This window comes from Paracraurococcus lichenis, assembly GCF_030657435.1.
Taxonomy (GTDB): Bacteria; Pseudomonadota; Alphaproteobacteria; order Acetobacterales; family Acetobacteraceae; genus Paracraurococcus; species Paracraurococcus lichenis.
In genome coordinates this window covers 55,855-99,741 of record NZ_JAUTWS010000023.1, presented here as the reverse complement: position 1 = coordinate 99,741, position 43,887 = coordinate 55,855, and the positions used below count along the sequence as shown (strand labels likewise).

49 protein-coding genes (1 of these 49 only partly in view) are annotated in these 43,887 nt (G+C 66.2%); 29 read left to right on the top strand and 20 right to left on the bottom strand.

All coding sequences use genetic code 11. From position 1 onward, the window contains the following. The 6 genes from Q7A36_RS22040 to Q7A36_RS22015 all read left to right on the top strand — a co-directional run. A partial coding sequence (locus Q7A36_RS22040; protein WP_305105907.1) for a phage tail tip lysozyme occupies positions 1–1,895 on the top strand: 1,895 nt, incomplete at its 5' end. A 10-nt stretch (positions 1,896–1,905) separates the two neighbouring features. Next, entirely contained in the window at positions 1,906–2,733 is an 828-nt protein-coding gene (locus tag Q7A36_RS22035) for a DNA circularization N-terminal domain-containing protein (RefSeq protein ID WP_305105906.1), read from the top strand. Then, positions 2,730–3,311, top strand: coding sequence for a hypothetical protein (locus Q7A36_RS22030; RefSeq protein WP_305105905.1), 582 nt, complete (start codon positions 2,730–2,732; stop codon positions 3,309–3,311). The genes Q7A36_RS22035 and Q7A36_RS22030 overlap by 4 nt, the downstream gene beginning before the upstream one ends. A gap of 16 nt (positions 3,312–3,327) precedes the next feature. After that, entirely contained in the window at positions 3,328–4,446 is a 1,119-nt protein-coding gene (locus Q7A36_RS22025; RefSeq protein WP_305105904.1) for a phage baseplate assembly protein, read from the top strand. Continuing rightward, positions 4,446–4,967, top strand: a complete 522-nt coding sequence (locus Q7A36_RS22020) for a phage baseplate assembly protein domain-containing protein (protein WP_305105903.1) — start codon at positions 4,446–4,448, stop codon at positions 4,965–4,967. The genes Q7A36_RS22025 and Q7A36_RS22020 overlap by 1 nt, the downstream gene beginning before the upstream one ends. A 9-nt stretch (positions 4,968–4,976) precedes the next feature. Continuing rightward, positions 4,977–5,426 carry a phage GP46 family protein gene (locus tag Q7A36_RS22015; RefSeq protein ID WP_305105902.1) on the top strand — a complete coding sequence of 150 codons (450 nt, stop codon included), beginning with the start codon at positions 4,977–4,979 and terminating at the stop codon, positions 5,424–5,426. Here Q7A36_RS22015 and Q7A36_RS22010 read toward each other — a convergent pair. After that, entirely contained in the window at positions 5,423–6,037 is a 615-nt protein-coding gene (locus Q7A36_RS22010) for a hypothetical protein (protein WP_305105901.1), read from the bottom strand. The two genes, Q7A36_RS22015 and Q7A36_RS22010, sit on opposite strands and share 4 nt — an antisense overlap. A gap of 94 nt (positions 6,038–6,131) precedes the next feature. Between Q7A36_RS22010 and Q7A36_RS22005 the strand changes: the two genes are divergently transcribed. The 12 genes from Q7A36_RS22005 to Q7A36_RS21950 all read left to right on the top strand — a co-directional run bounded on the left by Q7A36_RS22005 (position 6,132) and on the right by Q7A36_RS21950 (position 15,350). Beyond that, positions 6,132–7,241 carry a baseplate J/gp47 family protein gene (locus Q7A36_RS22005; protein WP_305105900.1) on the top strand — a complete coding sequence of 370 codons (1,110 nt, stop codon included), beginning with the start codon at positions 6,132–6,134 and terminating at the stop codon, positions 7,239–7,241. Further along, positions 7,241–7,840 carry a YmfQ family protein gene (locus tag Q7A36_RS22000; protein ID WP_305105899.1) on the top strand — a complete coding sequence of 200 codons (600 nt, stop codon included), beginning with the start codon at positions 7,241–7,243 and terminating at the stop codon, positions 7,838–7,840. Before Q7A36_RS22005 ends, Q7A36_RS22000 begins: the two co-directional genes overlap by 1 nt. 75 nt (positions 7,841–7,915) lie before the next feature. Next, positions 7,916–8,983 (top strand): hypothetical protein, encoded by a 1,068-nt coding sequence (locus Q7A36_RS21995; protein ID WP_305105898.1) that lies wholly within the window; start codon positions 7,916–7,918, stop codon positions 8,981–8,983. Beyond that, on the top strand, positions 8,980–9,417 hold the full coding sequence (locus Q7A36_RS21990; RefSeq protein WP_305105897.1) for a hypothetical protein: 438 nt from the start codon (positions 8,980–8,982) through the stop codon (positions 9,415–9,417). The genes Q7A36_RS21995 and Q7A36_RS21990 overlap by 4 nt, the downstream gene beginning before the upstream one ends. A 22-nt stretch (positions 9,418–9,439) precedes the next feature. Next, on the top strand, positions 9,440–9,808 hold the full coding sequence (locus Q7A36_RS21985; protein ID WP_305105896.1) for a hypothetical protein: 369 nt from the start codon (positions 9,440–9,442) through the stop codon (positions 9,806–9,808). Further along, positions 9,805–10,938 carry a collagen-like domain-containing protein gene (locus Q7A36_RS21980; protein ID WP_305105895.1) on the top strand — a complete coding sequence of 378 codons (1,134 nt, stop codon included), beginning with the start codon at positions 9,805–9,807 and terminating at the stop codon, positions 10,936–10,938. Before Q7A36_RS21985 ends, Q7A36_RS21980 begins: the two co-directional genes overlap by 4 nt. A 12-nt stretch (positions 10,939–10,950) precedes the next feature. Beyond that, positions 10,951–11,334, top strand: coding sequence for a hypothetical protein (locus Q7A36_RS21975; protein WP_305105894.1), 384 nt, complete (start codon positions 10,951–10,953; stop codon positions 11,332–11,334). After that, a complete protein-coding gene (locus Q7A36_RS21970) occupies positions 11,335–12,351 on the top strand; it encodes a hypothetical protein (RefSeq protein ID WP_305105893.1) in 1,017 nt (338 codons plus the stop codon). 10 nt (positions 12,352–12,361) lie between these two features. Further along, on the top strand, positions 12,362–12,634 hold the full coding sequence (locus Q7A36_RS21965) for a hypothetical protein (protein WP_305105892.1): 273 nt from the start codon (positions 12,362–12,364) through the stop codon (positions 12,632–12,634). Between the two features lie 307 nt (positions 12,635–12,941). Beyond that, complete coding sequence (locus Q7A36_RS21960; RefSeq protein WP_305105891.1) at positions 12,942–14,045, top strand: endonuclease domain-containing protein; 1,104 nt, start codon at positions 12,942–12,944, stop codon at positions 14,043–14,045. A 379-nt stretch (positions 14,046–14,424) separates the two neighbouring features. Continuing rightward, the gene (locus Q7A36_RS21955; RefSeq protein ID WP_305105890.1) at positions 14,425–14,889 is read left to right on the top strand and encodes a hypothetical protein; all 465 of its coding nucleotides are present in this window, start codon (positions 14,425–14,427) and stop codon (positions 14,887–14,889) included. A 134-nt stretch (positions 14,890–15,023) separates the two neighbouring features. Beyond that, entirely contained in the window at positions 15,024–15,350 is a 327-nt protein-coding gene (locus Q7A36_RS21950; protein ID WP_305105889.1) for a hypothetical protein, read from the top strand. Positions 15,351–15,892: 542 nt separating this feature from the next. Here Q7A36_RS21950 and Q7A36_RS21945 read toward each other — a convergent pair. Then, entirely contained in the window at positions 15,893–16,462 is a 570-nt protein-coding gene (locus Q7A36_RS21945; RefSeq protein WP_305105888.1) for a hypothetical protein, read from the bottom strand. Positions 16,463–16,758: 296 nt separating this feature from the next. Continuing rightward, positions 16,759–18,048 carry a tyrosine-type recombinase/integrase gene (locus Q7A36_RS21940; protein WP_305105887.1) on the bottom strand — a complete coding sequence of 430 codons (1,290 nt, stop codon included), beginning with the start codon at positions 18,046–18,048 and terminating at the stop codon, positions 16,759–16,761. Between the two features lie 188 nt (positions 18,049–18,236). Between Q7A36_RS21940 and Q7A36_RS21935 the strand changes: the two genes are divergently transcribed. Then, entirely contained in the window at positions 18,237–18,806 is a 570-nt protein-coding gene (locus Q7A36_RS21935) for a capsular polysaccharide export protein, LipB/KpsS family (RefSeq protein WP_305105886.1), read from the top strand. Positions 18,807–18,810: 4 nt separating this feature from the next. On the opposite strand, the gene Q7A36_RS21930 is transcribed toward Q7A36_RS21935, so the two are convergent. The 4 genes from Q7A36_RS21930 to Q7A36_RS21915 all read right to left on the bottom strand — a co-directional run bounded on the left by Q7A36_RS21930 (position 18,811) and on the right by Q7A36_RS21915 (position 22,741). Then, a complete protein-coding gene (locus tag Q7A36_RS21930; protein ID WP_305105885.1) occupies positions 18,811–19,866 on the bottom strand; it encodes an alpha/beta fold hydrolase in 1,056 nt (351 codons plus the stop codon). An 18-nt stretch (positions 19,867–19,884) separates the two neighbouring features. Further along, complete coding sequence (locus tag Q7A36_RS21925; protein ID WP_305105884.1) at positions 19,885–21,531, bottom strand: flavin-containing monooxygenase; 1,647 nt, start codon at positions 21,529–21,531, stop codon at positions 19,885–19,887. 129 nt (positions 21,532–21,660) lie between these two features. After that, a complete protein-coding gene (locus Q7A36_RS21920) occupies positions 21,661–21,906 on the bottom strand; it encodes a hypothetical protein (RefSeq protein ID WP_305105883.1) in 246 nt (81 codons plus the stop codon). 4 nt (positions 21,907–21,910) lie between these two features. Then, the gene (locus tag Q7A36_RS21915) at positions 21,911–22,741 is read right to left on the bottom strand and encodes an aldo/keto reductase (protein WP_305105882.1); all 831 of its coding nucleotides are present in this window, start codon (positions 22,739–22,741) and stop codon (positions 21,911–21,913) included. A gap of 36 nt (positions 22,742–22,777) precedes the next feature. Here Q7A36_RS21915 and Q7A36_RS21910 point away from each other — a divergent pair, with 36 nt between their 5' ends. Next, on the top strand, positions 22,778–23,386 hold the full coding sequence (locus tag Q7A36_RS21910) for a hypothetical protein (protein ID WP_305105881.1): 609 nt from the start codon (positions 22,778–22,780) through the stop codon (positions 23,384–23,386). A 45-nt stretch (positions 23,387–23,431) separates the two neighbouring features. Here Q7A36_RS21910 and Q7A36_RS21905 read toward each other — a convergent pair whose 3' ends face one another. Continuing rightward, entirely contained in the window at positions 23,432–24,358 is a 927-nt protein-coding gene (locus tag Q7A36_RS21905; protein ID WP_305105880.1) for a BKACE family enzyme, read from the bottom strand. A gap of 115 nt (positions 24,359–24,473) precedes the next feature. Beyond that, positions 24,474–24,893, bottom strand: coding sequence for a DUF2171 domain-containing protein (locus tag Q7A36_RS21900; RefSeq protein WP_305105879.1), 420 nt, complete (start codon positions 24,891–24,893; stop codon positions 24,474–24,476). Between the two features lie 95 nt (positions 24,894–24,988). Here Q7A36_RS21900 and Q7A36_RS21895 point away from each other — a divergent pair, with 95 nt between their 5' ends. From Q7A36_RS21895 to Q7A36_RS21885, 3 genes are all read left to right on the top strand, one after another. Continuing rightward, positions 24,989–25,750 carry a sulfite exporter TauE/SafE family protein gene (locus tag Q7A36_RS21895; RefSeq protein WP_305105878.1) on the top strand — a complete coding sequence of 254 codons (762 nt, stop codon included), beginning with the start codon at positions 24,989–24,991 and terminating at the stop codon, positions 25,748–25,750. Then, the gene (locus Q7A36_RS21890) at positions 25,747–27,159 is read left to right on the top strand and encodes an amidase (RefSeq protein ID WP_305105877.1); all 1,413 of its coding nucleotides are present in this window, start codon (positions 25,747–25,749) and stop codon (positions 27,157–27,159) included. Before Q7A36_RS21895 ends, Q7A36_RS21890 begins: the two co-directional genes overlap by 4 nt. A 104-nt stretch (positions 27,160–27,263) precedes the next feature. Next, a complete protein-coding gene (locus Q7A36_RS21885; protein ID WP_305105876.1) occupies positions 27,264–28,499 on the top strand; it encodes a cytochrome P450 in 1,236 nt (411 codons plus the stop codon). Positions 28,500–28,611: 112 nt separating this feature from the next. Here Q7A36_RS21885 and Q7A36_RS21880 read toward each other — a convergent pair whose 3' ends face one another. Next, the gene (locus Q7A36_RS21880; RefSeq protein WP_305105875.1) at positions 28,612–29,232 is read right to left on the bottom strand and encodes a hypothetical protein; all 621 of its coding nucleotides are present in this window, start codon (positions 29,230–29,232) and stop codon (positions 28,612–28,614) included. Between the two features lie 96 nt (positions 29,233–29,328). Here Q7A36_RS21880 and Q7A36_RS21875 point away from each other — a divergent pair, with 96 nt between their 5' ends. From Q7A36_RS21875 to Q7A36_RS21865, 3 genes are all read left to right on the top strand, one after another. Beyond that, entirely contained in the window at positions 29,329–30,195 is an 867-nt protein-coding gene (locus Q7A36_RS21875) for an endonuclease/exonuclease/phosphatase family protein (RefSeq protein ID WP_305105874.1), read from the top strand. A gap of 175 nt (positions 30,196–30,370) precedes the next feature. Next, positions 30,371–31,252, top strand: coding sequence for a polyphosphate kinase 2 family protein (locus tag Q7A36_RS21870; RefSeq protein WP_305105873.1), 882 nt, complete (start codon positions 30,371–30,373; stop codon positions 31,250–31,252). A 64-nt stretch (positions 31,253–31,316) separates the two neighbouring features. After that, complete coding sequence (locus Q7A36_RS21865; RefSeq protein ID WP_305105872.1) at positions 31,317–31,601, top strand: hypothetical protein; 285 nt, start codon at positions 31,317–31,319, stop codon at positions 31,599–31,601. A 99-nt stretch (positions 31,602–31,700) separates the two neighbouring features. On the opposite strand, the gene Q7A36_RS21860 is transcribed toward Q7A36_RS21865, so the two are convergent. The 5 genes from Q7A36_RS21860 to Q7A36_RS21840 all read right to left on the bottom strand — a co-directional run bounded on the left by Q7A36_RS21860 (position 31,701) and on the right by Q7A36_RS21840 (position 34,819). After that, entirely contained in the window at positions 31,701–31,964 is a 264-nt protein-coding gene (locus Q7A36_RS21860; RefSeq protein ID WP_305105871.1) for a toxin-antitoxin system HicB family antitoxin, read from the bottom strand. Then, positions 31,961–32,371, bottom strand: a complete 411-nt coding sequence (locus Q7A36_RS21855) for a PIN domain-containing protein (RefSeq protein ID WP_305105870.1) — start codon at positions 32,369–32,371, stop codon at positions 31,961–31,963. The genes Q7A36_RS21860 and Q7A36_RS21855 overlap by 4 nt, the downstream gene beginning before the upstream one ends. 134 nt (positions 32,372–32,505) lie before the next feature. Further along, positions 32,506–33,027 (bottom strand): protocatechuate 3,4-dioxygenase subunit alpha, encoded by a 522-nt coding sequence (pcaG, locus tag Q7A36_RS21850; protein ID WP_305105869.1) that lies wholly within the window; start codon positions 33,025–33,027, stop codon positions 32,506–32,508. Next, positions 33,027–33,788: a protocatechuate 3,4-dioxygenase subunit beta gene (gene pcaH / locus Q7A36_RS21845; protein ID WP_305105868.1), complete on the bottom strand. Its 762-nt coding sequence runs from the start codon at positions 33,786–33,788 to the stop codon at positions 33,027–33,029. The genes pcaG and pcaH overlap by 1 nt, the downstream gene beginning before the upstream one ends. A 47-nt stretch (positions 33,789–33,835) precedes the next feature. Then, a complete protein-coding gene (locus tag Q7A36_RS21840) occupies positions 33,836–34,819 on the bottom strand; it encodes a Bug family tripartite tricarboxylate transporter substrate binding protein (protein WP_305105867.1) in 984 nt (327 codons plus the stop codon). A 126-nt stretch (positions 34,820–34,945) separates the two neighbouring features. Here Q7A36_RS21840 and Q7A36_RS21835 point away from each other — a divergent pair, with 126 nt between their 5' ends. Continuing rightward, the gene (locus tag Q7A36_RS21835; RefSeq protein WP_305105866.1) at positions 34,946–35,827 is read left to right on the top strand and encodes a shikimate dehydrogenase; all 882 of its coding nucleotides are present in this window, start codon (positions 34,946–34,948) and stop codon (positions 35,825–35,827) included. A 147-nt stretch (positions 35,828–35,974) separates the two neighbouring features. Here Q7A36_RS21835 and Q7A36_RS21830 read toward each other — a convergent pair whose 3' ends face one another. After that, complete coding sequence (locus Q7A36_RS21830) at positions 35,975–36,622, bottom strand: TetR/AcrR family transcriptional regulator (protein ID WP_305105865.1); 648 nt, start codon at positions 36,620–36,622, stop codon at positions 35,975–35,977. A gap of 116 nt (positions 36,623–36,738) precedes the next feature. Between Q7A36_RS21830 and mdlC the strand changes: the two genes are divergently transcribed. Next, on the top strand, positions 36,739–38,337 hold the full coding sequence (mdlC, locus tag Q7A36_RS21825; protein WP_305105864.1) for a benzoylformate decarboxylase: 1,599 nt from the start codon (positions 36,739–36,741) through the stop codon (positions 38,335–38,337). A 33-nt stretch (positions 38,338–38,370) separates the two neighbouring features. Here the strand turns inward: mdlC and Q7A36_RS21820 are convergent, their stop codons facing one another. Continuing rightward, complete coding sequence (locus tag Q7A36_RS21820) at positions 38,371–40,323, bottom strand: copper amine oxidase (RefSeq protein WP_305105863.1); 1,953 nt, start codon at positions 40,321–40,323, stop codon at positions 38,371–38,373. Positions 40,324–40,434: 111 nt separating this feature from the next. Between Q7A36_RS21820 and Q7A36_RS21815 the strand changes: the two genes are divergently transcribed. Next, positions 40,435–41,007 carry a peptidoglycan-binding domain-containing protein gene (locus Q7A36_RS21815; RefSeq protein ID WP_305105862.1) on the top strand — a complete coding sequence of 191 codons (573 nt, stop codon included), beginning with the start codon at positions 40,435–40,437 and terminating at the stop codon, positions 41,005–41,007. 67 nt (positions 41,008–41,074) lie between these two features. Here Q7A36_RS21815 and Q7A36_RS21810 read toward each other — a convergent pair whose 3' ends face one another. The 3 genes in view from Q7A36_RS21810 to sdhD are tightly spaced (at most 17 nt apart) and all read right to left on the bottom strand, a layout consistent with a single transcriptional unit that may run on beyond the window. After that, positions 41,075–41,857, bottom strand: coding sequence for a succinate dehydrogenase iron-sulfur subunit (locus Q7A36_RS21810; protein ID WP_305105861.1), 783 nt, complete (start codon positions 41,855–41,857; stop codon positions 41,075–41,077). 14 nt (positions 41,858–41,871) lie between these two features. Further along, the gene (gene sdhA, locus Q7A36_RS21805) at positions 41,872–43,683 is read right to left on the bottom strand and encodes a succinate dehydrogenase flavoprotein subunit (RefSeq protein ID WP_305105860.1); all 1,812 of its coding nucleotides are present in this window, start codon (positions 43,681–43,683) and stop codon (positions 41,872–41,874) included. Positions 43,684–43,700: 17 nt separating this feature from the next. After that, a protein-coding gene (sdhD, locus tag Q7A36_RS21800) for a succinate dehydrogenase, hydrophobic membrane anchor protein (RefSeq protein WP_305105859.1) crosses the window boundary here: on the bottom strand, positions 43,701–43,887 show its end. The gene runs 218 nt beyond the window's last position; 187 of the gene's 405 nt are visible here — the last part of the coding sequence; its start codon lies beyond the right edge, outside the window — the gene reads right to left on this strand; the stop codon is at positions 43,701–43,703.

Here is a 43,887-nt window from a genome sequence, read left to right as displayed (position 1 = left end):
AGATGCGTGCCAGCATGGAGAAGTTTGCCAATGTCTCTGGGCTGAACAAGCTCAGCGGAGCATTGAAAGGGGCTGTCGGCCATGCTGCCAGCTTTGCACGCTCCCTCATCAGCGCAGTAGGCCCGCTGGGTGCGATCACAAGCGCTGCCAGCGTTGCCGGCCTCTATAAGTTAGTGAGCAACTGGGCTGACTTCGGCACTCAGCTTCAGAACACCAGCGCCCGCATGGGCACGAGCGCTGCCAACTTGCACACCCTGCAAGGTGCAGCACGACTGGCCGGTGCCAGCGGTGAGGATCTTGCATCCGGTCTCACCCACTTGGGCGATCTCATGCAGGATGCGATTGCAGGGCGTGCACCAGACGCTGCGCGCCTGTTCAATCTGCTAGGCATCAACATCCGGCGCAGCGGCTTTGAAGCCAAGAGCGGCACTGAGGTGTTCGAGCAGGTAGCTGATAGCATCGCACGCATCAAGCATCCAACCATCCAAGCTCAGGTCGCTACCCAGCTTTTTGGTGGTGCAGCTGAACGTCTACTCCCCTTCCTGAAGCGAGGTGCTGCCGGCATCCGCGAATACCAGCAGATGGCTGCCAAATATGGCACCGTCAACGAGGAAGGCGTCAAGCAGGCAGATCGCCTCCGCCAAGCGCAAACAGAATTGGCTATGAGCGTTGAGGGTTTGGGCTGGAGCATCGCTGAGAAGCTCGGTCCCACGCTCAGCCCTATGATCACCCAGCTGGCTACCTGGATCGCCAAAAACCGCGAGTGGATGGCTACGAAGGTCAACGAATACGTTGAGAGCTTCGCAAAGTGGGTCGGCGAGATCGACTTCAAGAAGATCACTGAGCAAGCCGGCGCATTCTTCACCAAGGCAGATGACATCGCGCAGAAGATCGGCGGCTGGCAGACAGCGGCGGAAGCCTTCTTCGCCCTCTGGCTCGGAGCCAAGTTCTTTGGCGTGATGGCCAACGTCGTGGCCCTCGGCCGTGCTGTCGCTGGCATCGTCGGTGGTGGCGCGGCAGCAGTAGCAGGCGCAGCAGGCGCCGCAGCAGGTGTGGGAAGTGGTGCAGCAGCCGCGGCGGGTGGCGGTGCAGTAGCGGGCGGCGCTGCCGCCGCAGCAGGTGGCCTCTTGCGCTTCCTGCCGCCCATAGCCGGTATCACGACTTTCGGCGCGATCATGCGGCCTAGCACTACCAACGCTGGTGAAGCCGACGAGCTGCGCAGGTTGGGTCTACATGGCCCCACCATTGCTGAGAACAGAGTGTACGACGGCCTCAAGGCACGCGGCCTCAGCGATGAGGAGGCAGCGGGCGTCACATCCAATGTCATGGCGGAGAGCGGCGGCAATACCGCAGCCACCAACACGGCTGGTGGCGGTGCAGGCGCACACGGCTTGTTCCAATGGCGCGGTGATCGTGCTGCCGCCTTCATGCGGCAATACGGCTACATGCCCTCAAGCGGCACCCTCGATCAGCAGCTGGACTTCTTCATGCAGGAGAGGAACGGCGCGGAAAAGGCGGCAGCTGACAAGGCACGAGCCGGGACTACGGCTGCTGACATCGGCAAAGGCTACAGCCAGCATTTTGAAAGGCACGGCAACCGGAACGAGGACGAAGCTCGCGGTCAGCAGGCTGAGAAGATTCTCCAGCGGCAGCGCCAACGCCAGCAAGAGCAACCAGCTGCCCCGGCACCCCAACCCGCCCCTGAGAAGCCGCAGAACGTCTCAGCGGTCACAGCACCGCAGGGCAACATCCGCGACGTCAACGGCAACATCCAGGTAGGCATCAACTTCGCCAACGCGCCGCAAGGCATGCTGGCAAGTGCCACGAGCACAGGCGATGCCTTCGGTGGTCCGCCTCTGGTGTCCATGGGCATGCCCTCATTCGTAACTGCATAAGGAGCATCCCGTGGTTTTCACCCCCATCTGGTACAACGATCTCCAGGCTGCTTCCTGGCGCGGTGTTCCCTTCATCGTCGAGAGCATCGGCACCAAGGCAGGCCGCCGTGTGGCCGTGCATGAGTACCCGTTCCGGGACACCCCCTGGGTCGAGGATCTCGGCAAGGGCCTTGAGGAATTCACGGTGGTTGGCTTCGTCCAGGGCGACGACGTCAAATCCAAATTTGAATCCATCAAGCGTGCTTGCGAGCAGTCCGGTCCTGGGGAGTTCGTTCATCCCCGCCTGGGTTCAAAGACTGTCAGCCTCGTGGCCAGCGGCTTCAGCGAGGCCAAGGAGAGCGGCAGCAACGTCGTTGGTTTCAGCCTGGTCTTTTTGGTCACACAGGAGGAAAGCTCCACCAGCCTGTGGCCGGTCGCCAAGACTTCCACCCTCAGCGCCATCACCGATGCCGTGCTCAACACCAATGGTGCGGCCTCTGGCAGCTTCCTGGACGGGGTGAAGGACATCGTGGGCGATGGACTGGCGGCCGTGCAGAGCGTGCGCGAGACAGCGCAGGGCTATGTTGACGCGGTGCAAAGAACGGTAGGCGATGCGCGGCAGGCGCTTGGTGCCGTGCAGGGCTTCGCTACTGCGCTGGGCGTGCCCAGCGGCGCCTTTGGTCGCTTCAATCGCATCATCAACAGCGCTCAGGGTGCGGTCACTGAGGTCAGCAGTGGGCTGGCCATGGTGCAGCGTACCGAGAACGGTGTCAGCCATGCACTCGAAGGTGCAACGCGTCTCCGTGACACTGTCACTCGCGCGGGATCAACAGTTTCGAATTTGGTAGGTAGCCTATGAGCGTCATCGAAGACATCGCCGCGTCCGTACAGGATCTCACCGAAACGCTGCGGCTCGCCGCTGCTGACCCGGCCGATCAGATCCGCTTGCTGATCAACCTCGCGCAGTACGGCCTCACTGCCAACCAAACGCAGGGGCCAATCGTCTCGGCATCACCGACAGCGAAGGCCAAGCACACTGCCATCACAGCGACATCGGCCCTGTGCCGACGTGCTGCACTGGCTAGCTTGGCTACAGCAGTTTCCCTGTACACACCCGTGAGCAGCAGTGAAGCACAGGACATGCTGCATCGCTTGCTGCCCCTGTATGACAGAGAGATCCAAATTGCAGGCGACCTAGGCGACGACACAGCCTACAGCGCGTTACGCGATCTCCGCACTGCGGTCAGCAATGATCTTCAGAGTCGCGCAATCAATCTGCCCGAGGTGATCGCCATCACCCGCGCAGCGCCGCTGCCTAGCCTCGTGATCGCGTACTCGCTGTATGAGGATGCAGACCGAGCGGAAGAGCTAGCGCAGCGCGTAGACACGCCGCACCCGCTGATGATGCCCACCACCTTCTCGGCATTGAGCAGCTGAACGCGGTAAATACGTGATGGCAAAGCAAGACGATCTCAGCATCACGGCGAACGGACAAATCGTATCTGGTTGGCAGGAAATCAGGCTCACGCGAGGCGTTGAGCGCTTCCCCAGTGATTTTGATATCGTAGCTACCGAGAAATACCCCGGCAGCATGAGCGTGGTGTTCCAGCCCGGCATGCGATGCGAAGTGAAAATCGGCAGTACGCTGGTGCTCACGGGCTACATCGATCGCGTGACGCCGAGCTTCAATGCCCATCAGCATACCATCCGGATCAGCGGTCGTAGCAAGTGCCAGGACTTGATGGATTGCAGCGCTGACATCCAGGCATTCGGCGGGCAGATCAACGGCGCTACCTTCGTGTCACTCGCCCAGCAGCTCTGCAAGCCCTTCGGCATCCAAGTCACCGATCTCACCGCACAGGTTGGCGTTGAGCCGATCAAGTTTGAGACCTTCAGCGTCAACCTCGGCGAGACGCCATATGAGATTCTCGAACGCGTGGCACGATCTGTAGGCGTGCTGCTGTATGATGACGTGGACGGCAACCTTGTTATCTCTCGCATCGGCAAGCATGCAGGTGAAGTGCGCGGTGTAACAGAAGGCATCAACATCCAGTCGGCCGGTGCAGCCTTCTGCATGGATCAGCGATACAGCCATTACATCGTGGTGCCTACCACTGTGGACACGACCGGCGATGTGCGACAGAGCTTGAACAGCGGTGCGGGCTTTGCGGTCGCTACCTCTAGGGACGTTGGCACTCCGCGCTATCGGCCAATGATCATCGTCGGCGAGCAGTTTCAGAACGGCCAATCCCTCTCACAGGCACGTGCTGATTGGGAGAACAATCGTCGCTGGGGTCGCAGTCAGGCAGCACGCGTCACCGTGGACAGCTGGCGCGATGTCGATGGCAGGCTATGGCAGCCCAACACGCTCGTTGCCATGGACATTCCCACCTTGTACCTCAGCAAGAAGAAGTGGGTGCTCAGTGAGGTCACCTACTCGCGGGGCATGACCACTGGCACCACCGCTGACATGGTGCTCATGCCGCCAGAAGCCTTCTCCATCCAGCCTACAACGCTCAGCCCTTACGATTGGGATCGCACGCAGGCTCTACAGCAAGGGAGCCAGCAATAATGCAGGATCTCACACGCATCTTCCGCCGAGTGCAGAACGTCATCCGGTTGGCAAAGACGACCGCAACCACCATCGAGAAGGGCGTCATTCAGCGCGTGCAGGCTCGCTTCAACCCGCTTGAGGTTGGCGATCGCAACTCCATGCAGACTTACGGCTTCGCCAGCGCTTTGCCTGTCGGCAGCGATGTGGTGGTGGTGAATGTCAGTGGCGACAATTCCAACGGCATCATCGTGGCCAGCAACCACCAAGGCTCACGTCCCAAGAACATGGTGACCAACGAGGTGAGGATCTACAACCTCGAAGGCACCGTCATCCAGGTGAAAGCCGGCGAGGTCAACATCACAGCGGCCACCAAGGTGAACATCACGACGCCAGAGGTCACGATGAGTGGCAAGCTGACAGTCGCAGGTGATGTGGTGAGCACGGGCGGCGACGTGAAGGCAGCTACGATCTCGCTGAAGCAGCACGTTCATCAAAACACACAGCCGGGCAATGGCCTGAGCGGCGCACCCAAGCCATAAGGAGACGTCATGTCCGACATCAAAATCGAATGGAGTTTGGAGAACGCCGCGGGTGATTGGCTATTCGAAGCTGGTGACATCGCCCAAGATGCAGCGCTCAACAGCGCCATCATGGTGAGCCTCTTCACCGACCGCATCGCTACACCCGACTACAAGCCCACAGACGGCACCACAGACCGGCGCGGCTGGTGGGGTGACACTTACAGAGATAGCCCGATTGGCAGCCGTCTATGGCAGCTGAACCGAGCAAAGAAGGTGGGGCAGACGCCCATCCTCCTGCAAGCCAAGGACTACTGCAAAGAGGCATTGGAATGGCTGATCGAGGACGGCATTGCCACCGCCATCGACGTCAGGACTCAGTGGCTCTCGTCCAATATGCTGAGCATCGACATCACCATCACCAAGCCTGACAACACGAAGTCCAGGCCCTTCCGTTTTAGCTGGACGTGGCCGGCTTAGGCAGGACCTTCTGGATTTCCGGGAGTTGACAAGCCAGGCGGGAAGTACGTAGGGGTCCAGCGCCAAAAAATGCCAATCCACTCCGGCGGAGGTTCAATCAGTCTGGTCATCTCTCTGATCATATCAAACATGGTAGTGCATGCCCATCGTGCCACCTCGTGACCGAAGTCCCTTGTCTTCAACTTTGATACAATAACACCGGCCGCTTTCTTCGGTGGCGCTCGGCGCTTTGGATGCACTACGTAATTACGAAGCTCAATAAGGGCATCAAAGCTTTGCCATGGCTCGGTGCTACGGTCGAAAGAGCGCTGACGGACCACGATGGGAAATAGCTGCCATTTCTGCCGGAGTTCCAACCGATCGAAATCCTGTGGCAATTCGAGGGTAGCCTCAAAGGGTAAACGATATCGATGGAATTCGAACCAGTGGCAGAGTTCATTTATCACCGCTTCGGCGACAGTAACACAAAGCGTTACAGCCGTCATTGCTTCGATGTTCTCGCCAAACGTCCCTGCTTGCTCCCGCGACCGCTTCGCTGCCTCCTTCGCCCCAATAAAAAGTAGCTCGCCCACTTGTTTGGCGGATATACTTCGAAAATCAGCTGTCATCATGTCTGAAGCTTGGCACCCTCGTGGAGGTCTGACCAGACGTTGGTTTGGGCATCTCTCGGTAAATATGGGACGACACTCACAGTGAGGTACCCATATGCCCTTCTATCGCCCGTCTCTGACGGATTTGCAGCGACAGGCGTTGCAAGAAATCGCCAACGCACTGCCCACTGGTACGCCGCTTCGCAACTCAGTGCTCGGCACACTCGCCACCACGCAAGCTGGCTTCTCTCATTTGCACTTCGGCTATCTCGATTGGATCGCAAAGCAGAGCGTGCCGTTCACTGCAACCGGTGAATTCCTCGATGCATGGGCAGCGCTCAAAGGCGTCTTACGGACCCCTGCAACATACGCACAGGGCAAGGTCACATTCGCCGGGGTAGCTGGAACAGTGATACCAGCGGGCAGCGTAGTGACCCGCGCAGACGGTGTTACCTACACGACGACCGCCTCGGTTGCGGTTGGTAGCTCCGGCAGTGTGGATGCGACTGTCAGCGCTGTGGAGGCTGGTTCTACGGGCAATGCCAATATCGGTGTCGCCGTCACCCTGGCTAACCCCATCGCTGGGATTACCAGTGCTGGCACAGCGAGCACGGATCTCACAGGCGGTGCCGACGTGGAGGATGACGATGCACTCCGCACGCGCATGCTCCTCAAATATGCCTCCCCTCCGCAAGGCGGTGCAGCGACCGACTACATCAATTGGGCACTGGCAGTGCCAGGTGTAACCCGTGCATGGTGTAATCCCAATGGGGCGGGCAACGGCAGCGTGGTGTTGTACGTCATGCTGGACAACGCGCAGGCGCTCAACGCGGGTTACCCACAGGGCAGCAATGGTGTGGCCACTCTCGAGAAGCGCGCCACCGCAGCAACCGGTGATCAGCTGACTGTGGCCAATGCCATCAACCCGCTTCGCCCTGCCACCGCACTGGTCTACGTCTGCGCCCCTACCCCGCAGCCGATCAATATCAGCATCGCCAACTTCAGCCCCAACTCCCTGGCCAATCAGGATGCGGTGAAGGCCGAGCTAGCAGAGCTGTTCGTCAACATCGGCTCGCCACTGGGTACGACGATTTACCCCTCTGCCATCACGTCGGCGATCGCCCGTGTGACTGGCGTTGATCACTTCACTCTGTCATCCCCTGCTGCCCCTGTGAACATCGCAGTTGGCTCGCTTCCTAGCGTTGGCACTGTGAGCTTCAGCTGATGGCTTCGATCCCCACCTACACTGCTGAGCAGTTCGCTCAAGCCTTCCTCAATCTCCTTCCCACCGGCAAAGCTTGGCCGAAGGAGACTGAGAGCAACCTCACTCGCACGGCCGCGGCACTGGTACCAGTTTACGTGACCAACAGTCACAGCGCAGGCAACCTCCTCGTTGATACCTTCCCCAGCAGCACGATTGAGCTGTTGCCCGAGTGGGAAGCGAGCCTCGGACTGCCCGACGAGTGCCAAGGGCCAGCACCGACACTGCAAGCTCGTCGCGCACAGGTGGTGGCACGCTTCATCGACAGTGGCGGCCAATCCCTTCAGCATTTCATCGATATCGCGGCTGCGCTGGGTTATCCCATCACCATCACTGAATATGAGCCCAGCCGCGCTGGTGCAATGCGTGCCGGTCAGCCGCTTATGGCCGAAGGCATGCAGTTCGTGATGCGCATCAACGCCGCACTGCTGAACATCCGCCACTTCACAGCAGGCAGCAGCACAGCAGGTGAGCCACTCACCAGTTTCGGCAATGACGTGCTGGTTTGCGAACTCACACGCATTGCTCCTGCGCATACACGTCCGGTCTTCAGCTACACATAAGCACACACAGCCGTTTCGCGTAGATCAGGTAAATAGCCGGAATAACCCTTCCATCCTGATACGCGAGGCGCCTGTATGGTCCATAAAATTGATTCATCGACCGCCGTCTCAGTGATGCCCACGCCGGGCGCCGCTGGGACGCCTGGTTGGTTCACTGACGGCAATCCTGCACTGGGTATTGCCGGTACCGTGGTTACGGCAGATTGGCTGAATGCACAGCAGGCTGAAATCCTCAATGTGCTCACAGCGGCCGGCATCACACCCGACAAGACGAAGCAGAATCAGCTGCTGACCGCCATTCAGACCCTTGCGGGATCTGGTTCTGGATCTGGCTCGTCTTCCGGCGGACGCACCGTGCTCACTACCTCGCTCTACATCTACGTGGACGCCACGTCGGGGAATGACACCAACCCTGGAACATCGGCTGCGCCGCTATATACCCTGCAAAAAGCCTGGGACATGATCTGCGCGAACTACGACTGCGCATTCTTTGATGTCTATATCTGGGTGAGAAACGGGTATTATTCCGCAGGTATCACGTCCACCTACAAGCCCATGAATGCAAGGCGCGTCTTCATCGCCGGTAACTCAGGCTACGCTCCAAGTGCCGTTATCACCGTGTCGCAAGGCAACTGCTTCAACTTCACCTTTGGTGGTCAGATTTGGATCTCCTCGCTCACGCTTCAAGCGACAGGGTCACCAACTGGTGGTACTGGTTGCGCGCTCAGGGCCAATAAAGGCACATCCATCTATTACGACAATGTGCGGTTTAACTCCTGCGGCACGGCACATCTTTATGCCGACAGCACCGGGCAAATCGACGCACTCAGGTCAGATTACGGCGCAGCGAGTTTCGAGATCATCGGTGGTGCGCCGTGTTTTGCATACGCGGAAAACTCGGGCAGCATCTATCTTTCTAACTCAAGCTGCACTGTCACCAATACTCCGAATTTCTCCACAGCCTTCGTTTGCGGATATTACAACAGCAACATCGTGGCCGGGTCATTCAGCTACAGCGGCACTGCAACCGGCGTGCGTTATCTCATGTACTTCAATTCTGTCTGCAATACCGCCGGCGGTGGAACCGGTTACTTTCCTGGCACTGGGGGCGGCACGCTTTACACTGGAGGTCAGTACGCATGATGAATCACTCACCCGACAAGTGGTTCTGGATCGTGGGTTCAGATGCCGATCGCGTCTACAGCAGCGCTGCCGCGCAGTACGTGCCTGTTACTGATGAGAGCTATACCGCCTTCGTGGAAGCAGGCGGCTTTGCCACTCGCATCATCAATGAGGATGAGCTGAAGGACGTGTTCGCTCAACAATACCCGGCGGGTTGGCATTTCCCGAAAACCCGTCTCACCGGGCTTGAGTTCATGAATCGCCTCAGCACGGAAGAGAGCGCAGCGATCGCCACAGCGGCGCAGAGCAATGCCTCCGTATTGGTGTGGCTGCTCAAGTTGTCCGCTGCCACCTATGTCGATCTCACCGATCAGCAGACGATCGAGGGCGTGAATGCCATCAAGGCTGCCGGCTTGCTAACCGCTGATCGCGCTGCGGAGCTTCTCGCTATCTGACATCGATTATGCAGGAGGTCGCATGACCCAAATTCAAGACGTCGAGCCGTATGATCTCACCATCATTCAGGGCGACACATTCACCTGGCAGGGAAAAATCTGCGACGAAGAGAATGAGGTTCTCACCCCTGTGGATCTCACCGGGTACACGGCCGCCATGCATATTCGTCATCGCATTACCGACGCAGTGCCACTGATCACGCTCACCACTGAGAATGGCAGGATCATCCTTGGCGGCACTGAGGGCACGATCACGCTGATGATTGCCGATGAGGATACAGCAACGCTGCCGCCTTGCCGTGCTGTTTACGATCTCAAGCTGGCAGTGAGCGGCGGTGTGTTTCGCTTCATGGGTGGCGCCTGCTTCATCGAGGGGAGCGTCACACGATGACAAAAACTGTTCTCGTCGTTGAGGAGAATATCTCCAATCAGGTGCTTCGGGTTGAGGAAAACCCGAACACCATCAAGCGCGTGCTGCAAGTCGCTTCGCTGCCTGTGATCGCCCCCAAAGGCGATACCGGCCCTCAAGGGCCAAAGGGCGACAAAGGCGATCCGGGTGATACCGGCGCACAAGGCATCCAAGGTCTCAAAGGGGACAAGGGCGATACTGGCGATGTTGGTCCTCAGGGCATCCAAGGCATCCAGGGGCCCAAAGGCGACACTGGCGCGACCGGCGCTACTGGCCCCAAAGGTGACCAAGGCGATGTCGGCCCTCAAGGGCCAGTAGGCGCTACTGGTGCAACGGGAGCAACCGGTGCCAAGGGCGATACCGGAGCGCAAGGCATTCAAGGGCTGACAGGTGCCACTGGCGCAACTGGACCAGCTGGTGCGACAGGTGCAACTGGCCCCAAGGGTGACAAAGGCGATACCGGCGCCCAAGGCATTCAAGGTCCAGCTGGTGCGACCGGAGCAACGGGAGCAGTTGGCGCGACAGGACCCAAAGGGGACAAAGGCGACACCGGAGACGTTGGGCCCCAAGGCATTCAAGGACCAGCTGGTGCGACCGGAGCAACGGGAGCAGTTGGCGCGACAGGACCCAAAGGGGACAAAGGCGATACCGGCGCCCAAGGCATTCAAGGACCAGTCGGTGCGACCGGCCCCGCAGGTGCTACTGGCGCAACTGGTCCGCAGGGCGACATCGGCCCACAAGGGCCGCAAGGCATTCCCGGTACCCAAGGCATTCAAGGGCCAACAGGTGCGACCGGTGCAACTGGTGCAACGGGAGCCACCGGCGCGACTGGTCCTGGCGTAGCGGCTGGCGGCAATGCCGGCGACGTACTGCTGAAGAATTCCAGCACCGCATACGACACCGCTTGGGGTCAGCTGCCTTACAGCAGCCTCAGCGGCAAGCCGACAATTCCAACCAATTTGGACAGCCTTACCGACGTGGTGATCACCACGCCGTCCACCGGCCAGATCATTAAGTATGACGGCACCAACTTCGTAAACGCCGACGCGCCATCAAGCTCTGGCTCAAGCAGCCCGACCGGTTTGACGTGGTACTCGCTCGGCTACCTTTGAGGAGACTAGCGCATGGCAACAGCGCCGATTTTCGTAGCGACACCAAAGATCGCTCTCAGCACAGTCACCACGGCGAACACGGCGCGTGATGGTACGGGCACTCTCACCACTGCCTTCACTGCCGGCGCCAATGGCAGTCGCGTTGAACGCATCACCGTCACGGCCTCAGTCACCACTGCTGCTGGTACCATCACCATTTTCGTGTCTGACGGCACCAACAACCGGCTCTATCGTGAGATTACCGTGCTCGTCACCACCGCCAGCACCACCTCACCAGCATGGTCGGGCACAGTGTCGCTGGGATTGATTCTGCCAGCTGGCTACAGCGTGAAAGTGGGGACTAACGTCGCCACCGGGCAGCCATTTAATGTTGTGATTGAGGGCGGGGATTTTTAAATGAACAGCGGCTTCCTTCCGCTTGTTTCGACCGGTCTCAGATATGGCGCTGGGAGAAATAACCTGACGATCGGCGACGGCGATGCGCTGTCGGGATCTCAGTCGCAGAACGCCATCGTGCTCGGCACCAACAACCAGGTGAATGGGTTGCAGGACCTGAGCATCATCATCGGTTCCAGCAACACACTGCACGGCACACAGGCTTACGCCAACGGCAGCTTGAATGCTGGCAACATCATTATCGGCAACGGCACGACGATGTACGGCAACACCAATGTCAGTGCCAGCGACGGCGACATGGTGCTCATCGGGAACAAGATCACCGTTGGTACGGCATCAAGCACCTTTAAATATTCCGGCGTTGCTATCGGAAAGAGCGCCACAGTCGGCACGGGCGTTTCTCTCGGTGCAGGTGCTCAGTCATCGTCAGGCACAGCAGTCGGACTTGGCGCGTCAGCCGGTAGCAGTGTGGCCATTGGGGGTGCCGCTACAGCAAACAGTTCAAACAGCATCGCGCTGGGGAATAACTCGACCGATAACAGCCAGACATACGCCATCGGCATCCATCAAAACGGCAAGCCTCGTGCGCCAAGCTCGTTGGCTCTGGGTGGTGCAAATTCCAACGGTCAGACACTGACCATGCAGGTTTACAACTCCACCTCAGACGCCACGCAGACCGAGTTGTTTGCCTGGACATCATTGAGCAACCGCATGGTGTTGATCGCCAACTCCTGCTGGTTTTTCAAAGCATATGCCGTCGCGCATCGCACTGATTCCAAGGGCGACCGCATGGCATGGGAATATGTGGGCTGCATCAAACGCGACGCCACGGCGGCGACCACAGCACTGATCGGCGCAGTCACCACCGTCAACACTTTCAACACGGGATCGCTGACGTGGATCATCACGTGGGATGCAGACACTACCAACGGCGCACTACGCGCCAGAGTCACCGGCGAGAGTGCCAAGACCATTCAGTGGCACATTCGCGTCGATGCAATCGAAGTTTTCGGATAAGGAGACAAGCATGGCACTTCAGATGGATTACAATGACGGTGTGAACGACTACCCTGAGGCATATCTCCGTGTGCTCATGATGAGCAGCGATCACGGCACGATCAACGTGATGTTTGCGACCTATGCAGATGCAGCTACGCGGTGGGCAAATCCCAGCGACATTCTCACCACCACACCGGAGAGCTTCGCCTATCAGGACACGATCGACGGCAGCAACCCGCTGGCGCAGAGCTATGCGCTGCTGAAGTCGCGCAGCACCTACAGCGGCGCGCTTGACGTCTGAGTTTGATGAAGGCGTGGCTACAGCAGTCGAGCAGCATCCAGGGAGTGGCGATCATCGCCGCTGCCCTGGTGGCCTACCTACTCGATGCGGTCACTCCCGACATCGCCGTCAGCATGGTAGCGGCGGGCATACTGCTGCTGTGCATGAAGCAGCGACCGGGGCCGAGTAGCTAATGGCGAGCTGATCTGCAAACCCATGTTCTTGGTACGCGGAGGACGGGCAAAGTCCCCCTCCGGCCTTTGCATTAACAGATTATCCATGCAAACCGGATAATTCCCATCGGTATTTGCGCCGGGTGCGATGTGAAATGCTTGAGAAGACAATCAAGATCCGCCTTATTGTCACTGGGCTGCTCATCCTGGGTGGGTTCGTCTTTCCATACCTGTTCATACTAGCGGCGTTCTTCGGCTGGACGATTATCGATTCTCTACGGAATCCGCCAGCGCCACCGCCACAAGAATGGTACGCGCTCCGCTGGACGACCACGAAGGCGGACCCAAAATGGAAGACCTATTTCCTACCGTTCTGCGACTCGCCGGCAGAAACTGCTTTTCTCGAAGCGATGATCCCTGCCTTCGGGCTAACCCCAGAAAAAGGTATTCTAACGGGAGTTGGACTGTCTCTGAACCTGCAGGTCAAGATTCCACCGTACCGGGTGGATTTCCTCGCCAATGAGTGGCTCGTGATTGAGATCGACGGCGCGGCATACCATTCATCACCCGAAGCTGTGGCCAGGGACAGAAGCCGCGATGAATACCTGCGCGGCAAGGGATACACCACAATTCGTATCCCCGCGAAGATCGTCTTCAATAAACCAGACGAAGCAGTCCAGAGGGTACGCACGGCTATCTCAGCGAGTCAAAAGGTGGAGGCTACTGCGACCTCAAAGCCGACGCAGCCAGGACCGCTGGAGAACGTGAACCGTGGTATTGCTGCCGTCAACAACTTCATCACTGAAGTTAGTCGTGACCTCACTGTCGGGGCAGCCGTCCAAAAGGCCACCAGTCCGGCTGAAATAGCCTTTCATGCCGAGAGAACCGTGATCACCAAGGCGCTACAGCGCGCCGCTGATTCGCTGGAAACCGAAGACCGCTTTGCCAACGACGAGAAAGCTCGGAAGTTGTATGAGGCGAATGTAGCGGCGATCAAAGCCGTCCTCGGTGACGACAAGAAAATCACTTTCGAAATTCCCGTTATCACGGCACCACCGTCTCACTCGGATACGGACATCGACGCCCGCATTCAACGAGCGCATCAGCAGCTAATGGGAGAGAGGGCCGCCTACTTCGCAGAGGTTAGGCAGCAGCTGGTCGCTAATCCCCGCTTGCAGGCCCTTGTGAAGGCTCGGCTTGAGGACATTGAGTGCTCTGCGTGCTGGACCACCATCTGGCAGCTAGCCGACCAGTGGTAGCATGAGAGAGGTAGGTAGCTGACGTAGGAAAGGCGGCTAGGATTGCCCTAGCCGCCCCTACAAGGGTCGTGTAGCGCCCTCCGTCAATCAGTTAGTACATGCACCTCCATCTCAAGACCAAGCGCCTCTATGAGCTTCCTCAGCTCTTCTAGCTGCACAGAATCCAGGCAAAGCTCCTGCGATCGGCGGTTATATTCGACAACGATCAAAATCATTTGGTTGTGCTCCGTAGGGCTAACTGGCGCCATGACGAAGCCGTTGATCACTCCCGTCTACCGATTTCTTCCTGAAATGGCAATATTCTTTGGTTGATCCGGGATCACTCTGGCTTTCGGCTACTTTGGCCAGCGCAGGGCTGGTGAAGAACCGGAGCAATTACATGCTTTCGAAGTTGAAGATTGTCGATGTTGCCCGCAGCACTGCGGCCAGCGATGCAGCTATGCGAGTGAGAGCCAAACTGGTTGCTGCACTACAGGAGCAGAAAGCCAGCGTGCAGGCAGCGATTGACGGCACACGCTTCACTGCTACGCGCAAAGTTGGCGGTGAAACGCGCGAACGGCGCTTTCGGCCGTGGTGGTTCAAAAACGGCAACGTGTATCTCACGTCAGTGCAGTACGGCACCTCCCCTCTCCCACTGCCCGGCGGCCGATCGGTGGAAGCTGGCAGCACGAAAGAGGATCTGCTCACGACTTACGACCTGCTCGTTGAAGCAGTCCAGCAAGGCGAGTTGGACGAGGTGCTCCTCACTGCTGCTGCAAGGAGGGGCCGCAAGGGCAAAGAGACGCCCGCTGAGGGCAACAGCACCGTCCAGCAACCCGTGCGTCGTACTGCGCGCCGCAGCTAGCTAGCGACCCCTTACAGGGGCTTACAGGGGCAGGCAAAAAGCCTGCCCTTTTCCTTTATCTGAGCCCCGTTTTCGCTGTTCCAAGTTAAATATCTCCGAGCAGCCAACGAGATTGAGAATGAGGAGAACTCATCATGGACGTAGTAGCAGATTTTCTCGCCACCCTTCACGCCAACAACAAGCCGCAGTACCAGGGCATCAGCGAGAACGCCTTCCGGATCTACAGCGAGCAAGGGCGCTTGTCAGTGAAGCTGCATGCCTGGGCGATCAAGGCAGCGGGCTTTCAGAAGGTGCCAGTGCCAATCGAGTTTCACGACGTTGAAACCTATGAGGCTGTAGCCCAGCAGGACAGCACGAACACATCGCTCCACAAGGAAGAGGCTTTGGCGGCAGTGATCGCAGCGTTGCACGACAGCGCGGTCATCCTGCAGAATGCAGCCAATAAACTTCGCACCATGTGACGCAGGCTAAATACCCACGTGATTCCGTCGCGTGTGTAGGGCAGAATCCTCCAATGTGCGAAAAATCCATTCGCTCCTAACCCCGGCGAGTGGGTTTTTCCATGACTGAACGCGACGAGTAAATAGATCGGATACAGTTGCCCGTAACGGGTGAAGCGCCGCACTCCTTGCTGGTGATCCGCCGCGTCGGTGACATAGACGCTATGCCTTGGCAGTGCGGGTAATCGCATTGTCTGCCGCGCTCACTCCCCGAGGGGCTAAGCTCGGGGCATAATTTGAGGTCGAATAGCGTCAACGGCGGAAAGTGAGGCCCGGTGGAAACACCGGGCCTTCGCCTTGAGTGGTGGCCAAGAAGGCAAAGGCTTAAATACCGCTGAGGAGCGTCCGCTTCTCATTCCAGGCTGCTCAGAGGGCTCGTCGCTAATGCGACGAGCCCTTAGCTGCGTCAGCATGATGCAGAATGCCCGGTGCGATTATATCGCACCGGGCTCCACATTGTCGCAAGACTCGGCCGTTGCCTGAAGGCGTGTTGCTGTTTGGGCTTACGCACCTTCCTCGGTAGTATTGCCGATTCTCGCCGACTTGTTCCGCTTCTGCGAGTTCAGCTTATTCTGAATGGCCTTCTCCCGACGCCTCATGGCATCTGGGAAATGCTCGTCCAAAGCACCTGCCTCCACCGCCTGCTTGATCCTGTCAATAGTTGCGGCAACTTCCTTCAGTGTCTTCCCGGCAGGGATCCCCTGCCGCTTCCCGTTAGCAGCAACCGGGAGCAGCGGAACGTTCCCAAGCTTAGGCACCACCTTGAAGATGCCGCCATCCCGTCGGTAATCGGAAGGCCCCTTTTGAACCTTGCCAGAGTTGATGTCCTGCTTAGTACGCTCTAACCTGTCGCAAACCAACTTCCGCTGGCCCTCGACGGCGTTGAGGGGCAGGACAGGGCGGGCTGTCGGAGCGCTGATCTCCTCAATGGTCAGCCCGAAGTCGTCGAGTGTCGTCGACGGGACATTGTTGGTGGGAGGCGCGTTGGCCACCGGAGCGCTGGTTGAAGCCAGCGCGGGTGCGGAGGATTCCACATCCTCCGCGTTTGCGGGTTCTCTCTCCACGTCGTTCATTAGGCGATCTCCTTTAGCCAAACCACTGGCCCCGTGCCGTGGTCCGAGGACTAACCGCCTGCTCCGGTTACCCGCGAGCGCTTGTGCCTAAGCAATCTCCTTCGGTCGAACTACTGGCCCTGCGCCGTGGTTCTATAGATGATTGCCCACTCCGGTTACCCGCGAGCGCTGTATGAGCTACCCGTTCGTGTGATGCCGGTCAAGGGATTACCGTTCGGTCTGCGCGGAAGCGTGCCGGGAAAATTTTTCTGCCTCATCGAAACTCTCGTGTCAGGCACAACGATGTTCGCAACCCCTTACTTCCCTCCGCTACCGCCCAGGATCGAGTCCACCTGCTGCGTGTGCAAAGCATGATCGTAGGTTGCAGTGATGTGGTGCGGCGAGGTGCCCAGGTTTTTTGCCAACGCGGAGATGTTGACGCCACGCATGATTGCCCGCGTGACATGCGTGTGCCGCAGCGAATAAGGCGTGCGTTTCTTGCCGTCGTCACACGTCAGCATGCCAAGCTCCTCCAACACCTGCATGAAGACGTCCCTGAACGTGTTGATCTTCGTCCCATCCTGGCGAACCCATAGATAGGCGGTCGGCTTGTAGTCAGGGTGGTGTTCGCGCAGCAGGCGCATGACCTCCTGCAAAGCGGTGCTGACGATGACCTTGCGGCTGCCGCGTTTGCCCTTTCGCACGTGTAGGATGTAGTGCGGCGTGGCATTGCCTTTGAATTCGACATCTACGAAGCGAAGATCCTTGGACTCTTCACCTGGCCGCAATCCCGTCAGCAGATGGAAGCGAGTCCACAGCCACAGCAGGCGGCGGGAGCTGATGTGGTTGGGATCAGAGACCTCGCTGATGCGTTGCTCCAAGCGATTCAGCAGCCGTGTCTCCTCATCCTCGTCAAACGCTCCACGCCGAGGCACCTTGACAGCAGTGACTTCGATGAGTGGCATTTCTTCCCGGGTCAGCATGCGCTGACGCACGGCATGCTCCACTACCCAGCGCACGATGACCTCAAAGCTCTTGCGAGACAGAGCAGATGGCGGCTTGGTGCTGGTGCCCTTGCTCATGTAGACGCGTGGAGTGTCGTACAGCTCGCCCTTGCGGTTGCGAGCCACCACACGGGGCCGCTTGATATCCTTGTTGCGAAGCCACTGGTCCTCGTAGCTCCGCATAAGATCGTCGATGTCTTTTGGGGCCAGCAGGCTGAGTTCGAGGTGGCCCATGCTCGGCATCAGGTATGTCTCCAACTTCTGGATATGGACCAGCCGGCTGGATTTGAACTGACGCTGCTGCTCTCGCTTGAGATGTTCCAACAAGCTGGTGGCAGCCTGAGCAAAAGTCACCGGGTTGTAGGAAAGCTTTCTCTCAGCTCGCCACTGAACCTCCAGATAGCGATCAGTGGCGATCTTGATAGCTTGCTGTAGATCGTTCGTCCTGGTACTTCTGCGCTCAATGGTGCCGTCAGGGAGCGTGAAGCGATAGCTCCACGTAGCAGACGCCACGTCGTTCCTCTGAGTAAGAGTGACAGCGCCGTTCTGGATGGTGATCTTGTTTGCTTGTCTCTTGGGAAACTTGAAGAGGTCGTTGCTCACGGAGTGCGTGCTCGTTCTGTGTTGCGTCGTGCAACCACTACCGAACACGTGATCAAGATCGCATTATTTTTCTTTGGTTCGGAGCCGTCATGTGCAGGCGATTAGCACACGCCGACTTGACCTACGATCTTCTAAGCTGCTGATTTTGCAGCATGTTTGACTCACGCGTCCCAATCTGCGGTTGCGCCATGCAGATGGAGAACGACTACTCCCTCCGCGCCTATTCCGACTTCCGGGACAATGACCAGGCACTGCGGCTGGTGGTGGACAGCTTCGCGCGCTACGCGCCGGCGGAGGGGCGGCTGCTGGTGAAGGTGCACCCGCTGGACCCCGGGCTGAAGGGCTGGGGCGCGCGCCTCGCCCGCATCGCGGCGGAGGCCGGCGTCGCGGACCGCGTCCACCTGCTGGACGGCGCCCTGCCGGCGGATCCGGCGATCCTGGCGAGCCGCGGCGTCGTCACCATCAACAGCACGCTCGGCGTGCAGGCGATCGCGCTGGGGCGGCCGGTCATGGCGCTGGGCCGGGCCATCTACCAGGTGCCCGGCCTCTCCTGGCAGGGCAGCCTGGACGCCTTCTGGGAGACGGCGCTGCCGCCCGACCCGTCATTGACCGAGGCCTTCCTGCGCGGCATCGCCGCCTGCCTGCATGTGCGCGGGCGGTTCTATGCCCGCCCCGGCCTCGATGTCGCGGTGGCGGGCGCGGCGAAGCGCCTGCACCTCGGGATGGTGAACCAGCCCATGGTCGAGGTAATGGCCTGAACCTTCACGGCACAGGCGCGGCCAGCAGGTCGCGCAGGTGCCGGTCGATCTGCGCGATGGCATTCGCATCCGCGCCGAACAGCGCGAGATGGCCGTCGATGGTCTCGACCGGGCGGAACTCCGCATCCGGGATTAGCCGCCACTCCGCCTGGCAGTCGGCGGGCGGGAAGAACATGTCGGAGGACATGGGGATGACGAAGGTCTTCGCCCTGATGCGCCCGAGCGCGGCGCGCAGGTCGCCGCCCGTCATGCGGCTGACATCGCCGCGCTGCCATTTCCACGCCATGCAGAGCAGGTCGTTGGGGTCCATCACCCGGAAATAGGCGTACATGAAGTTGACGATGAAATCCTCCATGGAGGAGAAGCCGAGCGCCTTGTGCCTCTCCTGCTGGAAGAACTCGGTGCTCCAGCCCATCACCGCCCACATCTTGGCCTGGCGCAGCAGGCCATCCCGCACGTCGTCGGGCGAGGCATAGAAGCCCCGGGCGAAGCCGGGGTCGGAGGTGAGGGCGTCGCACAGCGTCTCGGTGAAGAGGAAGTCGTGCACGGTGTTGCGCGCGGTGCCGGCGATGGGCGCGGCGCGGCGCACCATGTCGGGGTAGCGCACGGCCCAGTCATAGGTCTGCTGCGCGCCCATCGACCCGCCGACGACGAGCGCCAGCCGCTCGATCCCGAGGGTCTGCGTCAACAGGCGATGCTGCGCGCGGACATCGTCGCCGATGCGCACGCGCGGGAAATTCGCCATGCCCGCCGGCGCCGGCGTGTTGTGCGGGGAGGAGGAGAGCCCATTGCCGATCTGGTTGACGATGACGATGAAGTATTTCTCGGGGTCGAGCGCGCGGCCCGGCCCGATCAGCACCTGCTCGATGATCTTGTTGGTCCCCGAATACCAGGTGGGGATCAGGATGGCATTGTCCTTGGCGGCGTTCAGCCGGCCATGCGTGGCGACGGCCAGCTTGCAGCCGCGGATGGTGCCGCCCTCCTCCAGCACCAGGTCGCCGATGTCGTGCACCTCGTAGGGGCCGTGGACCTCCTGCGAGTAGTAGGCGTTCTCGTACATGGTATTCCCCCCGGTCGCTCAGGCCAGCGCGAAGCCTTCGTAGCCCTTGGCCGCGATCTCCTCGCAGCGCTTGCGGTAGCCGCCGACGCCCGCCGGATCGAGATAGGGCAGGAAAGTGCGCGGCTTGCCCGGGATATTGGCGCCCATGTACCAGGAATTGGCGGTCGGGAAGAGCGTCCCGCTGATCGTCTCGTTCACGTGGTGCACCCAGGCCTCCTGCGCCGCGGGCTCGGCCTCGATCCGCTTGCGGCCCTGCTCGCGCATCGTGGCGATGCAGTCGGTGATCCACTCGATATGCTGCTCGATCGCCACCGGCATGTTGGTCAGCACGGAGGGGCTCTGCGGCCCGGTGATGGTGAAGAGGTTGGGGAAGCCCGCGACCGCGATGCCGAGATAGGTGTGCGGCCCGTCGGCCCAGGCTTCCTGCAGCGTCTTCCCGCCGCGGCCGCGCAGGTTGAGCGAGGTGAGCGGGCCGGTCATGGCGTCGAAGCCGGTGGCGAAGACGACGATGTCGAGCGGGTAGTCCTTGCCGCCGGCGCGGATGCCGGTCTCCGTGATCCGCTCGATCTCGCCATCCGTTTTGGCGTCCACCAGCAGCACGTTGTCCTTGTTGAAGGTCTCGTAGTAGTTGGTGTCGAGCGGCTGGCGCTTGGTGCCGTAGTAGTGGCTGCGCGGGATCAGCCGCTCCGCGACCGCCGGGTCCTTCACCGTGCGGCGGATGCGCCGGCGCAGGTAGTCGGCGCAGATCTCGTTCGCCTCGGCATTCGAGAGCATGTCCTGGAAGTTCGCCAGCCAGAAGGCGAAGCCGCCGCGGTCCCACATGGCGTCGAAGATCTTCTCGCGCTCCTCCGCCGGCACGTCGAAGACGGATTTCTGCATCGGCCAGTGCTCCTGGCCGAAGGGCGATTCGCGGATGCGCTGCACGATGCCGTCGTAGTCGGCCTTGCGCTTGGCCACGAGGTCCGGGTCCACCTTGCCGTTGCGCGCCGGCACACAGTAGTTGGCGGTGCGCTGGAAGACGGTCAGGTGCCTGGCCTGCTGCGCGATCATCGGGATGGCCTGCACCGCGGTCGCGCCGGTGCCGATGACCGCCACGCGCTTGCCGGTGAAGTCCACGCCGCCCTTCGGAAAATTGCTGGTGTGGTACCACTTGCCCTGGAAGCGATCGAGGCCCGGCACCTTGGGGATGTTGCGGGTGGACAGCGTGCCGACGGCGGTGATCAGGAAGCGCGTCGTCACGGCCTCTCCCTGGTCGGTATGCACGGTCCAGAGGTCGCGCGCCTCGTCGAACTCGGCGCCGGTGACGCGCGTGTTGAAGCGCATGTCGCGCTTCAGGTCATGGCGCTTCGCCACATGCTCGAGGTAGCGGAGGATCTCCGGCTGCTCGGGATAGCGCTCCGACCACTCCCACTCCTGCAGGAGCTGCTTGTCCCAGGTGAAGCAGTAGACATAGCTGTCGGAATCGCAGCGGGCGCCGGGATAGCGGTTCCAGTACCAGGTGCCGCCCACCGTCTCGCCGGCCTCGTAGACCCGGACCTTCAGGCCCAGCCTGTCCCGCAGCGACTTCAGCGCGCCGATGCCGGAGAACCCGGCACCGATGACGACGGCGTCGAAATCCGGCCTGTCCTGGACGGTGCTTTCCTGGACTGTGCTTTCCTGGGCCATGCATTCCTCCCCGCCTGCTGCTTCGGTCGCAGGCTGAGCGGGAACTCTCGGCATCCCTCCCCGGGCGCGCAATCCTCGCGTGATCACGGAGCGTCGATGCACGCCACAGTTGTTTCTGACGGCGCGCTGCTAATCCCTTTGGTGCCGCCGCATGCCCTCCGCCGCCTCGTCGTCATAGCCGCGGCGGCGGCTGAACAGCATCAGCGCCACCAGCCCGCCGGCCAGCAGCAGGGTGAAGACGGCGCCGAGCAGCATCGCCACCACGCCATGGAAGCCGATCTCCACCTCGCCGGCCGCGTCCCAGGCACTCCAGGAGGCATAGGCCGCGAGGCCGAGCGCGAAGAGCAGCAGCGCGAAGCCCAGGACCCGCGCCATGCCGCTACAGCATCGCCAGGGAGCGCTTGCGCGTCGGCGGCGGGAAGGCGGCGTCGAGTTCGGCCTCGTCCTCGGCCGTCAGACCGATGTCGCGCGCCGCCGCATTCTGCCGCACATGCTCGGGGTCGGCGGCCTTCGGGATGCTGATCACCCCGGGCCCGCGCAGGGTCCAGGCGAGCGCCGCCTGTCCTGGCGTCACGCCATGCCGCGCGGCGACCCGCTGCAGCGCCGCGTGCCGCAGCAGCGCGCCGCCTTGCCCGACCGGCGAATAGGCCATCACCGGTAGGCCATGCCGGCGGCAGAAGGGCAGCAGGTCGAACTCGATTCCCCGCGCCTCCAGATTGTAGAGCACCTGGTCCGCCGCGCAGTCCCGCAGCGCCGGGCCGATCTCCTGCAGGTCCTCGACATCGAGGTTGGAGACGCCCCAGCGCCGGATCCGCCCCGCCGCGCGCATCCGCTCCATGCCCTCGACCGTCTCCTCGAGCGGGATCGAGCCGCGCCAGTGCAGCAAATAGAGGTCGAGCGTCTCGACCCGCAGCCGCTTCAGGCTGCGGGCCAGGGCCTGTTCCAGCTTCCGACCCCCGGCATTGTGGGGATAGACCTTGGAGACGAGGAAGACCTCGTCGCGCCGCCCGGCGATGGCCTCGGCCACCACCTCCTCGGCGCCGCCCTCGGCATACATCTCCGCCGTATCGACCAGCGTCATCCCGAGATCGAGGCCGAGGCGGAGCGCCGCCGCCTCCTTCGCCCGGTCCGCGCCGCGCTCCCCCATATGCCAGGTGCCCTGGCCGAGCGCCGGGACCTCCGTGCCGTCCGGCAGCCGCACAAGCGTCATCGCCTCGCCTCCCTTCCGCAGGGTATCGTCCCGTCCATGACCCGCATCACGACCCTGGCCCTCGTCCTTGCCCTGCCGCTGGCCGCCGCGGCCCAGCCGGCCGAGGATATCGGGAGCTGGCGCCTCGCCTGCCAGCAGGACCGGATGACGGACCGCACCGCCTGCGTGCTGCGCCACCGCGAGTGGGTGGAGCGCCCCTCCGGCGCCACACCCGGCCTGGCGCTGGAGGTCATCGACCGGCGCGGCCGGCTGGTTCCCGCCGTGACCGCGCGCGATCTGACGATCGAGGGCGCGACGCGCGGCCTGCTCGCCCTGACCGGCACCGCGCAGCTCCGCTTCCCGCCCAACCGGCTCTTCGAGATGCCCTGCGGGCTGGAGGGGCGCAGCGTGGTCTGCGCCCCGCGGGCCGAGGATGCGGCCCGCGCCGAGCAGGAGTTGCTGGCCGCGCCAACGGCCCTGGTGCGGATCGTCGGCGGCACCGGCCAGAGCAGCACGGCGGAGCCGGTGGAGCTGCGCCTGGCCGGGACGAAGGACGCGCTGGCCCGCTTCGCACGGGAGGCGCCACCCGAGCCCGGGCGCGAGCCGGAAGGCCTCGACGGCCGCGACATGCTGCAGCGGCTGTTCCGCTTCTTCGGCACGAACTGAGCGGTGGCGGTCCGGCCGGGCGTGACCGCGCCCGGCCGCCTAACTTCAGAACTTCACCCGGTCGCCGCCCTTCAGCGCCAGGATCTCGCGCGCCTCGGCGGGGGTTGCGATCTCGAGGCTGAGATCCTCCAGGATGCGGCGGATCTTGGCGACCTGCTCGGCATTGCTCTTCGCCTGCACGCCCTTGCCGAGCCAGAGGCTGTCCTCCAGCCCGACGCGGACATTGCCACCGAGGATGCCGGCCATGGTGGTGAAGGGCATCTGGTTGCGCCCCGCCGCCAGCACGGACCAGACATAGTCCTTGCCGAAGAGCCGATCCGCCGTCTCCCGCATGAAGAGCAGGTTGCGCGGCTCCGCGCCAAGGCCGCCCAGGATGCCGAAGATCGACTGCACGAAGAGCGGCGGCTCCACCACCTTGCGGTCCAGCATATGCGCCAGGTTGTAGAGATGGCCGATGTCGTAGCACTCGAACTCGAACTTCGTGCCGTGGCCCTTGCCCAGCTTCTCGACGATCTGCTCGATGTCCTGGAAGGTGTTGCGGAAGATGAAGTTGGTGGTGCCCTCCAGGTAGGGCCGCTCCCACTCGTACTTGAACTTCTTCACCCGCGCCGCGGAGGGCGCGATGTTGAAGTTCATCGAGCCCATGTTGAGCGAGCACATCTCCGGGCTCGCCTGCAGCGGCGCCGCCAGCCGCTCGTCCACCGTCATGCCGAGGCCGCCGCCGGTGGTGATGTTGATCACCGCGTCGGTGGACTGCTTGATGACCGGCAGGAACTGCATGAAGACCGCCGGGTCCGGCGTCGGGCGGCCGTCATTCGGGTCGCGGGCATGCAGGTGGAGGATGGCGGCGCCGGCCTCGGCCGCGGCGATCGCCTGCTCGGCGATCTCCTGCGGGGTGATGGGCAGGTGGTCCGACATGCTGGGCGTATGGATCGCCCCCGTGACGGCGCAGCTGATGATGACCTTGGACATGGTGTTCCCTCCGGGCCCGAAGGCCGCGGAGAGTGCCAAGGCGGCGCGGGGGCGTCCAGGCGGGGGGAGGAGAGCAGCCGGCCCGGCGCCCGGCCTCTTCCCGGCCCGCTGCCGCTCAGCGCCGCATGTCGCGGTCCTTGTCGCGGCTGGGCGCATCGGGCAGCGGCTTGTCCGGGCGCGGCCCGGGCTCGCCCCTCGCGGTCGTCTCCAGCGTCTCCGGCGCATGCACCATGGACTGGCCGCCGGTGCCGGTCTGCTCGTCGCCGAGGCCCACCGGCCCCTCGCCGAGCGGCGACTGCACCGCGGCCTCGCCCAGCCAGGCGCTGCGGGCCTGCGCCGCCGGCATGGTCAGGCGGACGGTGTCGCCCTCCACCCGGTCGATCATGCCCTGCGGCACCCAGTGATGCTGCCCGCCGGCGCCGGGGTCGTTGCGGCGCAGCTTGATGCGACTCGCCTCCGCATAATCGACGGTGCCGAGGGGCTGGCCGTCCGCGCCCACCACCGCCATGCCGTGCCGGATAGTGTTCAGGTCCACCGCGCGTCTCCTTCTCCGCTGCGGCCCGAACGGGCCGCGCGCGCGGGGGATGCGGGACTTTCCGGGCGCGGCATGGCGGGCGAGGATGCACCCCGATGGACCTCTTCTCCGACCTGCCGCAGGGCGCGGCCCTCACCTGGCTGCTGGCGGCGGCGATCGCGGGCGGCCTGGCGCGCGGCTTCTCCGGCTTCGGCGCGGCGCTGATCTTCGTGCCGCTGGCCTCCATCGGCCTCGGCACGCGGCAGGCGGCGCCGCTGATGCTGGCGCTGGAAGTGGTGGCGATCGCGCTGCTGACGCCCGGCGCCTGGAGCCTCGCCGACCGGCGGGAGGTGGGCTGGCTCGCGCTCGGTGCCGCGCTCGGCACGCCGCTCGGCGCCGCGGTGCTGGCGCTGGCGGACCCGCTGGCGCTGCGCTGGGGCGTCTCGCTCGTCATCCTCGGCCTGCTCGGGCTGCTGGTCTCCGGCTGGCATTTCCGCGGCCGGCCGACGCGGCCGGTGACGCTCGGCTTCGGCCTCGCGGGCGGCGTGCTGGGCGGCATCGCCATGGTCAGCGGGCCGCCGGTGCTGGCCTATCTGCTGGGGCGGGAGGGGCCGGCACGGCAGTTGCGTGCCGATTTCGCGCTGTACCTGGCGGCCGGCGCCGCGCTGGCCGGCATCGCCTATGCCGCCGCCGGGCTGCTGGATGCGCGGCTGCTCGCGCCCTTCCTCGTCGCCGCGCCGGCCTATGCCGCCGGCATCTGGGGTGGGGCGCATATGTTCGGCCTGGCCAGCGAGCGGAGCTTCCGCCTCGCCTGCTACGGCATGATCGCGCTGGCGGCGCTGCTCGGCCTGCCGGTGTGGGATAGCCTGTTGCGATGACGAAGGAGGATCGGGGAATGGGCAGCTACTCGCCGAAGGAGTTCCGCGCGCTGACCTGGCACGACCAGGCGCCCGCCTTCCGCGACGGCACCGACACGCCGCGCGCCTATCTGGAGCGCTGCCTCGCGGCGATCGCCGAGCGCGAGCCGGTGGTCCGCGCCTGGGCCGCGCTGAACGAGGCCGGAGCACGCGCGGCCGCCGATGCCAGCACCGCGCGCTGGAAGGCCGGCCGGCCGCTCTCGCCCATCGACGGCATGACGATCGGCATCAAGGACCTGCTCGAGACGCGGGACATGCCGACGGAGATGGGCTGCGCGGCCTACAAGGGGAATTTCCCGAAGCGGGACAATGCCGCGGTGCGGGCGCTGCGCGAGGCCGGCGCGGTGGTGCTGGGCAAGACCGTGACGACGGAACTCGGCGGTGCGCATCCGGGGCCGACGACCAACCCCTTCGATGCGCGGCGCACGCCGGGCGGCTCCTCCTCCGGCTCGGCGGCCGCGGTCGCCGCGCGCATGGTGCCGGCCGCGATCGGCACGCAGGTCGGCGGCAGCATCATCCGGCCCGCGGCCTATTGCGGCAATGTCGCGCTGAAGCCGACCCAGGGCGGCATCAATCGCGGCGAGCGGCAGGCGACGAGCATGAGCACCCATGGCCCGCATGCCGGCTGCGTGGAGGATGCCTGGCTGGTGGCCATGGCCATCGCCTCCCGGGCGGGCGGCGACCCGGGCAAGGTGGCGCTGACCGGCCCCGCCGCGCCGCCCGCGCCGCTCAGGCCGGAGCGGCTGGTTGTCATGGAGACGGAGGGCTGGGAGGCGCTGGACGCCGCGAGCAAGTCTGCCTTCGCCACGCTGCTGTCGCGGCTGGAGGCTGCGGGCGTGACGCTGCTCCGCCGCGGCGACCATCCGCTGGTCGAGCGCTTCGAGCAGGGCATCGGCGATGCCCGCGCCACCTGCAATGCCATCACCGGCTGGGAGAACCGCTGGAGCACACGGAACTTGGTGGACCTGCACCCCGAAGGCGTCAGCGCGCGCGCCAAAGGGGTGCTGGCCAAGGCCGAGGCGATGACGGTCGCCGACTACCAGGCCGCGCTGGCGGTGCGGGAGGAGGCGCAGGCGCGCCATGCCCGCATTGCGCCGCTCGCGGATGCGGTGATCGCCCTCGCCTGCCCCGGCCCCGCGCCGCTCTGGGGGGGCGACGTGCCGGGCCAGCCGCTCGAACCGCGCCCGACCGGCGACTTCGTCTTCAATGCGCCGTCCTCGATGCTCTTCGCGCCGGCGGTGACGGTGCCGCTGCTGGCGGTGGGCGGCATGCCGGTCGGCCTGCAGGTCATGGCGCAACCGAACCAGGATGCCAGGGCGGCCGCCATCGCGCGCTGGCTGCTGGCGAGCCTGCCGCCGGTCGAGACCTGACCCTCTCGCCCCGGGGCGGATTTCTGTCCCCGGGCCCGCGCGGCTTCCGCTAGTCTCCCCGGGCGCCGCGCGCAGACGCGGCCCCGCAAGGGAGACAACGACCCATGAACGCCATCCCCGACCGGCGCGCGCTCCAGCTCCCGCTCGAGCGTTTCGACGTCAGCGACCCCGCCCTCTACCAGGACCAGAGCTACTTCGCCTATTTCGAGCGGCTGCGGCGGGAGGACCCGGTGCACTGGTGCGCCGAGAGCCGCTTCGGCCCCTACTGGTCCATCACGAAGTACAAGGACATCATGGCGGCCGAGGTGAACCACCAGGTCTTCTCCTCGGAGCTCGGCGGCATCCAGGTGCTGGACCAGCCCCGCGACATGCAGCGGCCGAGCTTCATCCGCATGGACCCGCCGAAGCATGACGAGCAGCGCAAGGTGGTGCAGCCCATCGTCGCGCCGGGCAACCTCGCCAATATGGAGCCGCTGATCCGCGAGCGGACGCGGCAGGTACTGGACGGCCTGCCGCGCAACGAGGAATTCGACTGGGTCGAGCGCGTCTCGATCGAGCTGACCACGCTGATGCTGGCGACCCTCTTCGATTTCCCGATCGAGGAGCGCCGGAAGCTGACCTGGTGGTCCGACGTCGCCATCGCGGACGTGACGGATCCCGAGGCGCCGGTGCGCTCGGAGGAGGAGCGCTTCGCCGAACTCAAGCAGATGGCCGAGGCGATGGGCCGGCTCTTCGAGGAGCGCAAGGCCAGGGCGCCGGGCTTCGACCTGCTGTCGATGCTGGCGCATGGCGAGGCGACGCGCGAGATGCCGCTGCGCGAGTTCATGGGCAACCTTGCTTTGCTGATCGTCGGCGGCAACGACACCACGCGCAATTCCATGTCGGGCGGCCTTTACGCCCTGCACCAGAACCCGGGCGAATGGGACAAGCTGCGCGCCCACCCCGCGCTGATCCCCAACATGGTCTCCGAGATCATCCGCTGGGTCACGCCGGTGATCCACATGCGCCGCACCGCCAGCCGCGACTTCGAACTCGGCGGCAAGGCCATCCGCGCGGGCGACAAGGTCTGCATGTGGTACGTCTCCGGCAACCGCGACCCGGAGGCGATCGAGGAGCCCGACCGCTTCATCATCGACCGGCCGCGGGCGCGCCAGCACCTCTCCTTCGGCTTCGGCGTGCATCGCTGCGTCGGCAACCGCCTCGCCGAGCTGCAGCTCAGGATCCTGTGGGAGGAGATCCTGGCCCGCTTCGAGCGCATCGAGGTGCTGGCAGCGCCGAAGCGGGTCTATTCGAACTTCATCCACGGCATCCGCAGCATGCCGGTTCGCATACCGGGATAGGTGCCGGGCTGGAGCATTCCCAGGCTGGCTGCGCAGCGTGGGAATGCTCCGGGCCCCTGACGTGCAGGGCGGAGGCACGTCCCGGAGCGTGCCCGCGCCGCGGAGGTCCGCCCTAGCGTCCCGCCCGGCGGGCGACCGGCGCGGGCGGCGCCGGCTGCAGTTCCGCCAGCACCGCCTGGCCGAAGCCGGCCAGGACCTTGGCCGAGACGTCCTCGGCGGTCGCCGGCAGCGTCATGCGCAGCTTCAGGAAACGCCCCTGCACCACGCCGACGCAGACCGTGCTGTCGGCGCGGTTGCCGCCCTCGAAGGCCAGGACCAGCGGCTGGCAGCGCAGCCCGGGCCGGCCGCCCGGCCCGGCGATGTCGAGCGGCGCGCCGCGCCCGGCGACACGGTAGCGACGCAATTGGCCGACCGCCTCGATCTCCCCCACCGCCGTCCGGATCTCGCCCTCCACCTCGGGCGAGCCGATGCCCTCGCGCAGGCCGGTCATCCCGCGATCGTAGAGATAGACCGTGGCGACGCCCGGGCCGCCGACCGCCGGGCGGAACTCGGCTCCAGCGCCGAGGCCGGCGCCGCCCGGCCGCGACTCGAAATCCGTCACCGCTCCGCGGCGCCAGCCGGCGAGGTCCGCCGGCAGGCCGCCGAGGCGGCTCTCCACCGGCGCCGGCCCCTTCAGCCCCTGCCCCGCCGCCGGCCCCGCCAGCAGCAGCAGCGCCAGCACCCAGTGCCGCATGCAAGCCTCCCACGTCGCCGGCCAGCATAGCCTGCCCGGGGACGGGCGTCGCCTTGCCGACTATCCATGTGGCAGCGCGCCCGGCACTCTGGCGGCATGCGCGCCCTCCTGCTCCTCGGCCTTCTCGCCCTCGCCGTGCCTGCCGCCGCCGCGGAGCTGAAAGTCGCCACCTGGAACATCGCCTGGCTCACGCTCCGCCAGGCGGGCGACCCGGACCTGCCGCGCAACCTGACCCCGCGCCGGCCGGGCGACCTGCAGCTCCTCGCCGGCTATGCGGCGCGGCTGGATGCCGACATCATCGCCTTCCAGGAGGTGGACGGGCCGGAGGCCGCCGCGCGCGTCTTCGACCCCGGGACCTATGCCGTCTTCTTCCCGGCCGAGCAGGACATCCAGCGCACCGGCTTCGCCGTGCGGCGCGGCCTGCGCGTGGTGCAGAACCCGGATCTGGAGGCGCTGGACCTCCGTCCGCGCGCCCGCTTCTCGCTCCGCCGCGGCACCGACATCACCGTGGAGGCCGGGGCGCAGCGGCTGCGGCTGCTCTCCGTCCATCTCGATGCCGGCTGCCGCGACGATCCCTTCAGCCGGGGCGGGCGGGACTGCGACTCGCTGGCGCGGCAGGCCGCGATCCTCACCGGCTGGGCCGCGGCCCGGCAGCGGGAGGGGGTGGGGTTCGCCATCCTCGGCGACTTCAACCGCGCCATCGCCGGGCCGGAGGACGATCTGTTGCGCGCCCTGGCGCCCGCCGGCCTGCTGATGCGGGTGACGGAAGGCGTCTCCGACCCCTGCTGGGCCGGGGCGCGCGGGCCGCGGCGCTTCATCGACCAGATCCTCCTCGGCGGCGCGGCACGGGACTGGCTGGTGCCGGACAGCCTCCGCGTCCTGGTCTATGCCGAGCGCGACCCGGCCTGGCGGGAGCGGCTCTCCGACCACTGCCCGCTCAGCATCCGGCTGCGGCTGCCCTGAGCCCCGGGGACCGGCGCGGCCGCCCACAGTTCGACGGCGCCGAGGTCCGGTCGCCCGGCGCGGGCTTGCCTTGACGCTTGCGTTGGGCGGGCGCCGGGCCCGACCCTCTGGGCTGCCGGCGCGCGCGGCCGGGTCCCCGCCGCCGGGTGGCCCGATCGGCAGGGGGGATGCGGCGATGGACCTGAAAAAGGTGCGCAAGTTCCAGGCACGCTACCGGGTGGAGGATGGCAAGGGCTTCCGCCTGAAGGACCACGACCCGGCGGATACCGGCGGCCTGTCGCTCGAGAAGGACGCGGCGAAGGCGCTGCTGCAGGACGGCATCGCGCTGCTCAGCCAGCAGCAGGACATGCTCTATGCCCAGGACCGCTGGGCGGTTCTCTGCCTGTTCCAGGCCATGGATGCCGCCGGCAAGGACGGCGCCATCAAGCACGTCTTCTCCGGCGTGAATCCGCAGGGCGTGCGGGTGACGAGCTTCAAGGCGCCGGGACCGCTCGAGCGGGACCACGACTTCCTCTGGCGCCACATGGTGACTCTGCCGCCGCGCGGCGAGATCGGGATCCACAACCGATCCTGGTACGAGGAGGTCCTGGTCGCCCGGGTGCATCCCGAGATCCTGGCCGGCCAGAAGCTGCCGCCGGAACTCCGGACCAAGCGGATCTATGACGAGCGGCTGGAGGACATCGCGAATGTCGAGCGCTACCTGTCCCGCCAGGGCGTGGTGATCCTGAAATTCTTCCTCAACGTGAGCCAGGAGGAGCAGCGCCGCCGCTTCCTCTCGCGCATCGAGGAGCCGGAGAAGAACTGGAAGTTCAGCGCGTCCGACGTGGCGGAACGGGCCCATTGGGACGACTACCAGGACGCCTATGAGAAGGCGATCCGCGCGACCGCGGCGCCGCATGCCCCCTGGTATGTCGTGCCCGCCGACAACAAGTGGTTCACCCGGCTGATCGTGGCCGCGGCCATCGCCACCGCCCTCGGGGAGCTCGACCTGCACTACCCGAAGGTCGGCCCGGAGGCGATGGCGCGGCTGCAGGCGGCCCGGAAGGAGCTGGAATGACCCGCCCCCGCACGCTCGCAAGGTTGCGCTTGACGCCGGCGGCCACGGCTGCGATCCAGGCGGGGTGAGGGATCTCGTCAGCGTCGGACGGGCCGACGACGACACGCTCTGGGCTGTCTACGCGACCGTCGGCCGCACCAGCCGCGTCGCCGAGGTCTTCCGGAGCCGCGCCGCCGCTCTGGCGGACCGCGACTGGCGGGCGCAGCAGGTGCGGGCCTACGAGGATTTCCTCCGCGGCTCCCGCCAGCCCGTGCCGCATTACAGCGTGGCGCCGATCAAGCGCCACGAATTGCCGCGGAAATGGACCCCGCTGCCGGCGCTCGGCTTCCTGCGGGGCCAGTTCGTCTGACACCGACCAGCGGCAGGCTCGATCTCTGCGGCCCGGCGCAGGCGCCGGACCAATAGCCATACCGGTCAGCGAAGCTGGGCTGGCCGGCATGGGCCGGTTTCAGGGCGGTTCGTCGCCGGGGCGGGGAGGCTCACCCCCCGGACGGCTCATGATGCGGTCGAAGGCGTCCCAATCCGCCCGGGCGCGGCGCTCGGCAAAGTACTCCGCCGTGCGCAGGGCGGCGATCTTCTCCGCGACGGCCGAGGCGACGAACTGGTTCAGGCTGGTGCCGTCGGCCGCGGCGAGACGCTCGGCTTCCGCCTTCACCGAGGCCGGGAGGCGGAGCGCATAGGCAGACACGACGGTCCGCCGGTTCTCGGTCATGTCGTCATTCTCCTCAGGACGTCGCGCGGGGGCAGCACGGCGATGCCGAACCGCAGGGCCGCGGGCAGGAAGTCGCGCGCATTGAAGGAAGCGATGGCCTCCGCCCGGCCGTTCACGGCGGCCTCCAGGACGAGTTCGTCGCCCGGGTCGCGCAACTGCGGCCGCCAGAGGAACCAGGCATCGGTCGGTTCCACCATGGCCACGACACCGTCGAGGAAGGCGGCAAGATCGGCCTTCGAGAGCCCTGCCGCATCGGCGTGGACGGGCCGGGAACAGACCGCTTCGTACTCGATGCAGAGCGGCGCGGTGGCGACCAGGGTGACACGCCCTTGTCGCGCGGCGCGTAGCAGGGCGGCCGAGGCCCCACCCGGACTTCGCATGGCCGCAACGATGGTGTCGGTATCCATGACCAGCTTCACGAGCCATCATATCACATCACCGGCGATATGATGCAATGGCTCGGCGGCTGGTCGAGATTGCCGGCAGAGACTCGAGCAGCCGGGGAGGCCCCTCCCGGCCGGCAACCCATCAAGGCCAGGGATCACACCTCGAGGAAGACCGTCTCCCCCTCGCCCTGCAGCCGGATGTCGAGGCTCCAGACCCCCGGCCCGGCCGGCCTCGCCACCAGCGTCGCCCGCTCCGCCAGGTCCTCGATGGAAGAGAGCAGCGGGTCCGTCCCGTTCAGCGGCTCGCCCTCGAAATAGAGGCGCGTGCGGAGCGCGGTCATCAGCCCCCGCGCCAGCAGCACGATGGAGAGATGCGGCGCCTGGGTCTGGTTGCCGAGGCCGGGCACCGCCTCCGGCTTCAGGGTGATAAAGCGGAAGCGGCCCTCGGTGTCGGTCGCGCAGCGGCCATAGCCGGGGAAGCGCGCATCCGCCGGCGGGCTGGACTGCCAGATCTCGACCGCGGCATCGGTCACCGGGGCGCCGGCGCCGTCGGTGATGCGGCCGGTCACCGTGATCCGCTCGCCCTCGGCGCCGAAGCGCGTCAGGTCGGCCATCTCCTCGTGCTCAATCAGGTGCCAGTAGGGCCCGATGGTCTGGCTGGCGGTGGCGACGGGCATCAATGCGCCTCCTCGAAGGGCGTCGCGCCGCGGCCGCGCAGCACGATGTCGAAGCGGTAGCCGAGCGCCCATTCCGGCTCGGTCAGGTCGAGGTCGAAGCGCGACACCAGCCGCTCCTTCGCCGCCGCGTCCTCGATGCTGTTGTAGATCGGGTCGAGCGCCAGCAGCGGGTCGCCCGGGAAGTACATCTGGGTGATCAGGCGCTGGGCGAAGCCGGCGCCGAAGAGCGAGAAATGGATGTGGATGGGCCGCCAGGCATTGTGGTGGTTCCGCCAGGGATAGGCGCCAGGCTTGATGCTGACAAAGCGGTAGTTGCCCTCAGCATCGGTGAAGATGCGGCCCTCGCCGGGGAAATTCGGGTCGGCCGGCGCGTCGTGGGTGTCGCGCGGATGGGCGTAGCGGCCCGCGGCATTCGCCTGCCAGACCTCGACCATGGTGTTCGGGATCGGGCGGCCATCCTCGTCGGTCACGCGGCCGCCGACGATGATGCGCTCGCCGAGCGGCGCGCCCGCCGCCTGCTTCGTCAGGTCGCCGATCTCGGGGAAGAGCGCGGGGGTGAACTGCGGCCCCGTCGTCTCGGTGATGGTTTGCGCCAGGCGGCGCAGCGGCCGGTTCGGATGGCGCAGATGCGTGCTGCCATAGGCCGCGTGGTCGAGCGGCGGCTGGGTGCCGGCGGCGAAGGGCCGGAAGGGAATCACGTCGGACAAAGCGGTCTCCTCCTCTGGCGCGCGCATGAACCCCAGATCGGGCCGGGTGTCCATGCGCCATTTCCTTGACAGGCGCCCCCGCGCGGGGCAGCCGCGGCCGGCTATTCCAGGGTGATGCCGCGCGACCTGATCACCTCGCCCCATTTCGCGCTCTCGGCCGCGATCTGCTCCGGCCAGGCCTCCGGCGTCCCGACATCGGGGAAGATGGAGCCGTTGCGCAGCTTCTCCACCAGCTCGGGCTGCTGCAGCGCGGCGGCCTTGGCGGCGGCGAGCTTCCGCAGGATGGCCGCCGGCGTCCCGGCCGGCGCGAGCAGGGCGAAGTCGGAGGAGCATTCGTAGCCGGGATAGCCGCTCTCGGCGATGGTCGGGATCTCGGGCGCCAGCGGGTTGCGCTGCGGGGAGGAGACGCCGAGCGCAGTCACCTGCTTCGCGGCGATCAGCGGCAGGGCGGTGACGGCATCGACGAAGGCCATCTGAACCTCCCCCGAGATCAGCGCCTGCACCGCCGGCGCGCCGCCCCGGTAGGTGACGTTCTGTACCTCGATATCCGCCGAACGCAGAAACAGCTCCGTCGCCAGATGGGCGGAGGAGCCGGCGCCGGAGGAGGCGTAGGAGAGCTTCCCGCCCTCCTTCTTCGCCCGCGCCACGAAGCCGGCGATGTCCTGCACGCCGAGCCCGTTGTTGACGCAGAGGAAGATGGGCGTGGTGGCGACCCGGCCGATGCCGGCGAAGGACTTCTCGTCGTCATAGCCGCGCTGCGGGAAGAGGTGGCGCGCCATGGCATAGGTGGAGTTCACCCCGAGCAGCAGGGTGTAGCCGTCCGGCCGGGCGCGGGCGACGGAGGCATGGCCGATGGTGCCGCTCGCGCCCGGGCGGTTGTCCACCACGACATTGCCGGGCAGCGCCGCCGACATGCCCTGGGCGAGCACGCGGGCGACAAAATCGGTGGAGCCGCCGGGCGCCCAGGCGACGACCAGGGTCACCGGGCGGGAGCCGGGATAGTCGCCTTGGGCGAGGGCGCGGGCGGCGGGCAGGCCGAGCGTGGCGGCGGCCGCGAGGCCGAATTGGCGGCGGGTGATGCGCATGAACGTTGTCCTCTCCTCGTCTCGTGACGGCGTCCTTGGGACGTGTCGCCGGCCGTTCACCGGCGTTGACGTGTACGTACCGGATAGTACATTCTTGGCGCAAGAGGAAAATCGGAGCCGACCGCGATGACAGCGCCCTTGCCTGCCCCGGCCACCCGCCGCCCGCTGCTGCTGGGCCTGATCGGCACCGGCATCCAGCACTCCCGCACCCCGGCGATGCACATGCGGGAGGCCGCGGCGCAGGGGGTGACCTGCGTCTACCGCATCATCGACCTTACCACGCTCGGGCTGGGCGCGGAGGCGCTGCCGGAGCTGCTGGTCGCGGCCGAGCGCATGGGCTTCGACGGGCTCAACATCACCCATCCCTGCAAGCAGGCTGTCGTGCCGCTGCTCGACGACCTCTCGCCCGAGGCGGCGGCGCTCGGCGCGGTGAACACGGTGGTGCTGCGCGACGGCAGGCGCAGCGGCCACAATACCGATTGCAGCGGCTTCGCCGAGGGCTTCCGGCGCCAATTGCCGGGGGCGCCGCTCGGCCGCGCGGTGCAGCTCGGCGCCGGCGGCGCCGGCACGGCGGTGGCGGAGGCGGCGATGCGCCTCGGCATCGGCCACCTCACGCTCTTCGACATGGATCCCGCGCGGGCCGAGGCGGTGGCGGCGGCGCTCCGCGCCCGGCACGGCGAGGGCCGCGCCTCGGCCGGCACCGACCTCGCGGCGGCGATGGCGGCGGCGGATGGGCTGATCCATGCGACGCCGACCGGCATGGCGGCGCATCCCGGCCTGCCGCTCGATGCCGCGCTGCTCGCGCCGCGCCACTGGGTGAGCGAGGTGGTCTATGTCCCGCTCGAGACCGAGTTGCTGCGGGTGGCGCGCGCCAGGGGTTGCCGCACCGCGCATGGCGGCGGCATGGCGGTGTTCCAGGCGGTGCACGCCTTCCGGCATTTCTCCGGGCTGGAGCCGGATGCGGAGCGGATGCTGGCGCATTTCGCCGAGATGCCGGGCGCGTCGTAGCAGCCGCCCGAAGATCGGGGAGGAAAAGGCATTTCCTCCCCAAACCCCTCCATTGCTTTCTGTGAGTCGGGTGCCGCCGCGCGGTGGGTGCAGACTCAGAAAAATAGAGGTGGGGTTCGGGGAGGATACCTCCTCCCCGCTCTTCTCTCACCCCGGCCGCAGCCAGGCCAGCACCGCCTCCACGATCATCCGCCGGTGCGCCGCGGCATGCGCGGGCGCCGTCAGGTCCCGCCCGAAGATCGCCTGCAGCGTGTGGCGGTTGGAGACGCGGTAGAAGCAGAAGCCGCTGATCAGCAGGTGCAGGTCCACCGCGTCCACCCGCGCGCGGAAGACGCCGGCGCGCTCGCCGCGGTCGAGCAGCGCGCGCAGCATGCGGATCACCGCGTCGTTCCTGTCGCTGATGGACGGGCTCTCCCGCAGGTGCCGCGCCTGGTGGATGTTCTCCACCGCGACCAGGCGGACGAAGGCCGGATGCGCCGCGTGGTAGTCGAAGGTCACCTCCACCAGCCGCGTCATCGCCGCGACCGGATCGAGGCTGTCGAGTTCCAGCGCCTGCTCGGCATCGCGGATGCCGCCATACATCTCCTCCAGCACCGCGGCGTAGAGGCCTTCCTTGCTGCCGAAGTAGTAGTAGATCATCCGCTTGGTGGTGGCGGTGCGGGCCGCGATCTCGTCCACCCGCGCGCCCGACAGGCCCTTGTCGGCGAACTCGGCCAGGGCGGCATCGAGGATGGCGCGGCGCGTCTGCTCCGGGTCGCGCTGGCGCGGGCGGAGCGCGGGTGCCGTATCGGGCATCGGGCAATGTACCTACCGGTTAGTCCATAGCTTAGCCGCGGCCCGGCGCGCCGCGCCACCCCCTTGCGCCCCGGTGCGCTTCCGGGGAACACGGGGACAATACGGAGGGCGCGCCCATGGCGGACGGAATGACGGTGCGGCAGGCCACCATGGACCTGCTGCGGGACTGCGGGATGACCACCGTCTTCGGCAATCCCGGCTCGACCGAGCTCGGCTTCCTCGACCGCTGGCCGAACGATGTCCGCTACGTGCTCGGCCTGCAGGAAGCGAGCGTGGTCGCCATGGCCGATGGCTATGCCCGCGCGAGCGGCCGCGCCGCGCTCTGCAACCTCCATTCGGCGGCCGGCGTCGGGCATGCGCTGGGCAATGTCTTCACCGCCTACCGCAACCAGGCGCCGCTCGTCATCACCGCGGGGCAGCAGGCGCGCAGCCTGATGCCCTTCAACCCCTTCCTCGGCGCGACGGACGCCGCCAGCTTCCCGAAGCCCTATGTGAAATGGTCCTGCGAGCCGGCGCGGGCCGAGGACGTGCCGGCCGCCCTCGCCCATGCCTTCCACATCGCCATGCAGCGGCCGCACGGCCCGACCTTCGTCTCCATCCCGAGCGACGACTGGGGCGTCCCGACCCACCCCCTGCCGCCGCGCCGCGTCAGCCAGGACATGGCGCCCGACCCGGCGCTGCTGGCCGATTGCGCGCAGGCGCTCGCCGCCGCCCGCAACCCGGTGCTGGTGATCGGGCCGGAGGTGGATGCCGAGGGTGCTGGCGAGGCCGCGGTCGCGCTGGCGGAAGCGCTGCGGGCCCCCGTCTGGGCCAGCCCCTTCAGCGCCCGCCTCTCCTTCCCCGAGGACCACGCGCTCTTCGCCGGCCACCTGGCCGCGGCGCCGCCGGCGGTCTCGAAGGCCCTCGCCACGCATGACCTGGTGCTGGTGCTCGGCGCGCCGGTCTTCACCTTCCATGTCGCGGGCAACTGCGCGCTGTTTGCCGCGGGCACGCCGCTCTTCCAGATCACGCCGGATGGGGAGGCGCTGGCGGCGGCCGGCACCGGCACCGGCATCCAGGGGAGCCTGCGCCTCGCCCTGCCGGCGCTCGCGGCGCTGCTGCCGGCGACGGACCGCGCCCCGCCGCCACCCCGCGCGCGGCCGGCGCCGCCCGCCGCGAGCCGGCCCATGACGGCGGAATACCTGTTCCACGCCCTCTCCCGCCTGCTGCCAGCGGAGGCGATCGTGGTGGAGGAGGCGCCGAGCCACCGCCCCGCGATGCAGCAGCACCTGCCGATCCGTCGCTGGGGCGGCTTCTACACCATGACGAGCGGCGGCCTCGGCTATTCGCTGCCCGCCTCGGTCGGCATCGCCCTCGCCCATCCCGGGCGGCGCATCTGCGCCATCATCGGCGACGGGTCGATGATGTACTCCATCCAGGCGCTCTGGACCGCGGCGCAGCACGCCCTGCCGATCACCACCATCGTGCTCAACAACAGCGGCTACGGTGCCATGCGCAGCTTCAGCCGGGTGCTGGGGACGGAGGGCGTGCCGGGCATCGACCTGCCCGGCCTCGACTTCGTGGCGCTCGCCCAGGGCATGGGCTGCGCCGGGCTGCGGGTGGAGGACCCGGCGCTGCTCGCGGACGCGCTGGCCGCGGCGCTGCGGCACGAGGGGCCGATGGTGGTCGACGTCGCGGTCGATGCCGCGATCCCGACCCTCTATCACAAGGCCTGACGGCCGCGGCGCATCCGCCCGGCGCGGCCTGCCCTACCGGAACTCCCGCCGCAGGGTGATCGCCGGGTTGCGGGTGAAGAAGCCGTAGGGCTTCAGCTCGATCCGGTGCCACTTGGTCGGCAGCACCGGCCAGTCCTCCGGCCGCGTCAGGTGGTGGAAGCCCATCGTCGCCCAGACCACGAGGTCCGCATCCTCGATGCCGCGGCCGCGCGCGGCGAAGCGCGGCAGGCCGTCGCCGCCATGCGCCTGGTTGGGCCAGGCGCCGGCCGCGTGCTTCTCCGCCGGGTCATGCGCCGTGATCCAGAGCGGCGCGGCGGTGAAGGCGGCGCGGCGCTGCGGCGTGTCCTCCGGGTCGAGCAGGGAGGTCGCGCCATGGCCGAGGATCACCTCGTAGCCCGGATTGTGGCCGAGCGCGGTCGTCACGCCCGGGTTCACCACGCGCCAGATCTCCGGCCCATGGCCCGGCTCGACCGCCCCTTCCACCGGCATCGGGATGCGCTCTGGCTGCCAGAGGCTGCGGCGCGGCGTGCCCGCCTCGGCACGGCGCGGCGCCAGGCGCTCCCGCAGGAAGCTGTTCGCCGGCCCGTCCACGTCGAGGTCGAGGCGGAAGGAGATGTAGTGGTCGTGCCAGACGCCGACCGCGCCGGGCGCGATGAGCATGCCGGTCGTCACCTCCGCCGCCGCGGCGGCATCGCGCATGCTGCGCGCGGCGACGCCGCGGACGGCATCCATTCCCGTCGCGCCGACATCGATGCGGATCTCGCCCTTCGGGGTGAAGACCCAGTCCACGACATAGTCGTAATTGCCGATGGTCGGGATGCTGCGGACGACAAGCTCGACCTCCGGCCGGCCCTCATAGCTCTGGTCCACGATCTCGGCATGGCGCCAGGCGGGATTGCCGGTATTGCGCTCGAAGATGCAGAGCACGCCCGGCACCTCGAGCGGCTTGCCGTCGTCGCCCGGCAGCACCGCCGGCAGGAAGGCGGCATGCGCCGGGCAGTCGGTGCCGGCATTCAGCGTGGAGGACAGCGCGCCGAAGCCATACTCGCCGATATCCATGTAGGAGCGCGTGTACCAGGCCTCCGAGGCATCCATGTAGGGGACGAACATCTCCGAGGCATAGCCCTGGTAGAGCACCAGGCGCTCGCGCCCGCCCTCCGCCCAACGCGCCAGCGACAGCACCGGGCCGAAGCGCCGGTCCAGCCGCAGGTGAAAGCGCCAATGGTCCCAGGCGACTTCATGGCCGCTGATCGTGACGTTGCCGCCCTGCGGCGCCGACTGGAGCACCGGCTTCATGGCGGGACGGAGGTCGGGGAAGGTGGCCTCCTCCACCCGGTCCGGCCCCTCGCGCACCGGCACCGCGCCGGTGTCGACCACCCGCAGCACGCGCCGCTCGCCGAGATCGACGATGGCGAAGAGACCCTCGATCGGGCGCCCATGCACGGTGGTGCGGCCGCCCGCCGTCTCGTAGCAGGGCACGCGGAGCAGGCGGCGACCGCGCTCCTCCGCCGTCTCGAACCAGCCGACGGTCAGCGGGGCGCAGAACAGCGTCTCGAACCGGGTATAGCCGCGCTTCTTCATCGCGGCCTGCCAGTCCGGGTCCGCCATGGTCAGCTTCGCCGCGGTCTCCCATTCCTCGATCAGCACGGGGCCCTGCGCATCGGCGATCTCCCGCGGCCCGTCCACCCGGCCGCTGGCGAGGTCCACCTCCGCCTCCGCCAGCGCCATGCCGCGGCGGAGGATGACATGCGCGCGGCGCGGCGCCGCCTGCCCGGCGAGCACCACGGGCTTGGCCGGCTCCACCAGGTCCACCGCGACGAAGCGCGTCGCATCCTCCGCCGCGCCGGCGGCGCGCAGCGCGGCGACCGCCGCCTCGATCTCGGGGCCCGTGAGCGGGTCCAGCGGATGCGCCGCCGCGATGCCACCGATCGCCAGCCAGGCCGCCAGCCAAGTCGCCAGCCCCTGGCGCGCCAGCCCTCTCGTCATCCCGGTCCCCTTCCGATGCGGTGCGGCATCACAGCCGGTTCGGGGCCGAACCGCGAGGGGTTTCGCGTGTTCCGGCGGATGGTCACGGATACGGTTGGGAAAGGATACGCCATGCGTCATCGCGCAACCTGGCTCGCGCCGCTCGCGGTCGCGGCGCTGCTCTCGGCGCCCGCCCTGTCGCAGCAGGCGCCCTCGCTGCTCTACATCCAGCCGCTGGCGCCGGCCGCGGTGACGCAGGTGCAGGAGAAGCTGCGCCAGGCCGGCGCCTATACGGGCAAGGCGGACGGCGTCTGGGGGCCGGACAGCCAGGCGGCGCTGGAGCGCTTCCAGATGACGCATGGGCTGGTCGCCTCGCCGCAGCTCAACCCGGCGACGGCGGCGACGCTCGGCCTCAGCCCCTCGCAATTGCTGGCGGCCGGCCCCGGCGCCGGTCCGGCGCCCGGCACGCCGGCGGCGATGGCGACCGAGCCGCTGAGCCCGGCGGCGGTGCGCAACCTGCAGGGGCGGCTGAAGGGCCTCGGCTTCTACAAGGGCGAGGTGGACGGGACCTGGGGCGCCGAGACGCAGTCGGCGATCGAGCGCTTCCAGCAGGGCCGCGGGCTGCAGGCGACGGGGCAGGTCAACCCGGTGACGGCGCAGGCGCTCGGGCTCGATCCGAACAACCTCGCGGCGCCGGCGCGCTAGCCGGAGACGAAAAACCCCGCCGGCCCTGCGGCGCGGCGGGGTGTTCCGGGCTGGCCGGGCGGGAGGATCAGCTCTCCCGCTCGACCATCATCTGCTTGATCTTGCCGATGGCCGCGGCCGGGTTCAGCCCCTTCGGGCAGGTCCGGGCGCAGTTCATGATGGTGTGGCAGCGGTAGAGCCGGAACGGGTCCTGCAGGTCGTCCAGCCGCTCGCCGGTCGCCTCGTCGCGGCTGTCGGCGATCCAGCGATAGGCCTGCAGCAGCACCGCGGGCCCGAGATACCGGTCGCCGTTCCACCAGTAGGAGGGGCAGGCGGTGGAGCAGCAGAAGCACAGGATGCACTCCCACAACCCGTCGAGCTTCGCCCGCTCCTCCTTGCTCTGGCGCCGCTCGCCATCCGGGGGCGGCGGCGTGTCGGACTTCAGCCAGGGCTCGATGCTGCGGAGCTGCGCGTAGAGCTGCGACAGGTCCGGCACCAGGTCCTTCACGACCGGCATGTGCGGCAGCGGGCTGATCTTGACGTCGCCGTTGACGTCCTCGATCGGCTTGAGGCAGGCGAGGGTGTTGAGCCCGTCGATGTTCATCGAGCAGGAGCCGCAGATGCCCTCCCGGCAGGAGCGCCGGAAGGTCAGCGTGCTGTCCACCTCGTTCTTGATCTTGATGAGTGCGTCGAGGACCATCGGGCCGCACTTGTCGAGATCGATCTCGTAGGTGTCGGTCCGCGGGTTCTCGCCCGAATCCGGGTCGTAGCGGTAGATCCGGAAGGATTTGACGTTCTTCGCGCCGGCCTCGGCCTTGTGGACCTTGCCCGGCTGGATCGTGCTGTTCTTCGGAAGCGTGAAAGTCGCCATCTCGGCAGGGTTCCTTAGTAGACGCGCGCCTTGGGCGGGAAGACCTGCACCTCGTTGGTCAGGGTGCGCATCTTCACGTCGCGGTAGTCGAGCCTGACGGCGCCCTTCTCGTCGACCCAGGCCAGCGTGTGCTTCATCCAGTTCTGGTCGTCGCGCTCGGGGTAGTCCTCCTGCGCATGGGCGCCGCGGCTCTCCTTGCGGGCCTCGGCACCGACGATGGTGGTCATCGCATTGCCGATCAGGTTGTCGAGCTCCATCGCCTCGACCAGGTCGCTGTTCCAGATCAGGCTGCGGTCGGCGATCTTGATGTCGCCATAGCCGGCATGGACCGACTTCATCTTGTCCACGCCCTCCTTCAGCAGTTCGGAGGTGCGGAACACCGCGGCATGCGTCTGCATGGTCCGCTGCATGTTCAGCCGCAGGTCGCCGACCCGCGTGCCGCCCTTGGCGTTGCGGACGCGGTCGAGGCGGTCGAGCGCCTTCTCGCCCGCCCCGGCCGGCAGCGGCGGCTGGCCGGCGCCGGGCTTGAGGGTCTCGGCCGCCCGGTGCGCCGCGGCGCGGCCGAAGACGACGAGGTCGAGCAGCGAGTTGGTGCCGAGCCGGTTGGCGCCATGGACGGAGACGCAGGCCGCCTCGCCCACCGCCATCAGGCCGGGGACCACGCGGTCCTGGTCCTCGGCGGTCGGGTTCAGCACCTCGCAATGGATGTTCGTCGGGATGCCGCCCATGTTGTAGTGGACGGTCGGGAGCATCGGGATCGGCTCCTTCGTCACGTCCACGCCGGCGAAGATCTTCGCCGTCTCGGAGATGCCGGGCAGCCGCTCATGCAGGATCTCGGCGCCGAGATGCTCGAGATGCAGGTGGATGTGGTCCTTTTCCGGGCCGACGCCGCGGCCCTCGCGGATCTCGACCGACATGGCGCGGGAGACGACGTCGCGGGACGCCAGGTCTTTCGCGGTCGGCGCGTAGCGCTCCATGAAGCGCTCGCCCTCACTGTTCGTGAGATAGCCGCCCTCGCCGCGGGCGCCCTCCGTCACCAGGCAGCCCGAGCCGTAGATGCCCGTGGGGTGGAACTGCACGAACTCGTTGTCCTGCAGCGGCAGGCCGGCGCGCAGCACCATGCCGCCGCCATCGCCCGTGCAGGTATGCGCCGAGGTGCAGGAGAAATAGGCGCGGCCATAGCCGCCCGTCGCCAGCACCACGGTCTGGGCGCGGAAGCGGTGGATCGAGCCGTCCTCGAGGTTCCAGGCCATGACGCCGCGGCAGGCGCCTTCCTCGTCCATGATGAGGTCGAGGGCGAAATACTCGACGAAGAACTCGCAGTTGTGCTTCAGCGACTGCTGATAGAGGGTATGCAGGATGGCATGGCCGGTGCGGTCGGCCGCGGCGCAGGCGCGCATCGCCGGCGTCTTGCCGTAGTTCTGCATGTGGCCGCCGAAGGGCCGCTGGTAGATCTTGCCGTCCTCGGTGCGGGAGAACGGCACGCCGTAGTGCTCGAGCTCGATGATCGCCGGGATGGCCTCGCGGCACATGTACTCGATGGCGTCCTGGTCGCCGAGCCAGTCCGACCCCTTGACGGTGTCGTACATGTGCCAGCGCCAGTCGTCCTCGCCCATGTTGCCGAGCGCGGCGCCGACGCCGCCCTGGGCGGCGACGGTGTGGGAGCGGGTCGGGAAGACCTTGGTGATGCAGGCGGTCTTCAGCCCGGCGGCGCCCATGCCGAAAGTGGCGCGCAGGCCGGCGCCGCCGGCCCCGACCACCACCACGTCATAGGTGTGGTCGACGATGCGGTAGGCCCCGCGGGAGGGGCTGGTGATGGCGTTCATGGTCCGTCCGTGTCCTGTCAGCCCTGGACCGCGATCCGGAGGACCGCGAGCGCCGAGGCGATGCCGAGCAACCAGCAGATGGCCTTGGTGGCATAGATGGCACCCACCTTCACCCATTCCTGGTTTGCATAGTCCTCGATGATCACCTGCATGCCTGCCGCCGTGTGGTGGAAGGCGAGGCCGATGGAGGCGAGCAGCAGCACC

Bases quoted from the DNA above. Each gene is read 5' to 3' on its own strand.
- Q7A36_RS21925 (WP_305105884.1), bottom strand. From the start codon at position 21,531: ATGGCCCAGGAAAGCACAGTCCAGGAAAGCACCGTCCAGGACAGGCCG.
- Q7A36_RS21840 (WP_305105867.1), bottom strand. From the start codon at position 34,819: ATGCGCATCACCCGCCGCCAATTCGGCCTCGCGGCCGCCGCCACGCTC.
- pcaH (WP_305105868.1), bottom strand. From the start codon at position 33,788: ATGGACACCCGGCCCGATCTGGGGTTCATGCGCGCGCCAGAGGAGGAG.
- Q7A36_RS21820 (WP_305105863.1), bottom strand. From the start codon at position 40,323: ATGACGAGAGGGCTGGCGCGCCAGGGGCTGGCGACTTGGCTGGCGGCC.
- Q7A36_RS21980 (WP_305105895.1), top strand. From the start codon at position 9,805: ATGACAAAAACTGTTCTCGTCGTTGAGGAGAATATCTCCAATCAGGTG.
- Q7A36_RS21920 (WP_305105883.1), bottom strand. From the start codon at position 21,906: ATGGCGCGGGTCCTGGGCTTCGCGCTGCTGCTCTTCGCGCTCGGCCTC.
- Q7A36_RS21905 (WP_305105880.1), bottom strand. From the start codon at position 24,358: ATGTCCAAGGTCATCATCAGCTGCGCCGTCACGGGGGCGATCCATACG.
- Q7A36_RS21875 (WP_305105874.1), top strand. From the start codon at position 29,329: ATGCGCGCCCTCCTGCTCCTCGGCCTTCTCGCCCTCGCCGTGCCTGCC.
- Q7A36_RS22005 (WP_305105900.1), top strand. From the start codon at position 6,132: ATGCCCTTCTATCGCCCGTCTCTGACGGATTTGCAGCGACAGGCGTTG.
- Q7A36_RS21915 (WP_305105882.1), bottom strand. From the start codon at position 22,741: ATGACGCTTGTGCGGCTGCCGGACGGCACGGAGGTCCCGGCGCTCGGC.
- Q7A36_RS21870 (WP_305105873.1), top strand. From the start codon at position 30,371: ATGGACCTGAAAAAGGTGCGCAAGTTCCAGGCACGCTACCGGGTGGAG.
- mdlC (WP_305105864.1), top strand. From the start codon at position 36,739: ATGGCGGACGGAATGACGGTGCGGCAGGCCACCATGGACCTGCTGCGG.
- Q7A36_RS21860 (WP_305105871.1), bottom strand. From the start codon at position 31,964: ATGACCGAGAACCGGCGGACCGTCGTGTCTGCCTATGCGCTCCGCCTC.
- Q7A36_RS22020 (WP_305105903.1), top strand. From the start codon at position 4,446: ATGCAGGATCTCACACGCATCTTCCGCCGAGTGCAGAACGTCATCCGG.
- Q7A36_RS21965 (WP_305105892.1), top strand. From the start codon at position 12,362: ATGGCACTTCAGATGGATTACAATGACGGTGTGAACGACTACCCTGAG.
- Q7A36_RS21970 (WP_305105893.1), top strand. From the start codon at position 11,335: ATGAACAGCGGCTTCCTTCCGCTTGTTTCGACCGGTCTCAGATATGGC.
- Q7A36_RS21835 (WP_305105866.1), top strand. From the start codon at position 34,946: ATGACAGCGCCCTTGCCTGCCCCGGCCACCCGCCGCCCGCTGCTGCTG.
- Q7A36_RS21955 (WP_305105890.1), top strand. From the start codon at position 14,425: ATGCTTTCGAAGTTGAAGATTGTCGATGTTGCCCGCAGCACTGCGGCC.
- Q7A36_RS21855 (WP_305105870.1), bottom strand. From the start codon at position 32,371: ATGGATACCGACACCATCGTTGCGGCCATGCGAAGTCCGGGTGGGGCC.
- Q7A36_RS21810 (WP_305105861.1), bottom strand. From the start codon at position 41,857: ATGGCGACTTTCACGCTTCCGAAGAACAGCACGATCCAGCCGGGCAAG.
- Q7A36_RS22000 (WP_305105899.1), top strand. From the start codon at position 7,241: ATGGCTTCGATCCCCACCTACACTGCTGAGCAGTTCGCTCAAGCCTTC.
- Q7A36_RS21990 (WP_305105897.1), top strand. From the start codon at position 8,980: ATGATGAATCACTCACCCGACAAGTGGTTCTGGATCGTGGGTTCAGAT.
- Q7A36_RS21945 (WP_305105888.1), bottom strand. From the start codon at position 16,462: ATGAACGACGTGGAGAGAGAACCCGCAAACGCGGAGGATGTGGAATCC.
- Q7A36_RS21815 (WP_305105862.1), top strand. From the start codon at position 40,435: ATGCGTCATCGCGCAACCTGGCTCGCGCCGCTCGCGGTCGCGGCGCTG.
- Q7A36_RS21890 (WP_305105877.1), top strand. From the start codon at position 25,747: ATGACGAAGGAGGATCGGGGAATGGGCAGCTACTCGCCGAAGGAGTTC.
- Q7A36_RS22010 (WP_305105901.1), bottom strand. From the start codon at position 6,037: ATGATGACAGCTGATTTTCGAAGTATATCCGCCAAACAAGTGGGCGAG.
- Q7A36_RS22030 (WP_305105905.1), top strand. From the start codon at position 2,730: ATGAGCGTCATCGAAGACATCGCCGCGTCCGTACAGGATCTCACCGAA.
- Q7A36_RS21880 (WP_305105875.1), bottom strand. From the start codon at position 29,232: ATGCGGCACTGGGTGCTGGCGCTGCTGCTGCTGGCGGGGCCGGCGGCG.
- Q7A36_RS22025 (WP_305105904.1), top strand. From the start codon at position 3,328: ATGGCAAAGCAAGACGATCTCAGCATCACGGCGAACGGACAAATCGTA.
- Q7A36_RS21895 (WP_305105878.1), top strand. From the start codon at position 24,989: ATGGACCTCTTCTCCGACCTGCCGCAGGGCGCGGCCCTCACCTGGCTG.
- Q7A36_RS21950 (WP_305105889.1), top strand. From the start codon at position 15,024: ATGGACGTAGTAGCAGATTTTCTCGCCACCCTTCACGCCAACAACAAG.
- Q7A36_RS22015 (WP_305105902.1), top strand. From the start codon at position 4,977: ATGTCCGACATCAAAATCGAATGGAGTTTGGAGAACGCCGCGGGTGAT.
- Q7A36_RS21910 (WP_305105881.1), top strand. From the start codon at position 22,778: ATGACCCGCATCACGACCCTGGCCCTCGTCCTTGCCCTGCCGCTGGCC.
- Q7A36_RS21930 (WP_305105885.1), bottom strand. From the start codon at position 19,866: ATGTACGAGAACGCCTACTACTCGCAGGAGGTCCACGGCCCCTACGAG.
- pcaG (WP_305105869.1), bottom strand. From the start codon at position 33,027: ATGCCCGTCGCCACCGCCAGCCAGACCATCGGGCCCTACTGGCACCTG.
- Q7A36_RS21975 (WP_305105894.1), top strand. From the start codon at position 10,951: ATGGCAACAGCGCCGATTTTCGTAGCGACACCAAAGATCGCTCTCAGC.
- Q7A36_RS21885 (WP_305105876.1), top strand. From the start codon at position 27,264: ATGAACGCCATCCCCGACCGGCGCGCGCTCCAGCTCCCGCTCGAGCGT.
- Q7A36_RS21960 (WP_305105891.1), top strand. From the start codon at position 12,942: ATGCTTGAGAAGACAATCAAGATCCGCCTTATTGTCACTGGGCTGCTC.
- Q7A36_RS21830 (WP_305105865.1), bottom strand. From the start codon at position 36,622: ATGCCCGATACGGCACCCGCGCTCCGCCCGCGCCAGCGCGACCCGGAG.
- Q7A36_RS21935 (WP_305105886.1), top strand. From the start codon at position 18,237: ATGCAGATGGAGAACGACTACTCCCTCCGCGCCTATTCCGACTTCCGG.
- Q7A36_RS21985 (WP_305105896.1), top strand. From the start codon at position 9,440: ATGACCCAAATTCAAGACGTCGAGCCGTATGATCTCACCATCATTCAG.
- Q7A36_RS21995 (WP_305105898.1), top strand. From the start codon at position 7,916: ATGGTCCATAAAATTGATTCATCGACCGCCGTCTCAGTGATGCCCACG.
- sdhA (WP_305105860.1), bottom strand. From the start codon at position 43,683: ATGAACGCCATCACCAGCCCCTCCCGCGGGGCCTACCGCATCGTCGAC.